We start from the raw sequence: 57671 nt of genomic DNA, 5'->3' as shown, positions 1-57671 counted from the left end.
GGACGATCCTGATTACAGTTTCGATATTCTGGAAGCCCGCCACGCCATCGAAGCCAGCACCGCCTGGCATGCAGCTATGCGTGCCACTGCTGCCGACAAAGAGAAGATCAGACTCTGTTTCGAGGCCACACAAAGCGAAGATCCAGATCTCGCCTCGCAGGCAGACGTTCGCTTTCACCTCGCCATTGCGGAAGCCTCGCACAACGTGGTGCTGTTACAGACCATGCGCGGTTTCTTCGACGTATTGCAGTCTTCGGTGAAACAGAGCCGCCAGCGTATGTACCTTGTGCCGCCCGTATTTTCGCAACTGACGGCGCAGCATCAGGCCGTCCTGGATGCGATTGTTGCCGGAGATGCCGACGGAGCGCGTAAAGCAATGATGGCGCACCTCAGTTTTGTCCACACTACGATTAAACGATTTGATGAAGATCAGGCCCGCCAGGCGCGTATCACCCGCCTGCCCGGTGACCCTGGTGAGAATAGCAGGGAGAACAACGCATGATTATTTCAGCAGCCAGCGACTATCGCGCCGCAGCCCAGCGCATCCTACCCCCCTTCTTGTTCCACTATATAGACGGTGGGGCGTATGCAGAGCACACTCTGCGCCGTAACGTGGCAGACCTGTCGGAGGTGGCGCTGCGCCAGCGCGTGCTGAAGAATATGTCCGACCTGAGCCTGGAGACAAAGCTGTTCAACGAAACGCTCTCCATGCCAGTGGCCCTTGCACCTGTCGGTCTGTGTGGCATGTACGCGCGCCGGGGCGAAGTTCAGGCCGCCGCCGCCGCTGATGCCAAAGGCATTCCGTTTACGCTTTCCACGGTATCCGTATGTCCGATTGAAGAGGTCGCTCCAACCATCAAACGTCCGATGTGGTTTCAGCTATATGTTCTGCGCGATCGCGGCTTTATGCGCAACGCGCTGGAGCGCGCCAAAGCGGCGGGTTGCTCCACGCTGGTCTTTACCGTCGATATGCCAACACCGGGCGCACGCTACCGTGACGCACATTCCGGGATGAGCGGCCCAAATGCCGCACTACGCCGCTACTGGCAGGCAGTCACCCATCCACAATGGGCATGGGACGTTGGCCTGAACGGTCGCCCACATGATTTAGGTAATATCTCGACTTATCTTGGTAAACCTACCGGTCTTGAGGATTACATCGGCTGGCTGGCGAATAACTTCGACCCGTCGATTTCCTGGAAAGACCTCGAGTGGATCCGCGAATTTTGGGATGGTCCGATGGTGATCAAAGGGATCCTCGATCCCGAAGATGCCCGAGACGCTGTACGCTTTGGCGCGGATGGTATTGTTGTCTCTAACCACGGTGGTCGCCAGTTAGACGGCGTGCTGTCTTCAGCTCGCGCGCTGCCCGCCATTGCCGATGCGGTAAAAGGCGATATCACCATTCTGGCAGACAGTGGGATCCGCAACGGCCTGGACGTCGTACGTATGATTGCGCTGGGCGCGGATAGTGTTCTGCTGGGACGCGCTTATCTGTACGCGCTGGCCACCCACGGTCAGGCCGGGGTGGCGAATCTGCTACATCTGATCGAGAAAGAGATGAGGGTGGCAATGACCCTGACCGGTGCAAAATCGATTAGCGAAATCAGCCGTGATTCACTGGTACAAGAACTGGGCAAACAGGTGGCTGACTACCCGATGCAGCCCAAACGTGGAAATGCGGCGTAAACGTTAATTTGCTATGCTGCCCCGTACTTAAGGGGGCAGCATGCTAAACATCGTATTATTCGAACCAGAAATCCCGCCAAATACCGGCAATATTATCCGTCTTTGCGCCAACACCGGCTTTCGTCTGCATATTATTGAGCCAATGGGCTTTACCTGGGACGACAAGCGCCTGCGCCGTGCCGGGCTGGATTACCATGAATTTACCGCCGTGCTGCGCCACCCTGATTACGCCGCCTTCGTCGCCGCAGAAAATCCGCAACGTCTGTTTGCCCTGACCACCAAAGGTACGCCAGCGCATAGCGCGGTAAGCTATCAGGATGGGGATTATCTGATGTTTGGCCCGGAAACTCGCGGTCTGCCAGCCAGCATCCTAGACGCACTGCCAGCTGAACAAAAAATTCGTATTCCGATGATGCCGGACAGTCGCAGCATGAACCTGTCGAATGCGGTGTCGGTGGTGGTGTATGAGGCCTGGCGCCAGTTAGGTTATCCCGGCGCGGTATTGCGTAGTTGATTTTTGTCGGATGGCGGCTGACGCCTTATCCGACCTACGAAAGAATTTACCATTATTTTTCGAGCGTTATCGGAGCAGTCAGGTTGGACACGGACTGCGCTTGCCGACCTGCGCGTACACGTAGTACGTGAGGATGGCGAGCACAGCCCGGGTTCAAGATGACAAGTAAGATAGCTCGAAATCAGATTCCATCGCCGTATTCGAACGTATGATGTATCCCGTTGAAATGCTGATCCATATCCATAGACGGTTTATCGCTGTCAGGCTTGCCGACGATGCGCGCCGGTACGCCTGCGGCGGTGGTATGCGGCGGTACGGGCTGTAGCACGACCGAACCTGCGCCAATCTTCGCGCCGCGCCCGACTTCAATGTTGCCGAGAATTTTTGCTCCCGCGCCGATCATCACGCCTTCACGAATTTTCGGGTGGCGGTCACCGCCGGCTTTACCGGTCCCGCCCAGCGTGACGGATTGCAGAATAGAGACGTCATTTTCAATCACCGCGGTTTCACCGACCACAATGCCGGTGGCGTGATCGAGCATAATCCCACGACCAATTTTTGCCGCCGGATGAATGTCTACCTGGAAGGTAACGGACACCTGATTTTGCAAGAATATCGCCAGCGCCTGACGCCCCTGATGCCACAGCCAGTGACCGATACGGTAGGCCTGAAGCGCATGAAAGCCCTTCAGATACAGCAGTGGAGTGGAATATTTATCGACAGCCGGGTCGCGCGTGCGTACTGCCTGAATATCGCAGGCCGCTGAGGCAATCATTTCAGGATCGGCCGCGTAGGCCTCTTCTACGACTTCGCGAATCGCAATGGCGGGCATGATTGGAGAAGCGAGTTTATTCGCCAGCATATAGCTTAGCGCACTGCCGAGATTTTCATGCTTGAGCAGCGTTGCGTGGTAAAAACTGGCCAGCATTGGCTCACATTCCGCCAGTGCCCGGGCTTCCGCTTTAATGTTTTTCCAGACGATATCCAGTTCTTCACACGGCATTGCGTACTCCAGAAGGTAGCAAAACGACCGATCCGTTCTTCGCGGATCGGGTCGTTATATTCAACAGTTCCTTACAGCTAGTGGCGACTCAGCTCGTCCTTGCGTGCACGGCCTAATAACGTCAATGCTGCCTCGCGCGCGTTTTTTCCGCAATACAATACTTGATAAATTTCCTCGGTTATTGGCATCTCAACACCAAAACGGTGCGCCAATTCACGAACTTCTTTCGTATTGCGATAGCCTTCAACCACTTGGCCAATTTTGTCCTGCGCACCCTGCACGTCCATCCCCTGGCCGAGCATCATGCCAAAACGACGGTTGCGCGACTGGTTGTCGGTACAGGTCAGCACCAGATCGCCTAAACCCGCCATCCCCATAAAGGTGGCAGGATCGGCCCCCAGCGCCGCACCAAGACGAGACATTTCGGTCAGCCCACGGGTGATCAATGCGGTTCGTGCATTCGCGCCGAAACCGATGCCGTCAGACATCCCTGCGCCAATGGCAATGACGTTTTTCACCGCACCGCCAAGCTGTACGCCAATGAAATCCGGGTTGCTGTATACGCGGAAGCTTTTGCCGCAGTGCAGCAACTGCTGGAGATCGTCAGCAAAGGTGTCGTCCGTCGAGGCCAGAGAAATCGCCGTCGGCATGCCCGCAGCCAGCTCTTTGGCAAACGTCGGGCCGGAAATAACCGCCAGTGGAATTGAGTCCCCCAACGCTTCACGCGCGACATCCTGCAGCAGACGCCCTGTTTCCGCTTCCAGACCTTTTGTCGCCCAGACCAGTCGTGCGTCAGAACGCATCAATGGTTTGATGTTACGCAGCACTTCGCCAAAGACGTGGCTCGGCACCACCACCAGAATATTACGACTGGCGGCCAGCGCTGTGGCTAAATCACTTTCCAGGCGCAGCGTGTCGGGAAAAGGCACATCAGGAAGGAACGCGACGTTGCAGCGATCGTGCTCGAGAGTCGCGATATGTTTAGGATCATGGCCCCACAGGACAACCTGATGGCCATTTCTTGCCAGGGTGATGGCAAGAGCGGTGCCGTACGAGCCGGCACCAATCACAGTCATTGAAGCATTACTTTGGTTCATCAGGCATCCTGATGTTCTTCAGTACCTTCGCCAGCCTGCTGCTGTAAATAGTTCATGAACAGCGCATCAAAGTTGACCGGCGCAAGGTTCAGTTGCGGGAACGTACCACGTGAAACCAGGCTGGTGATGCATTCGCGGGCATACGGGAACAGAATGTTCGGGCAGTATGCGCCCAGGCAATGCGCCATTTGAGTCCCTTCGATACCACTGATGGAGAAAATACCGCCCTGCTGAACTTCGCACAGGAACGCAGTTTCTTCACCCAGGGAAGCCGTTACGGTGACACGCAGCACTACTTCATACACGTCATCTGCCAGTTGGGTAGATGCGGTATCAAGATCCAGTTTAACCTCTGGCTGCCAATCTTTCTGGAAAACATGCGGTGCATTTGGCGCTTCGAAAGACACATCCTTGGTATAAATACGTTGGATCTGGAAAGCCATTTCAGTGTTATTTTGTTCTGACATGTTGAGAAAACCCTTTAGTGTTGTCCTTTAAATACTTCGGTACGCCTTAACGCAGCAGCGGATCCAGTCCACCACGCGCATCCAACGCATACAAGTCGTCACAACCACCAATGTGCTGTGCATCAATAAAAATCTGCGGAACCGTAGTACGGCCACTGCGCTTGATCATCTCTTCACGCTTCACGGCATCACCGTCAATCGGAAGCTCCTGGAAACTCACACCCTTGCTGTTTAACAGCGCCTTTGCGCGATGGCAAAACGGGCAGGTTGCTTTGGTATAGATCTCAATATTGGCCATGACTTATCTCCAGTGTTCTTTTTACCCTGCGGCATGAAAGAAGACGGGTAAATTACTTGCCGCGAACCAGTGGCAGATTCTCACCACTCCAGCCCGCTACGCCATCTTTCAGTACAGACACCTGCTCAAAACCGGCTTTGATCAGCGCAGTTGCTGAATCCTGGCACTGCATGCCTGAACCATCAACCACAATAACAGGTTTGTTTTTGTGTTTTTCCAGTTCGCCAAAGTTGTTGGCTTTGATTTCGCTCGGCAGCAGGTTAGTGGAGCCAGCGATATGACCTTTGCGGAAGTCGTCGCGCTGACGTAAATCCACGACAACGGCGTCTTCTTTATTGATGAGACGTGTGGCTTCTCCGCGCGTAATCACCTTCACTTTGGAAGTCAGGCTCTTAAACGTGGTAAATAATACAGCCGCCAGTAACGCAATCCAGGCGATACTCAATACAGGGTGGCGACTAACAAATTGCATAATTTCTTGCATGGGGGGTAACAACTCCCGACTCAGTGATTAAAAAAACCAGGAAAGGAGTATACCTGCGCGTTGGCGCAAATACAGCCAGAGCGTGCATTGGATTGCATTTTTGCGGGGCGCTACGGAAAAAAAAACCTAAAACCACGCCCTCTGCGGCGCGCTCTGGTCGATTATTTGATCTTCCGGGGCTACTTTATCGATTCAGCTGTAGTAAAATTACGCAATTATTTTTTATCTATTAAGTGTGAGGTTGTCGCAATGTCGGTTTCTAAAAAACCTATGGTACTGGTGATTCTGGATGGCTATGGCTATCGCGAAGACAGCCAGGATAACGCCATCTTTAATGCCAAAACCCCGGTAATGGATGCCCTGTGGGCAAAACGTCCGCATACCCTGATTGATGCGTCTGGCCTGGAAGTTGGCCTGCCCGATCGCCAGATGGGCAACTCCGAAGTCGGTCACGTCAACCTGGGCGCGGGCCGCATCGTGTATCAGGACCTGACCCGTCTGGATGTAGAAATTAAAGAGCGTACTTTCTTCGCTAACCCGGTGCTGACCAATGCGGTCGACCAGGCAAAAAATAGCGGCAAAGCGGTACACATCATGGGTCTGCTCTCTGCGGGCGGTGTTCACAGCCACGAAGATCACATCATGGCGATGGTAGAAATGGCTGCTGAACGCGGGGCTGAGAAAATCTATCTGCACGCTTTCCTTGATGGCCGTGATACTCCGCCACGCAGCGCTGAACATTCACTGCAAAAATTCGAAGAGAAATTTGCCGCGCTGGGCAAAGGCCGCGTAGCGTCCATCATCGGTCGTTACTACGCGATGGACCGCGACAACCGTTGGGATCGCGTTGAACAGGCTTATGACCTGATGACGTTGGCCAAAGGCGAGTTCCAGTTCGCTACGGCGGTTGAAGGCCTGCAGGCTGCTTATGCCCGCGACGAAAACGATGAATTCGTGAAAGCGACCGTGATCCGTGCTGAAGGCCAGGCTGAAGCCGCCATGGAAGACGGCGATACGCTGATTTTCATGAACTTCCGTGCTGACCGTGCGCGTGAAATCACTCGTGCGTTTGTTAACGCTGATTTCGACGGCTTCGCCCGTAAGAAAGTCGTTAACCTCAACTTTGTGATGCTGACCGAATACGCGGCCGACATCAAAACTGCGGTTGCTTACCCACCAGCATCTCTGGCTAACACCCTTGGCGAGTGGATGGCGAAGCACGACAAAACGCAGCTGCGTATTTCCGAAACCGAAAAGTATGCGCACGTAACCTTCTTCTTCAACGGCGGCGTAGAAGAGCCGTTCAAAGGCGAAGATCGCATCCTGATCAACTCGCCGAAAGTTGCGACCTACGATCTGCAGCCGGAGATGAGCTCTGCTGAGCTGACCGAAAAACTGGTTGCGGCGATTGAGAGCGGAAAATACGACACCATCATTTGTAACTACCCGAACGGCGACATGGTTGGTCATACCGGGGTGATGGAAGCAGCGGTTAAAGCGGTTGAAGCGCTGGATCACTGCGTTGAACAGGTCGCGAAAGCGGTTGAATCCGTTGGGGGTCAGTTGCTGATCACCGCAGACCACGGTAACGCAGAGCAAATGCGCGATCCGTCCACCGGTCAGGCGCATACTGCGCACACCAACCTGCCCGTTCCGCTGATTTATGTCGGTGGCAAGAACGTTAAAGCAGTCGAAGGCGGCAAACTTTCTGATATCGCCCCGACGATGCTGACGCTGATGGGTATGGAAATCCCGCAAGAGATGACTGGTAAGCCGCTGTTCATCGTGGAATAATCCCTCCCCATGAGGGGAAAGGCGATTAATACCATCACTCGGGCCGTGAAACCGCGTAAGTTTTCAGTCAGGCCCTTGTTCTACGCCAGCGCGCTTAGCGCTGGCGTATTGCTGTGCGCCTTTTCCGCCCACGCGGACGAACGCGACCAGCTCAAATCTATTCAGGCCGATATCGCGGCAAAAGAACGCGCGGTACGTCAACAACAACAACAACGCGCCACCCTCCTCGCCCAGCTTAAAGCTCAGGAACAAGCCATCGCCGTTGCCGCAAGGCAGTTGCGCGAAACGCAAAACTCACTGGCGCAGCTGAATGCACAAATCGCAGAGATGAACGCAGCACTCGCGAAGCTGGAAAAACAGCGGGCCGCACAAGAACGCAGCCTGGCAGCCCAACTCGACGCAGCTTTTCGCCAGGGCGAACACACCGGCATTCAGCTCATTCTTAGCGGTGAAGAAAGCCAGCGCGGGCAACGCCTGCAGGCCTATTTCGGCTATCTGAACCAGGCGCGACAGGAAACTATCGCGCAATTGAAACAAACCCGCGAAGAGGTCGACTCGCAAAAAGCCGAGCTGGAAGATAAGCAGAGCGAACAGCAGACGCTACTGTACGAACAGCGCGCTCAGCAGGCTAAGCTGGAACAGGCACGTAACGAACGCCAGAAAACGCTTTCGAGTCTGGAATCATCGATTCAACAGGGTCAACAGCAACTGGGCGAAATGCGCGCCAACGAATCCCGTCTGCGCAACAGCATTGCCCGCGCCGAAGCCGCAGCCAAAGCGCGTGCGGAACGTGAAGCACGCGAGGCGCAGGCAGTACGCGATAAGCAACAGGATGCGTCACGAAAAGGCTCAACCTATAAACCGACCGAAAGTGAAAAATCACTGATGTCGCGTACCGGCGGTTTGGGTTCGCCACGCGGTCAGGCATTTTGGCCCGTTCGTGGTCCAACTCTACATCGTTATGGCGAACAGCTGCAGGGTGAGCTACGTTGGAAGGGGATGGTTATTGGCGCATCCGAAGGCACCGAAGTTAAAGCCATTGCCGATGGTCGCGTCATTCTGGCGGACTGGCTGCAGGGCTATGGCCTGGTGGTCGTCGTTGAACACGGTAAAGGCGATATGAGCCTGTACGGTTATAACCAGAGCGCACTGGTCAGCGTCGGTACGCAGGTTCGCGCCGGGCAGCCTATAGCACTTGTGGGTAGCAGCGGCGGTCAGGGCAGGCCGGCACTCTATTTCGAAATTCGTCGCCAGGGTCAGGCGGTCAATCCACAGCCGTGGTTGGGAAGATAAGTTTTGCCACAACAATTTCGTCGTCTACTACTCTCTCTCGCCAGTCTGCTGGCCTTCGCAACACCTGTATTTGCTGGCAAACTCGCCATCGTCATTGATGATTTCGGCTATCGCCCACACACTGAAAACCAGGTACTGGCGATGCCTTCTACCATCTCCGTTGCCGTTCTGCCTAACGCCCCACATGCGCGTGAAATGGCAATCAAAGCGCATAACAGCGGGCATGAAGTCTTAATCCATCTGCCAATGGCACCGCTGAGTAAGCAGCCGTTAGAGAAAGACACGTTACGCCCGGAAATGAGCAGCGAAGAGATTGAGAGGATCATTCGCGACGCGGTAAGCAAAGTACCGAATGCGGTCGGTCTGAACAACCATATGGGCAGCGCGATGACCTCCAGTCTTTTCGGCATGCAGAAGGTGATGCAGGCGCTGGAACGCTACGACCTCTACTTCCTGGACAGCATGACCATCGGTAACAGCCAGGCAATGCGCGCAGCGTCAGGTACCGGTGTGAAGGTCATCAAACGCAAAGTCTTCCTGGATGACACGCAAAACGAAGCCGATATTCGCCGTCAGTTTAATCGTGCCGTCGAGCTTGCGCGCCGCAACGGTTCCGCAATCGCCATTGGCCACCCTCACCCGTCTACGGTTCGCGTCCTGCAGCAGATGCTGTATAGCCTGCCAGCCGACATCACGCTGGTTCGCCCAAGCAGCTTGCTCAATGAACCACAGGTGGATACGTCCAGACCAAACCTCACGCCACCGAAGAACGGTACACCTGATGCACCGCGTAATCCTTTCCGCGGGGTGAAATTATGCAAACCGAAACAGCCGTTAGAGCCGGTGTACGCCAGCCGCTTCTTCAGCGTGCTCGGCGAAAGCATCACCCAAAGCACGCTGGTGCAGTATATGCGCCTGCAGTGGCAGGGCTGGCAATAATCAGTCTTTACTATCCAGCGTTAAATGGGCCAGGCGGCGCGGCGTCAATGATTTATCGCGCCACTGGCTAAAACGGATAGCCCACAACAGCACCTGATAACCCAGCTTTACGCTGCAGATATTACTCACCATACGCTTGAACATACCCGATACAAATACTTCAGCAATCATGCGCTGGCGGATCTGTGGATCGGGTTCTTTACGAATACAATGACATACTCGCAGTCCCTCATAAATCACTTGTTGCTTAAACTCAGGATAGATAGTGATGCGGTTAGCGTAGCTATGATTAAGTTCGTCCAGCAGGCGAGTGATCTTTATATAGTGCCGTTGATAGTTTAAATTCGCTTCACCCTGCCGCTTCATGTGACTAATTGAGCCATCGTGTTGGTAGTATTTATATAATGGTTTTTCCGTATATTTCGCACGAGTGGCATTAAACATAAACACCGTACTCCACATGACATCCTGATGATGTAACCCAGGGATAAATCTTATATTGTGTTCTTTAATGAGGTCATTTCTATATACCCCCATCCAGAGAACATGCGTCCAGCGGCGCGAAGCAAGCCCCATACGCAACCAGTCTGGGCCGGAGAGAATACCGGTAGAACGCAGACGATCTGTTGGAATGGATACCCAGACTCGGGATGTTTCCCGCGAACTCCAGTCTGCGTTGCTTTGTACAACGTCAAGGTTGTCCTGCAAGGCCATTCCCATCAATGTCTCATACATCTCCGGATAGACTTCATCATCAGCATCAACGAATGCGATGTAATCCCCCACAGCGACATCCAGGCCAAGGTTTCGCGCGACAGAGACACCCTGGTTGGCCTGATGCAGCAGCCGAACATGGGGATATATTTCTGCATAGTATTGCGCAATATCGACTGAGCAGTCCGTAGAACCATCATTTACAATAATGATTTCAAGATCTTTCCAGGTCTGCGCAATTAACGACTCCATACAGTCACGAAAGTAACTACCGGCATTATATAACGGGATAATAACGCTTAATTTATATTTACTTTGCATCGTAGGGTAATCATCTAATCTATGGGATTGTCGTTACTCTATCACCCAATTATTAAGATATTATTAAGGCTTAACAAGAGGTACAATTTCCAGAGAAATAGGCCAGCATTCCTATAAATTTATATTAGCTAGATTGATAACCTATTTACTTACACGTCCGAGAAACAAAAAACAGCACGAATAGCCAACTTAGTTGTTACCTGTGTATGACAAAGGATTTTGTTATACTAACTTGATCTCTATCACAAAATGAACAGTGCAAATGTAATGATGACCAAAGCACTCTTGCTACATTGATGCTTTAAGTCATGAAATTTTCATAACGGAAAGCAATTAATCAATTACTTTCAATTAGATAGAGCATAACACTGTTGTTTATGTGTCTTTTACATAAAAGCATGTATTAACTAACCACCGTCGATACAATTTTGTATAATACAGAGCATAACTATCCACAACAGATTAATATACGAAGGCGAATTTAATGAACATTAGTAAGGTTGAATTAAATGACTTTAATGTTTATTTCAAGAAAGAAAAAATTAATTTCCCTTTGTTGATGAAAAAAATATCAAATAATGAAATAAAAGGGAAACAACTGAATGCTGAAAATGGTTTTCGCAGCGTCCATCTTGTCGAATATGAAAATAAAAAGTTTATTGTCAAGAACGATCGTGAAATAGACAATCGCTTTGAAAAAAAAGCGCTAAACTTTATTTCCGGGCCCTTTTATTCACATATGATTAAACGACTGGCACGCTTAACTCCAGAGCAACGCGCCTGTACTGCAGATCTGTACTACGTTGCCGAAAAATGTCACTTTCGTCAATGTGTTGAAGTGTCAACCGTGCATGAATACATTGATGGAAAACCCCTTGCCGAAATCAACAAAAGTAATGCCGAAGAGGTGAAAAACTGTATTATTAAACTTCACAATGCAGGTCTTGCATCGAATGACATTCACCCTGGAAATTTTATTAGAACGCCATCTGGTGAACTTAAAGTTATCGATCTTTCATGCAAAGGCATTATGAAAATATGCCAGGCGAACGATATCCTCACGCTCCGGAATAAATACAATATCGATATTCAGGGTCATGGCTTCGTTTATAACCTGATTTTATTGAAAGAAAAGCTTCGCCGACTTTCACGAAAAATTCGCGGCAAGTAAAAAATAGCCAGATATTAATCATATCTGGCTATTCATTCTTACTGGCTTAATACTAATCCCAGCTCAGGATCACTTTCCCTGACTGGCCTGAACGCATCGCGTCAAAGCCCTGCTGGAATTCATCGATGGAGAATCGATGGGTGATGATCGGCGACAAATCCAGTCCAGACTGGATCAGTGCAGCCATTTTGTACCAGGTTTCAAACATCTCACGACCGTAGATACCTTTAATAAACAGCCCCTTAAAGATAACTTTGGTCCAGTCGATGGACATATCAGATGGCGGAATACCCAGCATAGCAATACGGCCACCGTGGTTCATGGTGTCCAGCATGGCGCGAAACGCTGGCGGCGCCCCGGACATCTCCAGGCCCACATCAAACCCTTCGGTCATACCCAGTTCAGCCATCACGTCGGTCAGATTCTCTTTCGACACGTTGACCGCGCGTGTGATACCCATTTTGCGTGCCAGCTCAAGGCGATACTCATTAACGTCGGTGATCACCACGTGGCGTGCGCCAACATGCTTCGCGACCGCCGCCGCCATAATACCGATTGGACCCGCACCGGAAACCAGCACATCTTCCCCAACCAGATCGAACGACAGCGCCGTGTGCACTGCATTACCGAACGGATCGAAGATAGACGCCAAGTCGTCGGAGATATTGTCCGGGATTTTAAATGCGTTAAATGCCGGGATCACCAGGTACTCCGCAAAGCAGCCAGGGCGGTTTACACCGACACCGGTCGTATTGCGGCACAGGTGAGTACGTCCACCGCGGCAGTTACGGCAATGCCCGCAGGTGATATGACCTTCGCCTGAAACGCGATCGCCGATTTTAAAGCCTTTAACTTCCTGACCGATGCCAACAACTTCGCCGACATATTCATGCCCAACGACCATCGGTACCGGGATGGTTTTTTGCGACCATTCATCCCAGTTATAAATGTGAACGTCAGTCCCGCAGATGGCTGTTTTACGGATTTTAATCAGCAAATCGTTATGACCGACTTCCGGTTCAGGAACGTCGGTCATCCAAATGCCCTCTTCCGCTTTCAGTTTGGATAACGCTTTCATTTCACATCCTCAGGCAATAACGCCCAGTTGTTTACCAATGCGTGTGAACGCCTCAACAGCACGCGTAATCTGCTCAGGGGTATGCGCCGCAGACATCTGGGTACGGATACGCGCCTGGCCTTTTGGAACCACCGGATAGAAGAATCCGGTAACGTAAATCCCCTCTTTTTGCAGCTCGCGGGCGAACGCCTGCGCCACTACTGCATCACCCAGCATGACCGGGATGATCGCGTGATCCGCACCGGCTAACGTAAAGCCTGCGGCAGACATTTGCTCACGGAACTGACGTGCATTCGCCCACAGGCGATCGCGCAGGTCGCTGCCAGCTTCAACCATTTCCAGCACTTTAATGGAAGCCGCAACAATCGCCGGTGCCAGTGAGTTGGAGAACAAATAAGGACGGGAACGCTGACGCAGCCACTCAACAACTTCTTTGCGCGCTGCGGTGTAACCACCGGATGCGCCGCCGAGTGCTTTACCCAGCGTACCGGTGATGATGTCCACGCGACCCATCACGTCACAGTATTCATGGGAGCCACGACCATTTTCGCCGACAAAACCGACGGCATGGGAATCATCAACCATGACCAGCGCGTCGTATTTATCCGCCAGATCGCAAACGCCTTTCAGATTAGCGATCACACCATCCATAGAGAACACGCCATCAGTGGCGATCAGGATATGGCGAGCGCCTGCTTCACGCGCTTCTTTCAGGCGAGCTTCCAGTTCCACCATATCGTTGTTGGCGTAACGGAAACGTTTTGCTTTACACAGACGCACGCCATCAATGATAGAAGCGTGGTTCAGGGCATCGGAAATAATTGCGTCTTCTGCGCCCAGCAGCGTTTCAAACAGACCGCCGTTGGCGTCGAAGCAGGAAGAGTAAAGGATGGCATCTTCCATTCCGAGGAATGCCGCCAGTTTTTGCTCCAGTTGCTTATGGCTGTCCTGGGTACCGCAAATAAAGCGAACCGAAGCCATACCAAATCCGTGAGAATCCATACCCGCTTTTGCCGCTGCAATCAGTTCCGGATGGTTAGCCAACCCCAGATAGTTGTTCGCACAAAAGTTAATAACGTGGCTTCCATCCGCCACGGTAATATCCGCCTGCTGGGCAGATGTAATAATGCGTTCTTCTTTAAACAATCCTTCCGCACGTGCGGTTTCGAGATCGTTCGTTAACTGTTTGTAAAAATCCCCACGCATTTCAATTCTCCAGACTGGGCAAATTTCAGCACATATTACCCAAAGCTATACGTTGATACGAGATGACGCATCATCACTTCTTCAAAATGAAGCATAAATCACGTGTACCCGCACGGCTTATCGGTGAATGGCTGAAGCCTAAGCCATGTAGTGATATGATAGAAGTATTCGTGTCTGAGATTGTCTCTGACTCCATAATTCAAAGGTTACATTTATGATCATCGTTACCGGCGGCGCGGGCTTTATCGGCAGCAACATCGTTAAGTCTCTGAATGATAAAGGTATCACCGACATTCTGGTGGTGGACAACCTGAAAGACGGCACCAAGTTTGTTAACCTGGTGGATCTGAATATTGCTGACTACATGGACAAGGAAGACTTCCTGATCCAGATTATGGCCGGGGAAGATTTCGGCGATATCGAAGCGATTTTCCACGAAGGCGCATGCTCTTCAACCACCGAGTGGGACGGCAAGTATATGATGGATAACAACTATCAATACTCCAAAGAGCTACTGCACTACTGCCTGGAACGTGAAATCCCGTTCCTGTACGCATCCTCTGCCGCCACCTACGGCGGTCGCACTTCTGATTTCATCGAGTCTCGTGAATATGAGAAACCGCTGAACGTCTACGGCTACTCAAAATTCCTGTTCGACGAGTACGTGCGTCAGATCCTGCCAGAAGCCAATTCTCAGATTGTTGGCTTCCGCTATTTCAACGTCTACGGACCGCGTGAAGGCCACAAAGGCAGCATGGCAAGCGTTGCTTTCCACCTCAACACCCAGCTTAACAATGGCGAAACACCAAAACTGTTCGAAGGCAGTGAAAACTTCAAACGTGATTTCGTTTACGTAGGCGACGTAGCTGCGGTAAACCTGTGGTTCCTGGAAAACGGGGTTTCCGGCATCTTTAACCTCGGTACAGGTCGTGCGGAATCTTTCCAGGCCGTTGCCGATGCTACGCTGGCGTACCACAAAAAAGGCAGCATTGAGTACATTCCATTCCCGGAAAAACTGAAAGGCCGCTACCAGGCATTTACCCAGGCAGATCTGACGAACCTGCGCGCAGCGGGCTATGACAAGCCGTTTAAAACCGTCGCCGAAGGCGTCACGGAATATATGGCCTGGCTGAACCGCGACGCGTAAGTATGAAAATTTTGGTGGTTGGCCCGTCTTGGGTGGGCGACATGATGATGTCGCAAAGTCTCTATCGCACGCTCAAGGCGCGCTATCCCCAGGCGATAATCGACGTGATGGCACCTGCATGGTGCCGTCCGTTATTGTCGCGCATGCCAGAAGTCAACGAAGCTATCGCCATGCCGTTGGGGCACGGCGCGCTGGAGATCGGCGAGCGCCGTAAACTCGGCCACAGTCTGCGTGAGAAGCGCTATGACCGCGCTTATGTGCTGCCTAACTCGTTTAAATCCGCTCTGGTGCCGTTCTTTGCGGGTATTCCCCATCGTACAGGTTGGCGTGGCGAGATGCGCTACGGTCTGCTAAACGATGCGCGCGTACTGGATAAAGAAGCATGGCCACTGATGGTCGAGCGCTATGTGGCTCTGGCTTATGATAAAGGCGTGATGCTGACGGCCAAAGATTTGCCGCAGCCTCTGCTATGGCCACAGTTGCAGGTCAGCGAGGGTGAAAAATCGCTAACCTGTAGCCAGTTCTCCCTTTCAGCTGAACGCCCCATCATCGGTTTTTGCCCAGGTGCGGAATTTGGCCCAGCGAAACGCTGGCCACATTACCACTATGCAGAACTGGCAAAGCAGCTGATCGATGAAGGCCATCAGATTGTGCTGTTTGGCTCAGCAAAAGACCATGAAGCCGGCAATGAGATCCTGGCGACGCTGAGCGTTGAACAGCAGGCATGGTGCCGTAATCTGGCGGGCGAAACACAGCTGGAGCAGGCTGTCATCCTTCTCGCAGCCTGCAAAGCGGTGGTCACCAACGACTCTGGATTAATGCACGTGGCCGCAGCGCTGAACCGTCCACTGGTCGCATTGTATGGTCCAAGCAGCCCGGATTTTACGCCTCCGCTTTCCCACAAGGCGCGTGTCATTCGCCTGATTACGGGTTATCACAAAGTGCGTAAGGGCGATGCGGCAGAAGGCTATCATCAGAGCCTGATTGACATTACACCCCAGCACGTACTGGAAGAACTCAACGATCTGTTGTTACAAGAGGAAGCCTGACGGATGCGGGTTCTGATCGTTAAAACGTCGTCTATGGGCGATGTACTGCATACGTTGCCCGCATTAACCGATGCTCAGCAGGCTATTCCGGGTATTCAATTTGATTGGGTGGTGGAAGAAGGGTTCGCTCAAATCCCCTCCTGGCATTCAGCCGTTGACCGGGTTATTCCAGTGGCGATCCGTCGCTGGCGTAAAGCCTGGTTTTCAGCGCCGATTAAAGCCGAGCGTAAAGCGTTTCGTGATGCGGTGCGTTTACAGCAGTATGACGCGATAATCGATGCTCAGGGTTTGGTTAAAAGCGCGGCGTTGGTGACACGTCTGGCACGTGGCATCAAGCATGGTATGGACTGGAGCACAGCCCGCGAACCGCTGGCAAGTCTGTTTTATAATCGCAAACATCACATAGCCAAACAGCAGCACGCGGTAGAACGTACGCGTGAATTGTTCGCCAAAAGCTTGGGATATGTTAAACCGCAGTCGCAGGGTGATTACGCGATTGCGCAGCATTTTGTAAAACAGCAAACGTCCAATTCGCAGCCCTACGCTGTATTTTTACATGCGACCACGCGAGATGATAAGCATTGGACAGAAGCACACTGGCGGGACCTTATTACGCTGATACCGAAGACAGGGATTCGCATTAAACTTCCATGGGGAGCAGCGCATGAAGAGGAAAGAGCAAGAAGAATTGCGAAAGGATTTGATAATGTCGATGTATTGCCAAGGATGAGTCTTGAGGAAATTGCGCGTATCCTCGCCGGTGCTGAATTTGTAGTTTCGGTTGATACTGGCCTTAGTCATCTGACCGCCGCGCTCAATCGCCCAAACGTTACGCTATATGGTCCCACCGACCCAGGGCTCATTGGTGGCTACGGTAAGAATCAGTTAACGTGCATTGCTCCGGAAGGAAAACTGTCGTTACTCACCGCTCAGCAAGTACTAACACACCTACCGTCCGACGTATAACCCCCCGACTCGGGACGGGGGCTCTGCACGCTTATCAGAACATGCAGAGCATCGGTAAGCTTACTACAGGAATGGTTTTACATGCGCCATGATCTCTTCGCAACTCACCTTCTCTAGCGCTGAACGATACTTAATTTCATCCAGCGTCGTATAGGCTTTGTAAACCACCTTGTGCAATTGAGGGTCCTGATAGGGGCCATAAAGATAAGGTGAGGTGATCACATACATACTCACCGTCGGTACCCGCATTGCCACGGCAAGGTGCATAGGTCCTGTATCAGATGTTACCAGCAGGTCCATATTCTTCACTTCCTGAATAAGCCCTTTAAGCGTCGTTTTACCGATAAGTGGCTTCACGCGGTCATGAAAGTGGCTATCCAGCTTTTGCAAAAATTCGTCCTGCAGAGGCACTTCATTCGGCGCACCAATCAGGACGACACGCACATCATCATGAGCAAAAAGTTGGTTTGCGAAAGTGACAAATCGCTCAACAGGCCAGCATTTCTTAAAGGATGATGCTCCCATTTGAAAACCAATCCAACGCAGCTTTGAATCTTCCTCGCTCACCGTACGTTCGACAGGAAACGGCAGGTGCATACTGTTGTCTGGCTTTTCATTCAGCAACGGCATGATAAGCTCCAGCTTTCGCTGAATAGTATGCCCAACGAATTTACTGATTCTGTTGGTTGCCCATTTACTTACGAGTGGGATGTCCTGCTTATCGTTATCCACAAAAACATACTTTGTGCCAGCAATAATGGCGCTAAGGAAATCATAAGGTGTATGTGAGTGAAGAATTACCGTCAGGTCTGGCGTTCCACGTTTCTTGATCTCTTTAACCAATGCCGGGAGGGTAGTGAGTTTATTATCCCATGAGATAAGATCGTCCCAGTCACTCCCCCCTTTGAGGAAGTCATACATCTTTTTGTGGCAAATCAGGGTGATTGTCGCAGAAGGATATGTCTGGCGGAGCGCATGAATTGCTGGAGAGTTCATCATGAAATCACCCAGCGCCGTTGAAGAATAAATCAGGATATTCTTCAGCTGATTTTTATCCTGATTTTCAAATTCTTGCTGACTAAAAGAAAAATCTTTCTTACGGGTGTATATCATTAAAAAAAGATTAACCAGTAATAGCTGAATTTTTTTTCTCAATGCTCTAATCATTAAATAAAACCTATTTAATCTATCGCCAGATAGAGATCAATATATCAACTTATCTATAGCAATAAGTAAACTTATGCTTCATCCATTGCCGTATTTTTACGCACTTGCTCCTGCAGACTTACAAACCGCGTAAATACATCATCGACGCTAATATTGCGAGCATCATAATCTTTTCCTTGCAGCATTTCGTACGGCACACCCCATGGCGTCCATAGCCATGCAGCCTTGTTGCCGAACAGCGCCACCACTGGTTTACGCACCCCAGCAGCAATATGCAAGGCACCGCCGTCGCTGGTCACAATCTGATCGCATAGTGACATACCGGCCATCAGCTCACGAACGCTATTCGTTCTTACTGGAATAATCGGCAGATCGGCACATTGCGCGCTGATAAAATCAGCCTTATCATCATCACCGGGATGTAATTTATTATCTGATTTTCCTGGAGACCAGAATAACATAATATGGCACGCCTGTATGGCTGCAAGTTTATGAGCAAGCTCAACAAACTTTTCTTTTTGCCATTGTTGTTCTTCTCTTCGGGAACTTATCTGCAACCCATAAACAGGTAAATTGTCCTGTGGAAATTCTATCTTTGCTTTTATATCAGCCAGTTCTTGTGGTGTGACATACAGCTCCAGCGGACCTGGTTTAGAAGTACAGCCTAGCGGTCCCGTTAATCTATTCAATAAATTGACCAGATGAAGCTGCTCCTGAGTTTCAGGAATAGCATCGGTGACAATGTCCGGGCAGTCATTACCAATAGCGATAATTCTTTTAGCACCCGCTAATTTTGCCCACTGTAAAGGTCGTTTATCCCAATGCTCTTTGGCAATAATCGCGACATCATATTTAGCACGACGCAGATCGATAATCGTCTTCAGGCGCTGAAACAATACCTTAAGGCTAGATGTGCCTTTAGAACGGTGGTGCAGCTTGCTGTATAAGAAAACTTTACCTACATGAGGATTATTTTCGATAATCGATTGATTGTAGGTGTTAACCAACAAATCAACTTTACAATTCATGTCTTTTGCAATAGTCGAGATCAGCGGCGTTGTCAGTATCAAGTCGCCAATGTTATCTCTACGAATAATTAAAACTTTCATTTTTTAGCCCGTGATATTTTATTACTCGTAAAGATCAGACCCAGCATTAAACCTGATAACGCAAGGTTTTGCTCAAGGTAGTGATCACGCATCATGTTATCTACACCACTACGGAACAAGAAGCTCACCGTGAAAAGAGACAAGTACAGACCCGGAATTATTAAATCACGAGAGAATGCACGCCAGCCAATAAGGATCATCAACATGACGAATACCAGCCAGTTGATAAGCCCAAGGACACCGTTCTGAAGCGCGACATCAATCAACCCGTAATGGCTGTTAGATTGCTGAATAATAGGGTCGTGATATTTTTCCTGCAGAAGCACTAAGAATGCATCTTTTCGCGGACCCGCACCAAACGGATATTCAGCGATCAGTTCGCTCCCCTGACGGAAGAACGATGCCCGGCAACTATTCGAGTCATCCATTATGCGGCCAGTGCTGTCCTGCATCAACGGGCCATCAAAACCGTTATAGCAACGACTGTGCATACCCAGATCCCAGCCAGCAACCATATCCATGCTTAGGCTTTTCCAGCGGGAGTCCTGATGCCAGGAAGTGTAGCCTATAATGCCTACTACTATCGTAACGACCAGTGCAGCCAGACAGAGCTTCGGCAAGTTCTTTCGGCTAATTGCTTTTAAGGCAATAAATACGCAGATAGAAATCGTACTACCAATCAGACCAATAGTGCCCCAGCGGGTCTTCGCTAATGCTGAACAGATGAAGCACAGCAAAATAAAGGCAGCCATCAATTTGTTGCTGAAAATAAGATACTTACGGCCCAGGAACAGTCGACAGGCAAGTTCTGCCAGTAAAATTCCCGTAACCATGTTTATCTGAAAGCTCATCTCGGTGCGAGTTGGTACAATCCACGTCTCACCCCAGAGTATCGTTCCCGTCTTGATATAAAAATAGATATTCTGCAGCAGGTGAATAAATATCACCCCTAGCGAACACAGAACAACTAAAGACAATACCTTATTGGCCGTTATATATTTAAAATGATACTTACAGATTGGATACAAAAAGAGTCCAACGAAGAATAATAGCCCCGCACGCAGGTATTGTCCCTGCCAACCGCGCAACATTTTCCCCACATCAATTGCAACAAATAACCCATTGACCAGTGTAAACACGAGAAAAATAAGAATTAAAGCGACAGCATATTTCGCCAGTTGACTAAGCTCAATAGATACATATTTTCTACAAACGCAAAAGTATAAAGTTAGAGCTGCACTTAAATATATGGAGAAGTTCCTATTGGCTGGCAAGATAGAATTCTGTATAGGCCAAACAAAACATAGAACACAAAATGAAATTAACAACAAATAAACTGCAATACCTTTACACGAGGCTTGCATTTGTGTATTTGAATTCATATAAACCCTATTGAAACAAAACCCGACACATATTTATAAATAAAAAATGCAAGAAGAGACATAGTATGAATTCATTCCATGAAATACAAATTCCATTTACAACATATTTTTACAGTTAAAATCACAATGATTTTCGAATTGTTCTTTCGCGAATGGCTCTGGCTTTTCCTTCAACCTGTTCAATGAACACACCCTCATTCTTAATAATATCTTTCAGGTTACGGTTGAAATATACCTTTAAAAATCTATAATAATCTCGAGTCGTCAATCCAATATTATCGGATGAAAAATAAAGTCCAGTAAGATCCTTATTACGCCAACGTAATGGCACTTTATTTCTAATTTGTGCCCGATGCAGATCGATCACCGAAATTTTTAGACTATCTTCATTTTTATCATCAAATGGAAGATGAAGTAAGAAATGGCAAATATAACAATCACGATGGTTAACACCGCCAAGATGCATCGCGCGAACCATATCGGCTACACGTTGAATCAGCATTCTTTTTACGTGCGGGTGCGGGGGTTCAACACTCCAATTCGCACAATAATCTTCCAGGCTAATAGTTGGCGTTAAATCTTCGGTAATGATAAAAGAGGTTTTCTTTACCGGATTCCAACCCGTTTCGCCAAATGCAACGCCATGCATCGTATCAACGCCTAAGGAGGCTAAACGGTGTATGGCATTCCACTCACGGTCGGCACCCAGTACCGGCATACGAAGTGACAGTAGATTTTTAATGACTTCTTTATAAGTGGTACCTCGATGCCACTTCAAAAAATAGCTCTTATCAGCAACGCTAAAACGAAGTGTGCGACGGGTTTCTAGTTCCCGAAAGACCTCACCCTGAAGCTTTCTAACCTCGATGAATGGGTCTTTTCCCTTCCACAATGTGGCAAAGGGTTCATTTAACTCAACCATGCAATTCACCTGTAATAATATCCGCTACATGTTCTGGCAAACTATAAAGATCCTGCGTATCCGCATAATGCCGCGCATTTTTCGCCCACTTTTCACGAAGAGAACTATCCGCCAGGACCTTATGCAAATCGTCATCAAGCGCATGTTGCTCAAAAGGTTCACTCAATACAACACCGCATCCTGCCGCCGCTACGTGAGGTGCGTAACCGCAGACCTCCGTCACGAGCACAGGCAAACCCGCCGCGATAGCTTCAACCAGTACAATTCCCGCAGCTTCCTGCTTCGCCGGATGTAATAACACGTCCGCAGCCGCCATCAGATGTGCAACATCATCACGCCCAGCAAAGAAATGGACGTTCTCTTTCACACCCATTCTTTCTGCCTGTGCAGCGAATGCGCGAGGTTTATCCTGACCAACAACAAAGAGCTGGGTTTGACGACGGATAGCCTCAGGCAGTGCGGCGACAGCGGCAATTGAGCGGCCGACCCCTTTTCGTGAAAAATCAGAACCAACCTGCAACAATAAGAAGTGATCCGGAGTGATGCCGATGGCTTCACGGTAACGTTCACGGCTACCGGGGGCCTGGCTACTGTATTTTCTATCGGGATAGATGCCGGGCGGAAGAAGCTGAAAGCGCTCGTCTTCCGTATGGTAATACATTTTAAAATCAAGGATTTGTTTTGTAGTCAGCATCAGCAACTTTGTCTTCATCCCTGGTTTAAACACAGCTTGCTCAAAGGCTGCGTAGTGACGGTATCGCGCCGTTAAGCGATACAAGAACCCCTTTTCTTTCGCTACCTTCGCCGCATAACACACATCCGCTGCGTAGTAATAATCCAGCCCCGGCATTTTATTAAAACCCAGGACACGGTCTGCCGGGTACTGAGTTAAATGCTGCTGAACCCACGTCTGATACTGTTTATCTCTTCCATGGTTGGAATGTGAGGTAACCGGGACATCAACGCACTCAAATTCCGCCGGGCGCTCCCCTTGCCAGGCTCGTGTATAGACTCGGACATGATGCCCGCGCGCCGCGATCGTTTTAGCGATACGCATAAAGTCACGCTGTAGCCCACCATAGGGAAAATATTTGTACAGACAGAGGGCAACAATCATTGTGCATTCACCTCAATTTCTGGCGCGTCGCCATTGAGCACTTGCCAGGCGGCGTTAATAACATCCTCCGCAGGGATAACTGACGGATATTTATAACTGCGGTCCAGCTGCTCTCTTGGCGGTACTGGCTGATAGTTTCCAGCCCATAGCAACGTGACATTTTCCGCCCATGGCCGCCATGCGATATGATCCGTCGCGCCAAACAAACAAATGATAGGGGTCTTCACCGCTGCGGAAATATGCATAGGCGCGGAGTCAACACCGATAAACAACGCCGCATGATCAATGAGAGCAGCCAATTCAGGAAACGTCGTTTTACCCGCAAGCGCGGTGACGGGAGATAATTTGCATCCCTCAGCAATATCATGGATACATTCCTGGTCTTCCTTCCCAGGTCCAGAGGTCAGCACAACCGGATAACCTTGTTCCTGTAAGGCATCAATAACCTCACAAAATTTCTCGTTATCCCAACATTTAAAGATCTGACGTGCGGTTGGCTGAATAACCACATAGCGCTCACCCACGCTGAGCTGTTTTAGCTGTTCATGGATATTTTTCCAATGGGAAGGAGCGTAGTGCATGGACAGTTCGTGCTTGAGTGTTTTAAGCCCAAGTGGATTCAGAATCGACAGGTTACGCTCGACGATATGGTCGCCAGTAATCGGCACAAGATGCGTAAAGCTCTTCTGCCAGAAAGGCTTCTGACGGTGCGGGAAATCAGGAGAAAGTTTTGTATCAGCGGACAAAAAGCGGACCAATAGTGCAACCAGCCACTGATCGGTCAAGTTGATTACTAAATCATATTGGTTTTGGCGTAATTTTTTTATTAATGAAATGAAATTAGCGATTTTCTTTTTTGTCGTGGCGTTTTTCTTACTGATTCCATATAGCGCATTAATCTCCGGATTTTCAGATAAAATCGGCTTTGTGTCTTCGTAAAGGAGCACATCGATTTTGGCATCAGGATAGTTACGTTTTAATGTACTGATGACGGGGGTTGTCAGCAGCATATCGCCATGAAAACGCATTTTAATGACCAGGATATTTCTGAATAACTTTTCCACAAGCGGCTCTTTTGTTGAGAGTGTCCGATACCGTTAAGCAAAAAAAAGCACGCTACCGCCCCAAGCTCAACAGTTGCCTGATTACTGATATCGCACTAAAATTTTGCGCGCTAGTGTACCACTTCTTTAGTGGCAATCCGATACGAATAAAAGTTAAGCACATTTTTCTTTTCGTCTTTCCAATCAATTCATTAGCGCAGATTAATGTCAACTTTAAAACCAATTTTGTTATCCTCTCTAGCCCCTGACTTTAATTTCAAAGAGTTACGCCAGAATGTAACTTAATGGTCTATCACACGTCAGATTGACCACTTTAGCGTCTAATTGGTCCCTGAATGGCAAAAGTAATAGCAAAGCACCGGGTAAATACATAGAATCCACAGCACATCCATTAGCCAGCTAACGCCCATGCTTGAGTTGCTTTACACCACATTGCTCTACCTTATTCAGCCTTTGATCTGGATACGGCTTTGGGTGCGCGGACGTAAGGCTCCGGCCTACCGTAAACGCTGGGGCGAACGCTACGGCTTTTATCGCCGCCCGCTAAAACCCGGCGGCATCATGCTTCATTCGGTCTCTGTGGGCGAAACGCTGGCTGCAATCCCATTAGTCCGCGCTCTGCGCCACCGTTATCCCGACTTGCCGATCACGGTCACCACCATGACGCCAACCGGTTCCGAGCGGGTACAATCTGCTTTTGGCACTGACGTTCAGCATATTTATCTGCCTTACGATTTACCGGATGCCCTGAACCGTTTTCTGAATAAAGTTGACCCCAAACTGGTGTTAATTATGGAAACCGAGCTGTGGCCAAATCTGATCGCGGCACTCCATAAGCGCCACATTCCTCTGGTCATTGCCAACGCACGGCTTTCTGCTCGTTCAGCCGCTGGTTATGCGAAATTAGGTAAATTTGTTGGCAGACTACTGCGTCGAATTACGTTGATTGCCGCACAAAACGAAGAAGATGGCGCACGTTTTATTACGCTTGGCGCCAGAAGCAATCAAGTCACCGTTACTGGCAGCCTGAAGTTTGATATATCCGTCACACCGCAACTGGCCGCAAAAGCGGTGACATTACGTCGTCAATGGGCGCCTCACCGCCCGGTATGGATTGCAACCAGCACCCACGACGGTGAAGAAAGCATCATCATTGCCGCTCATCAGGCGTTATTAAATCAGTTCCCGAATCTTTTATTGATTCTGGTTCCCAGACATCCAGAACGGTTCCCGGATGCCATTAACCTTGTACGCCAGGCTGGACTAAGCTATACCACTCGTTCTTCGGGTGAAGTTCCATCATCAGGCACTCAGGTTGTGATCGGCGATACCATGGGTGAGCTGATGTTGCTGTATGGCATTGCCGACCTTGCTTTTGTCGGCGGTTCACTGGTTGAACGTGGTGGACACAACCCGCTGGAAGCGGCAGCGCATGCTATTCCGGTGTTGATGGGACCACATACGTTTAATTTTAAAGATATTTGCGCCCGTCTCGAACAGGCAAGCGGATTGATCACCGTCACCGACGCAACTACGCTGGTGAAAGAGGTCTCTTCCTTACTGACCGATGCAGATTATCGTAATTTTTATGGCCGTCACGCAGTTGAAGTTCTGTATCAAAATCAGGGCGCGCTACAGCGTCTGCTGCAACTGCTGGAACCTTACCTGCCACCCAAAACGCATTGAGGCAAGTCATGCAAAAACGGGCGATTTATCCAGGAACCTTTGATCCTATTACTAACGGCCACCTTGATATCGTGACGCGTGCTACAAGCATGTTTGATCACGTAATTCTGGCGATTGCCGCAAGCCCCAGTAAAAAGCCGATGTTTACTCTGGAAGAGCGCGTTGAGCTGGCACAACAGGCAACAGCGCATCTTGGCAATGTGGAAGTGCTGGGATTCAGCGATCTGATGGCAAACTTTGCCCGTGATAATCAGGCGAACATTCTGATCCGTGGCCTGCGCGCGGTAGCCGATTTTGAATATGAAATGCAGCTGGCCCATATGAACCGCCATCTTATGCCGCAACTGGAAAGCGTTTTTCTGATGCCATCTAAAGAGTGGTCTTTTATCTCATCGTCACTGGTGAAAGAAGTTGCCCGCCACCAGGGTGACGTGACACACTTTTTGCCGGAAAACGTCCATCAGGCGTTAATGAGTAAACTGAAGTAATGCACCTGGCCGGATGCAGCATCCGGCCAGCAATGACACTATTTCTGACAGCGACGGCAATAGAACGTTGTACGCTGGGCGTGTTTTGTCGCAACAATCGGTGCGCCGCATGCACGACACGGTTCACCTTCTCTCCCATAGACCTGCAGCTCCTGGGCAAAATAGCCAGGCTTACCGTCACTTTGCAGAAAGTCTTTCAGCGTCGTCCCGCCCTGCTCGATAGAACGCAGCAACACCGCCTTGATAACGCGTACCAGCAATTCACACTCATCTTTCGACAGCGATGACGCAAGACGGTCAGGATGAATCCCAGCCGCAAATAGCGACTCGCTGGCGTAGATATTACCCACACCCACCACCAGCTTGTTATCCATCAACCAGGGTTTAATCGCCGTTTTCTTCTTTGCACATTTCTGCTGTAGATAATTGGCGTTGAAATCGTCGCTCAGCGGCTCAGGGCCAAGATGGGCGAGGACATTATGTCCATCCAGTTCTTTAGTCCACAGCCAGGCGCCAAAGCGACGGGGATCGGTATAACGCAGAACTTTGCCGTTGCTCATCACTAAGTCAACGTGGTCGTGCTTGTCTGCCGGAAGCTCTTCAGGAAGGATACGCAAGCTACCCGACATCCCCAGATGAATGATTATCCAGCCATCCGCCAGTTCTAGCAGCAGGTATTTCGCGCGCCGCTGTACGCTGAGGACAGGTTGATCACTCAGACGATAGATTTCCTCAGATACTGGCCAACGCAAACGACCGTTACGCACCGTCGCGTGCATAATCGTTGCTCCCACCAGATGCGGCTCAATACCACGGCGGCTGGTTTCGACTTCAGGTAATTCAGGCATAGTATCTCCGGCGGTATGTCAGGTCTCATTAATATGGGGACGGCCAGAAAACAAAAAACCCCGCCGAGGCAGGGTTTTTCTTTACATCAAAACGAAAATTATTTGATTTTCGCTTCTTTGTATAAAACGTGCTGACGAACAACTGGATCGAACTTTTTCAGTTCCAGTTTTTCCGGCTTAGTACGTTTGTTCTTCGTAGTGGTATAGAAGTGACCAGTACCAGCAGAAGAAACCAGCTTGATTTTCTCACGAATACCTTTAGCCATGATTTATTTCCTCTTAGTACTTAGTACTTTTCGCCACGGGCACGCAGTTCAGACAGAACTGTTTCGATGCCTTTCTTATCAATAACACGCATACCTTTAGCAGATACACGCAGGGTGACAAAACGCTTCTCGCTCTCAACCCAAAAACGGTGAGAGTGCAGGTTAGGCAGGAAACGGCGTTTAGTCGCGTTCAGTGCGTGGGAACGGTTGTTACCGGTCACCGGACGCTTGCCAGTAACTTGGCAGACTCGGGACATGTCTATTCTCCAAAAATCAAATTAGCTCGAGCTTCGTATGGGGTATTGGCGCCTCGTCAGGCTTCTCAGCCCGGTTATCGCAGTTCAATACACTTAATCTTTCAATGTTGCCTCGTCATTGGACGCAACAAGAATGATTTTGCGTATTTGCGAACTCTCGATTGCCAGGCCCAAATGCCAAACCCGAGATTCTCAAAGGTGGCGTAGTATACGCTGAGTCAGCGATGTGCTCAAGTCCCGAACAGACAAAGATCCCGATGGATCGCGTAAAGTGCGTTAAATCCAACCGCGTTCCGCAAAAGAAACGTACTCTCCGCGCCCAATGACCAGATGATCAAGCACCCGGATATCCATGAACTGACAGCATTTCACAACACGCTCGGTGATGAGTTTATCTGCTTTACTCGGCTCTGCACACCCCGAAGGGTGATTATGCGCAAGGATCACCGCAGAAGCATTCATTTTTATCGCTTCCCGGACAATTTCTCTCGGATGTACCTCGACATGGCTAAGCGTACCGGAAAAAAGTTTGCTGTGTTTAATCACGCGATGTTGAGAATCCATAAAGATCACCAGAAAGATCTCGCGTTCCTCTTGCGAAAGCTGGCTTTGCAGAAATTCTCGCGCCATTTCCGGACTAAGTAGAGCACGCTCCTCTATCACTCGCACTTTGTAGTAGCGTCTTGCCAGCTCCGCAATCCCCTTCAACTGTGCGTACTTCGCGATACCGATTCCCTGAACATAGCTAAAATCCATGTAATCAGCAGACAACAGGCCATACAGCGACTCAAAATGCTGAAGCATCTCTTTCGCCAGCGTAAGCACATCTTTACCCTGCATGCCGGTACGTAAAAAAAGAGCCAAAAGCTCAACATCGGTCAGAGAACTGGCCCCCTGCGCCAACAGCTTTTCCCGGGGCATCATACTTCCTGTATTTTCCATGCTTCTCCCTCCTCTCGCGTCCGCATAGTGGCATAACACCGACGGTGAATCGACGTGCTGTTTTCACTTCTTCGTAGCGCCTCGCAAAGTGGAGTACGGTCAAAAGCACGACAAATTGCGGATTGTGATAAAATATCCGCCTTCTGGTGAAACCCAACAGGAAAGATCATGATGAGCCTGGCCGGTAAAAAAATCGTACTTGGCGTCAGTGGCGGTATTGCTGCGTACAAGACCCCTGAGCTGGTGCGTCGTTTACGGGAACGCGGCGCTGATGTCCGCGTGGCGATGACCGAAGCGGCAAAAGCATTTATTACTCCCCTGAGTTTACAGGCGGTTTCAGGTTATCCCGTTTCCGACAGCCTGCTTGACCCCGCAGCCGAAGCCGCGATGGGCCACATTGAGCTGGGGAAATGGGCCGATTTGGTCATCCTGGCACCCGCTACAGCAGACCTGATTGCTCGTGTCGCCGCAGGTATGGCCAACGACCTGGTGTCAACGATTTGTCTGGCAACGCCTGCTCCTGTTGCTGTACTGCCAGCCATGAACCAGCAGATGTACCGCGCTGCCGCGACCCAGCACAATCTGGGTATTCTTGCCTCACGCGGTTTACTCATTTGGGGTCCTGACAGCGGTAGTCAGGCATGTGGTGATATCGGCCCTGGGCGCATGCTGGATCCGTTAACGATTGTGGATATGGCGGCAGAACATTTTTCACCTGTCAACGATCTGCAACATCTCAACATCATGATTACGGCGGGTCCGACGCGTGAACCGCTTGATCCCGTGCGTTATATTTCCAACCACAGTTCCGGGAAGATGGGGTTTGCGATCGCGGCCGCTGCCGCAAAGCGCGGGGCAAACGTCACACTGGTATCGGGTCCGGTTTCGTTATCCACACCACCATTTGTTCAGCGGGTTGATGTGATGACCGCGCTGGAAATGGAAGCCGCTGTGCAATCTGCGGTGCAACAACAGCATATTTTTATCGGTTGCGCTGCAGTCGCTGATTATCGCGCTGAAACTGTCGCCCACGAAAAAATAAAAAAACAAGCGACGCAGGGTGATGAATTAACAGTAAAAATGGTCAAAAACCCGGACATTATCGCCGGTGTTGCCGCACTGGATGTTAACCGTCCTTTTGTCGTTGGGTTTGCCGCCGAAACAAATAATGTGGAAGAATATGCCCGGCAAAAACGCATCCGCAAAAACCTTGATGTGATCTGTGCGAACGACGTTTCGCTGTCAACTCAAGGATTTAACAGCGATAGCAACGCATTACACCTTTTTTGGCAGGATGGAGACAAAGTCTTACCGCTTGAGCGTAAAGAACTCCTGGGCCAATTATTACTCGACGAGATCGTGACCCGTTATGATGAAAAAAATCGACGTTAAGATTCTGGACCCGCGCGTAGGGCAACAATTTCCGCTCCCGACGTACGCCACTTCTGGTTCTGCCGGACTTGACCTGCGTGCTTGTCTTGATGACGCCGTAGAGCTGGCGCCGGGCGCAACAACGCTGGTGCCAACCGGGTTAGCTATCCACATTGCCGATCCTTCTCTGGCAGCGGTAATGCTCCCGCGCTCCGGGCTGGGCCATAAGCACGGTATCGTGCTGGGCAATCTGGTTGGTTTGATTGATTCCGACTACCAGGGCCAACTGATGGTGTCCGTCTGGAACCGTGGTCAGGACAGCTTCACTATTGAGCCGGGCGAACGTATCGCGCAAATGGTATTTGTACCGGTCGTGCAGGCTGAATTTAATCTGGTGGAAGAGTTTGAAGCCACCGATCGTGGCGAAGGTGGCTTCGGCCATTCCGGGCGCAAGTAACCCGCAGAAAAGTATCCCATAGCGTAATAACGCAATAACACACCGCAAACATCAGTTTGCGGTCGCTGTGTGGATGCCTGCCTGGCAAGAGCTTATTTTCAGGGGTATTTTGTAACATGGTAGAAAAGCAAACTGCGAAAAGGAATCGTCGCGAAGAAATACTTCAGTCTCTGGCACTGATGCTTGAGTCCAGCGATGGTAGCCAACGCATCACCACAGCAAAGCTGGCAGCCTCAGTTGGCGTATCCGAAGCGGCATTGTATCGCCATTTCCCCAGCAAGACCCGTATGTTCGATAGCCTGATTGAGTTTATCGAAGATAGTTTGATTACGCGTATCAATCTGATTTTGAAAGATGAAAAGGACACCAACGCGCGTCTGCGCCTGATCGTTCTGCTGATTTTAGGGTTTGGTGAGCGTAATCCTGGCCTGACACGAATTCTGACCGGACACGCGTTGATGTTCGAGCAAGACCGTCTGCAAGGTCGCATTAACCAACTTTTTGAGCGCATTGAAGCGCAGTTGCGCCAGGTTCTGCGAGAAAAAAGAATGCGTGAAGGTGAAGGCTACACCGTGGATGAAACGCTGCTGGCCAGTCAGTTACTGGCTTTCTGCGAAGGTATGCTGTCCCGGTTTGTACGTAGCGAATTTAAATACCGCCCAACGGATGATTTTGACACCCGCTGGCCGTTGGTTGCCGCTCAATTGCAGTAGCGATTTCGTCTTATCCGGCCTACGGGGTTACGTAGGCCGGATAAGCGCAGCGCCATCCGCGCAGTTATTAAACGCCGTACGCTTCGCGATAGGCCCGTACTGTCACCAGATGTTCCGCCATCTCTGGTTTCTCTTCCAGATACGCAATCAGATCTTTCAGGGTAATGATAGAAATCACCTTGCAGCCATAATCACGTTCCACTTCCTGAATCGCGGAAATCTCGCCGCGACCGCGTTCCTGACGATCGAGAGAAATCAGTACCCCCGCCAGAGTGGCGCCATTCGCCTGGATAATTTCCATCGACTCGCGAATCGCCGTACCTGCGGTGATAACATCATCCACCAGCATCACGCGTCCCTCTAGTGCGCTACCGACCAGATTCCCGCCTTCACCGTGGGTCTTCGCCTCTTTACGGTTAAAGCAGTACGGCAAATCTTTATCGTGGTGTTCCGCCAGCGCAACGGCCGTTGTGGTCGCAATCGGAATACCTTTGTAGGCAGGGCCAAACAGCAAATCGAACTCAATACCGGAATCCACCAGCGCTTCGGCATAAAAACGGCCTAACAGTGCCAGGTCGCGCCCGGTATTAAACAGCCCGGCGTTGAAGAAATAGGGGCTTTTGCGCCCGGATTTCAGCGTAAATTCGCCAAACTTTAGTACCTGCTTGCTAAGCGCAAACTCAATAAACTGACGCTGATACGGTTTCATGGATTCGCTCCTCATCTCACTTTATTACAGACAAAAAAAAGGCGACTCATCAGTCGCCTTTAAAATCAATTTTCTAACGCCGCCTTCTGCGTCGCTACAATGGATTCGATTCCCCCTCGGGCCAATGCCAGTAGGGTGAGAAGTTCTTCATGACTGAACGGCTCGCCTTCCGCCGTGCCCTGAACCTCTATAATACGACCGTCTTCAGTCATCACTACGTTCATGTCGGTTTCAGCAGCAGAGTCTTCAACGTACTCAAGATCACAGAGTGCTTCACCATTCACAATGCCCACGGAAACCGCAGCGACCATCCCTTTCATCGGGTTAGTTTTCAGCTTACCGCTCGCCACCAGCTTGTTCAGCGCATCAGCCAACGCAACGCATGCGCCGGTAATTGATGCGGTGCGCGTACCGCCATCGGCCTGAATAACATCGCAGTCCAGCGTAATTGTGAATTCACCGAGCGTTTTCAGGTCAACGGCTGCGCGCAGCGCGCGGGCGATCAGACGCTGGATTTCCATGGTACGACCGCCCTGCTTACCTTTCGCCGCTTCACGGGCATTACGGGTGTGGGTGGCGCGTGGCAGCATGCCATATTCTGCGGTGATCCAGCCCTGGCCCTGACCTTTCAGAAAACGCGGTACGCCTTCATCAATAGAGGCGGTACACAGCACTTTGGTATCACCAAATTCGACCAGCACGGAGCCTTCAGCGTGTTTTGTATAATTACGGGTCAGGGTGACGGGACGCACCTGATTGGCACTACGACCTGCTGGACGCATGATAAAATCTCCGGCTTGAAACGAATGTGGCTGCGCATTATACGGACTTCCGACTGTTATTCCTATCCTGACAAGACGCTGATGGCTATAATCCTCCCATCTCATCTTTAAAAACAGGAACGTCTATGATCCGCAGCATGACCGCCTACGCCCGGCGTGAAATCAAGGGTGAATGGGGTAGCGCCACCTGGGAAATGCGCTCGGTAAACCAGCGTTATCTGGAAACTTATTTTCGCCTGCCGGAGCAGTTCCGTAGTCTCGAACCCGTTGTTCGCGAACGTATTCGCACGCGTCTGACGCGCGGTAAAGTCGAATGTACGCTGCGTTTTGAGCCTGATGCCAGCGCGCAAGGCGAGCTGATTCTGAATGAAAAACTCGCTAAACAGCTCGTTAGCGCTGCTAACTGGGTCAAAATGCAGAGCGATGAAGGTGAAATCAACCCGGTTGATATCCTGCGCTGGCCAGGCGTAATGGCTGCCCAGGAGCAGGATCTGGACGCCATTGCCGCCGAAATCCTCGCCGCGCTTGATGGTACGCTGGATGACTTCATCGTTGCGCGTGAAACCGAAGGTCAGGCGCTGAAAGCGCTGATCGAGCAGCGTCTGGAAGGCGTCAGTGCTGAAGTCACAAAAGTGCGTGCTCATATGCCGGAAATCCTGCAATGGCAGCGCGAGCGTCTGGTAGCCAAACTGGAAGATGCCCAAGTGCAGTTGGAGAATAACCGCCTTGAGCAAGAACTGGTGCTGATGGCGCAGCGTATCGATGTGGCAGAAGAATTAGATCGTCTGGAAGCCCACGTCAAAGAAACCTACAACATTCTGAAGAAAAAAGAGGCCGTTGGCCGTCGTCTGGACTTCATGATGCAGGAATTCAACCGTGAGTCGAACACTCTGGCATCCAAGTCTATCAATGCCGAAGTGACGAATTCCGCGATTGAACTGAAGGTACTGATCGAGCAAATGCGCGAGCAGATTCAGAACATCGAGTAAGCAACCATTCTACGTAGCCCGCCAATAAATGGCGAGGCTACGTATTTTTCCCGACGCTTTGATACTCCCTTGTTCAATTCGAATTATATTTTCTCATCATTCTTTATTGAAGCTCATAATACAAAGCGCATATCACCAAGCATTTTCAGCAAATTCGCATTAGCTGTAGTTATTAAAATCACTTCACCTTAGAAAATCTCAATCGTGACAAGGCGCACAAATCGTTAACCTTAGCCCCCAGCAAATCAGGGGGAATACATGCTGTTACACGTTTTATATTTAATTGGTATTACTGCCGAAGCCATGACCGGTGCGCTTGCGGCTGGGCGTCGTCGTATGGATACATTTGGCGTCATCATCATTGCCACCGCGACGGCCATTGGCGGCGGATCGGTACGCGATATTCTTCTCGGCCACTATCCTCTTGGCTGGGTAAAGCACCCTGAATACGTCATTATCGTGGCGACCGCTGCGGTACTCACCACCATTATTGCTCCCGTCATGCCCTATCTGCGCAAAATATTCCTCGTACTGGATGCGCTGGGCCTTGTGGTCTTTTCTATTATCGGTGCTCAGGTGGCACTGGATATGGGCCATGGACCGATTATCGCCGTGGTCGCTGCGGTCACGACCGGCGTCTTCGGTGGCGTATTACGCGACATGTTCTGCAAACGCATCCCGTTAGTGTTCCAGAAAGAGCTGTATGCTGGCGTATCATTCGCCGCTGCTGTGTTGTACATCGTGCTGCAACATTATGTCTCCAGTCACGATGTAGTGGTTATCTCTACCCTGCTCTTCGGCTTTACCGCCCGACTGCTGGCGCTGCGCCTGAAGTTAGGGCTACCGGTATTTTACTATCGCCATGAAGGCCATTAAGGCATAAAGCCCGCGATCCGCTGAGCAGCTAACCAGTTGCTCAGCGCAGTGATTTCTCTATTCTCCAGCCACTGCATCACCTGGCGTGCCCGCCGCTCCCCCATGAAAGGCAAGTGCCGCCAGCTTTGTTCACTGCGCGCCTGTAACTGCTGCCACGAACTATCCCGGCTGGCATTTAGCGTTGCCTGTGTTAACGGTATTCCCATAGCAATCACCCAGCGCGTGAACGGGAGATCGCGCGACAGGTTGAACTGATGCCACAGCTTCTCCCCTTTGATTACACCAAGTGTGGACTGTAGCTGCGCCTGGGTTAATCCTAGCCAGGAAAAGATATGTTCAAAGCGATACGCCTGATGGAGCTTTCGCCATCCCGCCTCGCCGATCCCCTCCAGCCCCAGCACCTCTTTGCCACCCAGCCAGACCAGTCTGGCAACAAACTGTTCCTGGCACTCCGCAGTGGCATAAAAACAGGTTAATGAATTGAAGCGCCCCTCGGGGGGTATTGGCTTAGTACGCTGAGTGCTGCGCCAGACCACTTCGTCTATACGGGGGATCCCTTGTCCGGCCAGGCTCACCAGAACCTGATCGCCAGGCGCGATATCCCATTCATTCCAGCGTCGGACGGAGCCAATATTTACACGCTGTACGCGTTTATCATCCAGCATGACGGGAGTCAGCAATGCAACCACCGCGATTTTCCCACTTTTACCAACGGAGAACTGAATACCCGTTACCTCAGACACCCTTGCAACAGGAGGATATTTCCACGCCGCCAGCCAGTCACCCTGTCCGGGTAGCCAATACTGTGCCCGTGGTTCTTTTGCCGTTCGCACCACGACACCATCCGTCACAAAAGGTAATGCTGAACTCCACCACCTGATGCGCGACTTTTCGACGTCATCGGCATTCTTCACGGCCTGAGTATAGCGTTGCGTGTAACTGAACCCGGCAGCCGTGAGCTGCTCCAGTCTTTCAGACATGACCGCCGGACCATCAGGCCAGGCCCAGATAAAAATTGCCAGCGAGCGTAACATTTCCGGATTGCCCTGGCGCATCATCAATCCAGCAACCTTCGAGCGGGCATTCATTCCCCCGCTCTGCTTCTGAATATGCCCCTCTTGCTGCAAAAATATCTCACCCTGCAACGTACTGTTAGCGAGTTTCCCCCTGGTGGAATGTGGTACGGAAGGGATCTGTAGAACCTTTTGCGTCCAGTCTTCGCCTTGCAGGCCATTACCACGGCTAATCGCCCGTACCAGATTGCCATTGCGATAGACTAACGTCACCGCCACGCCATCCACCTTCGGTTGCACCCAGAGATTGCTGCGAGCGTGCATCCATTGCTGTAGCGCTTGCTTATCAGCAAGTTTTCGAACGCCCGTATGGGGAACAGGATGCGAGACGGTGCCACTTATTGGGGGCACAGAAAGATCTGATGGGGCTTCATCGCCAAAACAGCGCTGCCATTGAATTAGTTGCGCATTGAGCTGGTCATAAACGCCGTCGTCTACGGCACTTTCCCCTTGTTTCCAGTAACTGTCATTCCACTGTGTAATCTGCTGCTGTAGTCGTGAAATTTCCTCGTTTGCCCTGGCAGGCGACCAGACGGGGCATACCGCCCATGCGGGTAGATACCCCATTAGCAAAACCAGCCCTATGCATTTCCATAATCCCATGCTATCTCCGCTGAACGATACGTTTCCCGGCAGGTATAGCGCGAAGTGAAATAGAAACAGAGCGGCAAAAATTCATCCTGCGAACAGCTTTCCGGACATTTACATGTATTGCTGCAAATCATCGATAAAACAGGAAACTGGTACGCAAAACGCAATAAACATGCGCAAAAAGTGTGACAAGGGCTACGTCACATAGCGGCTACGTGTATAATAAGCCCGTATGTAGGCTCTCTTTCGACAATCACATACATTAAGATACTCATGGCTCAAGGCACGCTTTATATTGTTTCTGCCCCCAGTGGCGCGGGTAAATCCAGCCTGATTCAGGCTTTATTAAAAACCCAACCGTTGTATGACACCCAGGTTTCTGTTTCGCACACCACGCGCGCACCGCGCCCGGGGGAAGTGCACGGTGAACACTATTTCTTTGTGAACCATGATGAATTCAGAACCATGATTGGTAGAGACGCGTTCCTGGAACACGCGGAGGTTTTCGGTAATTACTACGGCACCTCGCGTGAAACCATTGAGCAAGTATTAGCATCCGGCGTAGACGTCTTTTTAGATATCGACTGGCAAGGTGCGCAGCAAATTCGTGAAAAAATGCCGCATGCGCGCAGTATTTTTATTTTGCCACCGTCTAAGATTGAGCTGGACCGCCGCCTGCGTGGCCGCGGTCAGGATAGCGAAGACGTGATCGCGAAACGTATGGCGCAAGCTGTTGCAGAAATGAGCCATTACGCCGAATATGATTATCTTATTGTGAATGATGATTTCGACACCGCCCTGGGCGATTTGAAAACCATCATTCGCGCCGAACGTCTGCGCATGAGCCGCCAAAAGCAGCGTCATGACGCTTTAATCAGCAAACTGTTGGCAGACTGAACCCACATTCAGTATCATGCCCAGTCATTTCTTCACCTGTGGAGCATTTTAAGTATGGCACGCGTAACTGTTCAGGACGCTGTAGAGAAAATTGGTAACCGTTTTGACCTGGTACTGGTCGCCGCGCGTCGCGCTCGTCAGATGCAGGTAGGCGGAAAGGATCCGCTCGTACCGGAAGAAAACGATAAAACTACCGTTATCGCGCTGCGCGAAATCGAAGAAGGTCTGATCAACAACCAGATCCTCGACGTGCGTGAGCGCCAGGAACAGCAAGAGCAGGAAGCCGCTGAATTACAAGCCGTTACCGCTATTGCTGAAGGTCGTCGTTAATCACAAAGCGGGTCGCCCTTGTATCTGTTTGAAAGCCTGAATCAACTGATTCAAAACTACCTGCCGGAAGACCAGATTAAGCGTCTTCGGCAGGCGTATCTCGTTGCACGTGACGCTCACGAGGGCCAGACACGTTCAAGCGGTGAACCCTATATCACGCACCCGGTAGCGGTAGCCTGCATTCTGGCCGAGATGAAACTCGACTACGAAACGCTGATGGCTGCGCTGCTGCATGACGTGATTGAAGATACCCCAGCCACCTATCAGGACATGGAACAGCTTTTTGGTAAAAGCGTTGCAGAGCTGGTAGAAGGGGTATCGAAGCTTGATAAGCTTAAGTTTCGCGATAAGAAAGAGGCGCAAGCTGAAAACTTTCGCAAGATGATTATGGCGATGGTGCAGGATATCCGCGTCATTCTCATCAAACTTGCCGACCGCACCCACAACATGCGCACGCTGGGCTCATTACGCCCGGACAAGCGTCGCCGCATCGCCCGCGAAACCCTCGAAATCTATAGTCCGCTGGCACACCGTTTAGGTATTCATCACATTAAAACCGAGCTGGAAGAGCTGGGTTTTGAAGCGCTGTACCCAAACCGCTATCGCGTGATTAAAGAAGTGGTTAAAGCCGCTCGCGGCAACCGCAAAGAGATGATCCAAAAAATCCTCTCGGAAATCGAAGGGCGTTTGCAGGAGGCAGGTATTCCGTGTCGCGTAAGCGGGCGTGAGAAGCACCTGTACTCTATTTACTGCAAAATGGTGCTCAAAGAGCAGCGTTTTCACTCCATCATGGATATCTACGCATTTCGCGTCATCGTTCATGATTCCGATACCTGCTATCGCGTACTCGGCCAGATGCACAGCCTGTACAAACCACGCCCTGGTCGCGTGAAAGACTATATCGCCATTCCGAAAGCGAACGGATATCAGTCTTTGCACACCTCAATGATCGGCCCTCATGGCGTCCCGGTTGAAGTACAGATTCGTACTGAAGACATGGACCAGATGGCAGAGATGGGTGTCGCTGCGCACTGGGCTTACAAAGAGCACGGCGGCGAAAGCAGCACCACTGCGCAAATCCGCGCTCAGCGCTGGATGCAAAGCTTGCTGGAACTGCAGCAGAGCGCCGGTAGCTCGTTTGAATTTATTGAAAGCGTTAAATCTGATCTCTTCCCGGATGAGATTTATGTTTTCACACCGGAAGGGCGCATTGTCGAACTGCCTGCCGGTGCAACACCTGTCGACTTCGCCTACGCTGTGCATACCGATATCGGTCACGCCTGCGTCGGCGCACGCGTAGACAGACAGCCTTACCCGCTTTCACAACCGCTCTTTAGCGGTCAGACAGTTGAGATTATTACCGCGCCGGGCGCACGTCCGAATGCCGCGTGGCTAAACTTCGTCGTCAGTTCGAAAGCGCGCGCCAAGATTCGCCAACTGTTGAAAAACCTCAAGCGCGATGATTCCGTCAGTCTGGGGCGTCGACTGCTCAACCATGCCCTGGGCGGTAGCCGTAAACTGGCTGAGATCCCGCCAGAGAGCATTCAGCGTGAGCTTGAGCGCATGAAGCTCGCCACGCTTGACGATCTGCTCGCAGAAATCGGTCTGGGTAACGCCATGAGCGTGGTGGTAGCGAAAAACCTCCAGCAGGGCGAAGCAACAGCGAACGTACCAGCACAATCCGGCCATGGTCATCTGCCGATCAAAGGCGCTGACGGCGTACTGATCACCTTCGCGAAATGCTGTCGTCCAATTCCAGGCGATCCAATCATTGCCCACGTCAGTCCGGGTAAAGGTCTGGTGATCCACCATGAGTCCTGCCGTAATATTCGTGGCTACCAGAAAGAGCCAGAGAAGTTTATGGCGGTGGAATGGGATAAAGAGACGGAGCAGGAATTCATCACCGAGATTAAGGTGGATATGTTTAACCACCAGGGTGCTCTGGCGAACCTGACGGCGGCAATCAACACGACCACCTCCAATATTCAAAGTCTGAATACGGAAGAGAAAGATGGCCGCGTTTATAGCGCCTTTATTCGCCTGACCGCTCGCGATCGTGTGCACCTGGCGAATATCATGCGCAAAATCCGCGTCATGCCGGACGTGATAAAAGTCACCCGTAACCGAAACTAGTCTTATGAATGAACAGCGCTATGCACGTATCCGCGAGATGCTCGCACGTCGTCAGCCCGATCTGACCGTCTGCATGGAGCAGGTTCACAAACCTCATAACGTTTCTGCGATTATTCGTACTGCAGATGCGGTCGGCGTGCATGAAGTCCACGCCGTCTGGCCGGGTAGCCGCATGCGCACTATGCTCTCTTCTGCCGCAGGCAGTAACAGTTGGGTGCAAGTCAAGACCCACCCGACTATTGGCGATGCGGTCACACATTTAAAAAGCCGGGGCATGCAGGTCCTGGCAACCCATCTGTCAGATAAAGCCGTGGATTTTCGCGAGATTGATTACACGCGCCCCACCTGCATCCTGATGGGCCAGGAGAAAACCGGCATCACTCAGGAAGCGTTGGATCTGGCTGATCAGGACATCATCATTCCCATGACTGGCATGGTGCAGTCGCTGAACGTTTCTGTCGCCTCTGCGCTGATTCTGTACGAAGCACAGCGCCAGCGGCAAAACGCAGGGATGTACCGCCGAGAAAACAGCATGCTGCCACAAGATGAGCAACAGCGCTTACTGTTTGAAGGCGGTTATCCGGTGCTGGCGAATGTCGCTAAGCGCAAAGGTCTTCCCTACCCTCACGTAAACACGCAGGGCGAAATTGAAGCCGATGCAACGTGGTGGGCCACTATGCAATCTGCGAGATAAACGCGATGAAAGGCCGTTTACTGGATGCCATCCCACTCAACTCTCTGACCGGCGTTGGCGCAGCGCAAAGCAGTAAACTGGCGAAAATTGGCCTGCACACCGTGCAGGACCTCCTGCTCCACCTTCCTCTGCGTTACGAAGACCGTACCCATCTGTACCCAATTGGCGAACTGCTGCCGGGTGTCTATGCCACCGTTGAAGGCGAAGTGCTGAACTGCAATATCACCTTCGGCGGCCGCCGGATGATGACCTGTCAAATCAGCGATGGCTCGGGGATTCTCACCATGCGCTTTTTCAACTTCAGTGCAGCGATGAAAAACAGCCTTGCTACCGGGCGTAGGGTTCTGGCCTACGGCGAAGCCAAACGCGGGAAATACGGCGCAGAGATGATTCACCCGGAATACCGCGTACAAGGCGATCTCAGCACGCCAGAATTGCAGGAAACACTCACACCAGTGTATCCAACCACCGAAGGTGTGAAGCAGGCCACGCTGCGCAAGCTGACCGATCAGGCACTGGATCTGCTCGATACCTGCGCCATTGCCGAACTGCTGCCGCCAGAGCTGTTACAGGGCATGATGAGCCTACCCGAAGCACTGCGCACATTGCACCGCCCCCCACCGTCGCTGCAACTCAGCGATCTGGAAACCGGACAACATCCGGCGCAGCGACGTCTGATTCTCGAAGAACTGCTGGCGCATAACCTCAGCATGCTGGCGCTACGCGCCGGGGCACAGCGTTTTCACGCCCAGCCGTTAAGTGCTAACAACGCGCTAAAAGATAAGCTGCTGGCAGCATTGCCGTTCAAACCTACTGGCGCGCAGGCCCGCGTTACCGCTGAGATTGAACGCGATATGGCGCTGGATGTGCCGATGATGCGCCTGGTGCAGGGTGATGTCGGCTCCGGTAAAACGCTGGTTGCCGCGCTGGCTGCGCTGCGGGCTATCGCACATGGTAAACAGGTTGCGCTAATGGCTCCTACCGAATTATTGGCTGAACAGCATGCAAATAACTTCCGCAACTGGTTCGCGCCACTGGGCGTTGAAGTGGGCTGGCTGGCGGGCAAGCAGAAAGGTAAAGCGCGTCTGGCGCAACAGGAAGCTATCGCCAGCGGTCAGGTGCAGATGATTGTCGGCACGCACGCGATTTTCCAGGAACAGGTGCAGTTCAACGGGCTGGCGCTGGTTATCATCGACGAACAGCACCGCTTCGGCGTACATCAGCGTCTGGCACTGTGGGAGAAAGGTCAGCAGCAGGGTTTCCATCCACACCAGCTAATCATGACCGCCACGCCGATTCCGCGCACCCTGGCGATGACAGCCTATGCTGACCTCGACACATCGGTTATCGATGAACTCCCTCCGGGGCGTACGCCGGTCACCACAGTCGCCATTCCGGATACCCGCCGCAGCGATATTATTGATCGCGTGCGCAACGCCTGTACCCACGAAGGACGTCAAGCATACTGGGTCTGTACGCTGATTGAAGAGTCTGACTTGTTGGAAGCTCAGGCGGCAGAAGCGACGTGGGAAGAGCTTAAACTGGCGCTGCCAGAACTCAATATTGGCCTGGTACACGGGCGCATGAAGCCCGCTGAGAAGCAGTCAGTAATGGCGGCCTTTAAGCAGGGTGAACTGCATCTGCTGGTTGCCACCACGGTGATTGAAGTGGGCGTGGACGTACCCAATGCCAGCCTGATGATTATTGAAAACCCGGAACGCTTAGGTCTGGCCCAGTTGCACCAGTTGCGTGGTCGCGTAGGCCGTGGCGCGGTGGCCTCCCACTGTGTCCTGCTCTACAAATCACCGCTGTCTAAAACCGCGCAGAAACGCCTGCAGGTTCTGCGAGACAGCAACGATGGATTCGTGATTGCGCAAAAAGATTTAGAGATTCGCGGCCCCGGCGAGCTGTTAGGTACTCGCCAGACCGGAACGGCAGAATTCAAGGTCGCAGATTTACTGCGCGATCAGGCGATTATCCCGGAAGTTCAGCGCATTGCCCGCCATATTCACGAACGTTATCCGCAACAGGCCTTGGCACTGATAGAGCGCTGGATGCCGGAAACCGAACGCTACTCCAACGCGTAGTTAATTCATAGCTGCGGCGGATGTTACCCCGCCGCACAGCCGTTATTGCGCGAAAATCGGTAACAGCAGATACAGCTTAATCACCAGCGCGTTGACGATATCGATAAAGAACGCCCCCACCATCGGCACCACCAGAAACGCCATATGGGATGGTCCAAAACGTTCGGTAATCGCCTGCATGTTGGCAATCGCCGTCGGCGTCGCGCCGAGGCCAAAACCACAGTGTCCGGCTGCCAGCACGGCGGCATCGTAGTTCTTACCCATCATGCGCCAGGTGACGAATATCGCGTACAGCGCCATGAAAATAGTCTGCACAACCAGGATTGCCAGCATCGGCAAGGCCAGTGAAGCCAGTTCCCACAACTTCAGGCTCATCAACGCCATCGCCAGGAACAGCGACAGACTTACGTTACCCAGCACCGAAACTGCACGTTCGAACACCCGATAAAAACCCAGTAGCGCCAGACCGTTACTGAGGATCACCCCAACAAACAACACGCAGACGAAGGTCGGCAATTCCAGCACTGTTCCAACCAGCATTTGCGCAACGATTTTACCCACCGTCAGACAGATAGCGATCAGAGCAATGGTTTCAATCAGCACCAGCGAGGTGATCATGCGCCCAACGTCCGGCTTTTCAAATGCGGTCGGCACGGCCTGATCGTCCGGCATACCGTCTGGCGTGGTGGAGTGTTTGACCAGATAGCGTGCCACCGGGCCGCCAATCAGTCCGCCCAACACCAGACCAAACGTTGCGCAAGCCATCGCCACTTCAGTCGCATTGGTGAAGCCATAACGTTCAATAAACAGCTTGCTCCACGCGGCCCCGGTTCCGTGTCCACCAGAGAGGGTGATCGAGCCAGCGATCAGACCCATCAGCGGGTCCAGACCCAGCAGGGTCGCCATACCAATACCGATGGCGTTTTGCATCAGCAACAAGCCAACAACCACAATCAGAAAGATACCCACCACGCGGCCACCAGCACGCAGACTGGCGATATTGGCGTTCAGACCGATAGTGGCGAAAAAGGCCAGCATCAGCGGATCGCGCAGGGTCATATCGAAGTTCACTTCCCAACCCATGCTTTTTTTCAGCACCAGCAGCGCAATCGCCACCAGCAATCCACCTGCAACGGGTTCGGGAATGGTGTATTTTTTCAGGAAGGAAACAGACTGGACGAGCTTACGTCCCAGCAGCAACACAAGGGTTGCCGCAACCAGCGTTGATAACGTATCGAGATAAAACATTTACAGCTCCATTAGTGCGTTTAGCACAATCACGCACGATGCATTCCAGACCGATTTTTAGCTCTTATTGAGTTTTCGGAGTGGATTTTAAGCAGAAAATGATGAAAAGTTATATAAAAATGTTTGTTTATCCGTTTTAAATATTAAGAATACCTGCTGGCAAACGTTTGCTTTTCTGCCCTGGTCAGATAAAATCACCGCTTTTCCACCATGGGATTGCCTCTGATGTCCGTTAACGCCGTAGAGTCAACAAATGCGCAACCGGTTGCGCAGACTCACAACAGTGAACTGATTTACCGTCTTGAAGATCGCCCCCCGTTAGCCCAGACCCTGTTTGCCGCCTGTCAGCATCTGCTGGCCATGTTCGTCGCGGTGATCACCCCTGCTCTGTTAATTTGCCAGGCGCTTGGTTTACCGGCTCAGGATACTCAACACATTATCAGTATGTCGCTGTTCGCCTCCGGCGTAGCTTCTATCATTCAGATCAAAGCCTGGGGACCAGTAGGCTCAGGGCTGCTATCCATTCAGGGCACCAGCTTTAACTTTGTTGCGCCACTGATTATGGGCGGTACGGCGCTAAAAACCGGTGGCGCAGATGTCCCAACCATGATGGCGGCGCTGTTCGGTACACTGATGCTGGCAAGCTGCACCGAGATGGTTATCTCGCGTGTCCTGCACCTGGCGCGTCGTATTATTACTCCGCTGGTCTCAGGGGTGGTAGTGATGATTATCGGCCTGTCGTTGATTCAGGTGGGTCTGACATCGATTGGCGGTGGCTATGCCGCAATGAGCGACAACACCTTTGGTGCGCCGAAGAATTTACTGTTGGCAGGCGTGGTGCTGGCGCTAATCATCCTGCTTAACCGTCAACGCAACCCTTACCTGCGCGTTGCGTCATTGGTGATTGCGATGGCGGCAGGCTATCTGCTGGCCTGGTTTATGGACATGCTGCCGCAAAATACCGCACCGGTAAGTCAGGACCTGCTGATGGTGCCAACGCCGCTGTATTATGGCCTGGGCATCGACTGGAGTTTACTGCTGCCGCTGATGCTGGTCTTTATGATCACTTCACTGGAAACCATCGGCGATATTACGGCCACCTCTGATGTCTCCGAGCAGCCGGTTTCTGGTCCGCTGTATATGAAGCGCCTGAAAGGCGGCGTGCTGGCGAACGGTCTGAACTCGTTTGTTTCCGCCGTGTTCAACACCTTCCCGAACTCCTGTTTTGGCCAGAATAACGGGGTTATTCAGTTAACGGGCGTCGCCAGCCGCTACGTTGGTTTTGTGGTGGCGCTGATGCTGATCGCGCTGGGCCTGTTCCCGGCAGTCAGCGGTTTTGTACAGCATATTCCTGAGCCGGTACTGGGCGGCGCAACGCTGGTAATGTTCGGTACTATTGCAGCATCCGGTGTGCGTATTGTGTCCCGCGAGCCGCTGAACCGCCGCGCGATTCTGATTATCGCGCTGTCGCTGGCAGTTGGTCTGGGTGTTTCCCAGCAGCCGCTGATTCTCCAGTTCGCCCCGGATTGGGTGAAAAACCTGCTCTCTTCCGGTATCGCCGCTGGCGGTATTACCGCAATCGTTCTGAATCTGGTATTCCCGCCAGAAAAGCAATAAGCAAAATACGGCGTTGGTTCTGAATCAACGCCGCTGTAACGCTCTTTCACCATTCCCGCCTTGAGCATTGCGCATAAATCGTGCATAACTTGACTATGTGCACTTCGCGGGATGGAAGACCATGAAATTTATTGGAAAGCTGCTTCTTTACGTGCTGATCGCCCTTGCAGTGGCGATCCTCGGCCTTTATTTTCTACTGCAAACCCGCTGGGGGGCAGAGCACGTCAGCGCCTGGGTTTCGGAGAACAGCAGCTACCATCTGGCGTTTGATGCCATCGATCACCGGTTTTCTTCCCCTTCCCATATTCTGCTGGAAAACGTCACCTTTGGCCGGGATGGTCAGCCCGCAACGCTGGTCGCTAAAACGGTCGATATTGGGCTGAGTAGCCGCCAAATCACCGACCCGCTGCACGTAGACACCATTTTGTTGCAAAACGGCACGCTGAATCTTTCCCAGCAAACAGCGCCGTTGCCGTTCCAGGCCGATCGCCTGCAATTGCAGGATATGGCGCTTAACAGCCCCGGCAGCGAGTGGAACCTCAGCGCCCAGCGCGTTAACGGCGGCGTCATTCCCTGGAGCCCTGAGGCAGGTAAAATTCTCGGGAGCAAAGCGCAAATTCAGCTCAGCGCCAGTTCGTTGACGCTCAACGATGTTCCAACTACCAACGTCTTGATTGAAGGCAGCATCGACCATGACCGGGTGACGCTAAGCAATATTGGCGCTGACGTGGCGCGTGGGGCATTAACCGGCGTAGCGCAACGCAATGCAGACGGGAGCTGGGTTGTGGAGAATCTGCGCCTGAACGATATCCGGCTGCAAAGCGACAAATCGCTGGCCGACTTCTTTGCCCCGTTAAGCACTATTCCTTCCCTGCAAATTGGTCGTCTGGAAGTGACGGATGCCCGTCTGCAAGGCCCCGACTGGGCGGTGACGGATCTCGATCTGAGCTTGCGCAACATGACCTTCAGCAAGGACGACTGGCAAACTCAGGAAGGAAAATTGTCGATGAACGCCAGCGAGTTTATTTACGGCTCTCTGCATTTCTTCGATCCGATTCTGAACGCCGAGTTCTCACCTCAGGGCATTGCGCTGCGCCAGTTCACCACCCGCTGGGAAGGCGGTATGGTCAGAACATCCGGAAACTGGATGCGCAGCAACAAAGCACTGGTCCTTGACGATGCCGCTATTGCTGGTCTGGAATACACGCTGCCGGAAAACTGGAAGCAGCTGTGGATGAAACCCCTGCCAGCGTGGTTAAACAGCCTGACGCTGAAGAAATTTAGTGCCAGCCGTAATCTGGTGATAGATATCGACCCCAATTTCCCGTGGCAGCTCACCGCGCTGGACGGCTACGGTGCTAACCTCGGGCTGGTACAGAACAATCAGTGGGGGATCTGGAGCGGTAGCGCCACCCTCAACGCCGCTGCCGCTACCTTTAACCGTACCGACGTGCGTCGCCCTTCGCTGGCGCTGACGGCAAACAGCAGCACCATCAATTTCAGCGAACTGAGCGCCTATACGGAAAAAGGACTGCTGGAGGCCACTGCCAGCATTTCGCAGCTACCTCAGCGCCAGACGCAGGTCAGTCTGAACGGGCGCGGCGTGCCAATGACGATCCTGCAGCAGTGGGGCTGGCCCGCACTGCCGCTTTCCGGCGATGGCAACATCCAGCTTACCGCCAGCGGCAATATTCAGGCCTATGTGCCGCTCAAGCCAACGGTCAACGGTCAGCTGCATGCGGTGAACGTGGAGAAACAGCAGGTAACGCAAACCATGCAGGCGGGCGTGGTTTCGGGGAGTGAAGTCACTGCACCACCACCTGCACAATGATTTATTGCCCGGTGGCGCTTCGCTTACCGGGCCTACTCACGCTCATAAGCGAATATATTCACTGCACAACAGCCATTTCACCGGCTCGTCTTCTTCAATCAACGGGAAGCGACCGCCAGGTTCCAAAAAGTGGTTGTCATGCTGGTCGTCATTGACCATCGAGATTTCCCAGCCCAGCACAAACGCCTTCTCCGCCCAAAAGCGATGATACAAGCGCGGTGGCAGGCACACTCCTTGTCCCGGTTTCAATACCAGCGTCTCGCCAGCGTTAACTGTACGCCGCTGACCATCCACGCTAACCTCAACAACGCGTCGGGCGTCATACTCATCATCAGGCGTGGCCCACGCCAGTTGCATACACAAATCACCGCCGCCGCGATTAACGATATCTTCCATTTTATGGCGATGAAAATGCCATGGCGTTTGCTGATCCTGCTGAATTTGCAACATCTTTTCGGCGTACGGTTTGGGGTAGTCCGCTGACCCCATCAAACCATTGCGCAACGTTAGTAACGTCAGCCCCGTTTGCGCAAAATCTCCGTGCCCGAAGTCGGTAATATCCCAGCCCAACTGGAGATCGCGCACTTCACGCCACAGAGTTTGATCCTGTTGCCGCCAGGCATCGACCGTAAAATACGCAAAATCAGGCAGACAGACCCGAAAAGTCTCAGCGATGGCATGCGCTTTATCGACGGCATAATTAATGTGTGAACGCTTCATTCCACTTTTCCTTGTTGCGAAAGAGGCGGGTCGCCCCGCCTGCATGCCGTTAGTAAAGTGATGCTTTGCCGGTTGAACCGAACAGTTTCATTTTGTGGCGGATAACGTCCCGCGCGGCGCTAATGGCTTCCGGATAGATTACGTTCGGGTCCCACCAGGTTTCTTTCGCCAGAATTTCGCGGACTTTCTGGAAGTAAGCGTATTTCATATCGCTGGAAATGTTGATTTTGCCAACGCCCAACGTCACGGATTCGGCAATTTCCGCATCCGGGTTCGCGGAACCGCCGTGCAGCACCAGCGGAATATCCACACGTCCGGCGATATCGCGCAGGATGTTCATTTGCAGCTCTGGCTGCATCCCTTTCGGGTAGATCCCGTGCGCGGTTCCAATCGCCACCGCCAGCGTGTCTGCACCGGTTCGGGCGATAAAATCCTCTGCCTGAGCAGGATCGGTATAAGTAACCTTCGACACGCCGCCTTCCACTGACGTCCCGGTCTGGCCAATCGTTCCCAACTCCCCTTCCACCGAAACACCTACCGCATGCGCCAGTTTGACCACTTCGCGGGTCAGCGCCACGTTCTCTTCATATGGCAGCAGCGAGCCATCAATCATCACCGAGGTAAACCCACACTGAATCGCCCGCAAGACATGCTCAACCGAAGCGCCGTGGTCCAGATGCAGAGTAAAGGGAACCGGGCTACGCATGGTGATATCACGGACGTAGCTAAAAAACGCATCGCCGACAAAATCATGTTCGCTGGGGTGAATGGAGATAATCGCCGGGGTGTTGGTCGCTTCCGCTTCTTCCACTACTGCGCGTACAAAGCAGCTGTCCGCCACGTTGAATGCGCCGATGGCAAAACCGTGCTGACGGGTAGGTTGCAGTAATTCTTTCATCGAAACTAACATGTTAATTCTCCAGTTTCAGGGTGTAGAAAGCCCTGCCAGTGCGTCATCGCAGAGGCATAGAAGGCGTTACAGAAAATGAATCAGGCTTTGCCGATAGCGCCGCTGGCCTGCAGGTACGGAATAATGGCTTCCTCGCAGGCCTGTTCCATCAGGGCCAGGGCATCAACGAGTTCACCGGATGTGTCGCGACACAGGGTATGCAGTAGCGCAGCCTTTCCGGCTTCGAAAACCGCCGCACCAACGTTTATCTTGGCGACACCAAACGTCGGGCAGCGCTGTAGCTGGTCAAACGGCGTTCCGCTGCCGCCATGCAGCGCCAGCGGCACCGTTGATAACCGGGCTATTTCCTCCAGCCGCAGGAAATCAATAGCAGGTGTAATGCCCGGCGCGTACATGCCGTGTGCTGTACCCACCGACACCGCCAGCAAATCGATCCCGGTCTGTTGGATGAAGGGTTCCACGTCGGCGGCCTGGGTCATCAAATCAGCGTTAGCGGCGTGGTCATAGCACGGAGCATCGGCCAAATGACCCAGCTCGCCTTCCACGCACAGAGAAACGCTGGCTGCAAGCTCAACCACCGCCCGGGTCTGGCGAATGTTCTCCTCCAGCGCAAAGGCGGAGGCGTCGATCATTAAGCCGCTGAATCCGGCGCGAAAAGCCTGGCGAATGCGTACAGGATCCTTTCCATGATCCAGCGCCAGCGCGACCGGTACCGAGGCTTCCTCTGCCAGCGTTTTGACCACCGCTGCCGCTATCGGGGCCGGAAAATGCTCCAGATGCCCCTGATACAAATTCAGAATGATGGGCGCACGGTGTTTCTCCGCCACTCGCACCGCTGCGCGGGCGCTTTCCAGGTTCATACAGTTGATGGCCAGCAGCGCGTACTGCTCGCGCCAGGCTTTGGTCACCATGCTTTTCATATCGGCAAACATACGGCCTCCGGTTATTCCAGGGTGAAGGTGATTTCTTCGTCTTTCAGCTTTTGATCGCTGAGTTCGTCAAACTCTTCATCACGCTCGGTTACCGGTTTCTTCCACAGCGACAGCATGACGCCGCAAATCACCGTACCGATCCCCAGCGCCAGGCAAAACAGCAGCGGATGCGTAAAGAGCGGAACCACAAACATGCCACCGTGCGGTACCGGGCTTTCGACACCCCACACCATAATCAGGCCACCCGCAATCGCCGATGCCACCACGCAGGAGCCCACCACGCGCAGCAGGTCGCGTGCCGCAATCGGAATGACCCCTTCGGTAATCATGCAGATCCCCATCGGGAATGCGGCCTTCAGCGCCTCACGTTCCGCACGGGTGTACTTGTGACGCGTCAGCAGGAAAGAGAGCGTAATGCCAAATGGAGGGATCATCGAACCGACAAACTTCACCGCTTCCGGACCGTACACGCCGCTGACCAGCATGCCGTCAGCAAACAACGACATGGTTTTATTCACCGGCCCACCGAAGTCGAATGTCGCCATCGCACCGAGGATAGCGCCCATCAGAAAGCGGGATCCGCCCTGCATAGACTCCAGCAGATGAATCAACGCGTCCTGCAGCCAGGCAATCGGCTTGCCAATCAGCGTCATCATCAACAGGCCGCCGATAACGGTACTCAGTACCGGCAGCACCATGATGGGCATCAACCCCTGCATCGACTGCGGCAAACGGATATAGCGCTTGAGCAGTAGGACGGTATAACCGACCAGAAATCCGCCCAGCATCCCGCCGATAAAACCGGTATGAATTTCTCCGCAGACGAAGCCGACAATCAGACCCGGCGCGAATCCCGGACGGTCAGCAATGGAGTACGCAATCGCCGCGCTAATCAGCGGTACGATTAACCCCATCCCCCAGCCGCCAATCTGGTTGAGCATCCAGGGAATGGTTCCTGTTTTTTCACCGACGTTAGTGCCGCCAAGTATTTGCCCGAGAGCAATACAGATCCCGGCGGCGACAATTAACGGGATCATCCACGAAATTCCCGTTAATAAATGTTTTTTTATTTCCTGAGATAGCGGAATTTTATTTTCACTCATGTGAAATCCCTCCAGAATGAGGATCGCTACTGGTTATTATTAACTAATGATTTTTCGACCTTTTCAAGAAACTGAATGGGCGACTTTATGACGATTTCAGTTTTTACTCGCACAATGCGTTTGTTTGAAAATCGCTCCTCCCCTTTTATTTTTACATCGACAGCAAGAATTACGACATCAGCCGCAGAAATATCTTCTGTCAGCAGTTCGTTTTCTGTGCCAATGGTGCCCTGGGTTTCAACTTTTATATTATGACCAAGCGCTTTGGCACCTTTAATTAACTTCTCACGGGCAATATAGGTGTGCGCAATACCCGCCGTACAGGCGGCAACACAAACAATATTCATAACATGCTCCACATTTTATTTAGCAGACATTGGATTCAGCATATTGGCTAAAAAGCTCAATAATTTTTTGTGGACTACTTTCAACTAATAGTTGTTCAATAATGTCGTCATCTGCCAACGCGCCAGCAACCTGCGAAAGCAGACGAATATGGGTGGTGTTTTGATCTTCAAGACGTACGGCAAACAGAATAATGCACCGTACATTGCTGCCGTCCAGGGTTTCCCAGGGAATCTCCTGGCGGGTACGCCCAATCGCCAGCGTGGTATTGACCACCGCCGAGGATTTCCCGTGCGGGATCGCAATATGGTTTTCGAAGCCGGTCGAGCCTTCTGACTCACGTTGCCAGACATCCTGAATAAACGTTTCGCGACAGCTAATTGCTCCATCTTTTTGCAGAATATCCGTCAGTTCCTCAATAGCCTCCGTTTTGCTTGTAGCCTTCATGTCCAAAATAACGCGATTTGTATTGAGTATTTTCGTGATGTCCATCAATCATACCTCATGGAGTTCAGACATTAATTTTCAACGACCAGCGACGTCGCCCGATGTAATTTTTCCGTAATAACCGTTTCTGTTACCCGCTTAATATCCGCATCATTGAAGAAGGCAGTGACATACACGACCGGCATGGCAACCGCGGGTAAATTAATCGTCGATACCACCAGTTCAATATCGTCCGTCAGTACAGAGGGCAGGCTGCCTGCCGACACCACGCCGACGATAGTCCAGTCCGGAAAGGCGCGTAGAATACGGCTTTTGAGTAAGTGAGAAGTGCCGATACCCGTTGAACAGACCAGTAGTACGCGTTTACGCGCTATCTGACGCTCCATTGCGGCCTGAAAATGCACGGTTAAATATCCCACTTCATCTTCCGACACGGCCCGCTCGCCCCAACCGCTAAACACCCGATTTACCGCACACTGGGTCAGACGCCACACGTCCTGCAACTCGCCTTTGATATCCTCCAGCAACGGATTACGAATGCGGATCTGGTAGTTCAGTCGGTTAATCAGCGGCTTAATGTGGATCAGCAATCCGTCATACAGCGCCGTGTCCTGGCTAAGATCGCTGTCGACCATCTCGGCGAAGGTGGCAATCAACCGATGGGTAATCAAACGCGCTTCGTCGCTGGAGTGCATATGACCAATCACACTCACGTCATTATGCTCTTCAATCACCACACCCGAGGAGATAATGTATTGATATATAAACCAGACTTCGTCTTCAGGCAGCGGGTGGGCAATGCGTTTTTCGATATGCTGAATCATGCGACTGGCAATGGAAAATATGTTCTCATCACAGGTAGTGATGCTCTCTTCTTTTCTCGGAAGCGCATTGCCACGCGTGATGCGGTACATCATGATCAGAATATGGGTAAAGATATTGACGTAATAAGGCTCGCCGAGCGACCAGCACAGGTCGTTCTCCATTTCCTGTAATAACGTCTGGACAAATAAAACGTCTTCTTCGCCAAAGTAATGCACTAAGGCTTTATAACTGCCCGGGTCAAGGCGTGAATAAACCACGTTACCAGGTTCATTATGGTTAATCACACCGTTAATCAGCGATGCCATCGCCTGGCGCACACCGCTCTCGCTACCTTCGATGTGCGTGCCGCTCTGACTGCGAATCAACGACAGGCCCAGTGGGGTAATCCAGGATTCAATTACTTTCAAATCGTTCACAATCGATGCGCTACTAATAAAATAACGTTCGGATAATTTACTGATCGACGTTTCATGCGGCGTTTCGCTTAATAATTGTGAAGCTATCTTTACTCGCCGTGAATTATTCATCATGCCGTCAGCATCATCACCCTCCGTTCCTAATAACTGGTCCATATATAAAAGGTCGGTAATATTATCGGCACTTAATATCACCCCAGCACCAGCACGTTTATCGATGGCTATTTTCCATTCTGATAACCATGGTTCCAGTAAGCGCAGATCGCGCTGCACAGTTTTCTCTGAAACAGATAAATACTCGGCAATTTTCAGCAGCGTGACATATTCCTTCTTAGACAGAAGAAATTTTAATAATCTGTTTTGTCGCGAGGTAATCATTTGCATTATTTACCCTTATTACATACCAGATTAAATATCTATACCCGTCATACTTCAAGCTGCATGTGCGTTGGCTTTCCTCGCTCACCCCAGTCACGTACTTATGTACGTTCAGGGGATTCGCTGCGTCGCCGCCTTCCTGCAACTCGAATTATTTAGGTTATAAAGAAGCATTTATGCTCCACGTGTAATCCGTGATGATAAATATAAGAGGACTACGATGCGCCAACAATACTAAATCGTGTCCAGTAATCCGGACAGAAATAAGACAAAAAGAGGAAATAGTGAGATATTTACGGCGCAGATCACATTTTTCGTGGGAATCAGAGTGACACCGCTCGCAAATATGGGGAGTTAAAAATTTAATTCAGGATGTTTTAGATTTTCAGATCTGGAATGCTGCTCGCAGCGTGGGCCGGATAAAACGCATTACGTCGCCATCCAGCCCACGTTGAGATTTACTTACAGGGTAATCGTCAGCACAATCGCATCCGGCGTGACAACCGTTCCCCACTCACTGCCCACAGACGAGCCGCCCTTCACGCCGCTAACCTGCGTAATATTACGCAGACACAGCGTCCAGTTACGCGCTTCGCCACTTCCTTGCACGGTGATGGTATTACCCGTGCGCGTCGCTTTCAGCGTGAAGATAACCGAACCGTCAGCCGCCGGGACTTCACAAATCGCCTCCCGACCCTCCTGCAGATGGAACAGCTGGAACGCCGTCCCTTCGTGCCAGGCGTAGTCCGGCTTCTGGTTATTGCAGCCCAGCGCCAGCAGTGTATTGTCGCGCACATAAACAGGCAGACTCAGGAAGTCATGCTGCTGCTTATGCCAGCGGCTGCCCGCCACCTCGTCGTTACGCCACAGATGCGTCCAGCGTCCTTCCGGCAGATAGAACTGCACATCACCCGCCTCGCTAAACACCGGCGCAACCATCACGCTATCGCCCAGCATGTACTGGCGGTCGAGATAATCACATGCCGGATCGTCCGGGAACTCCAGCATCATTGCGCGCATCATCGGCGTTCCGAGTTCATTGGCGCGCGCCGCTTCGCGATACAGGTACGGCATCATGCGGCATTTCTGCTCAGTGAAGTAGCGCACCACGTCGCAGGATTCATCATCGTACGCCCATGGCACACGGTAGGATTTACTACCGTGCAGGCGGCTGTGGCTGGAGAGCAGCCCAAACGCACACCAGCGCTTGTAGACGTGCGCAGGGGCGGTATTCTCAAAGCCGCCAATATCGTGACTCCAGAAGCCAAAGCCGGACAGGCCGATGGACAACCCGCCACGCAGGCTTTCGGCCATTGATTCATAGTTGGCATAGCAGTCACCGCCCCAGTGCACCGGGAACTGTTGCGCGCCGACCGAGGCCGAACGGGCGAACAGCACTGCCTCTTCTTCACCGACGGTCTCTTTCAGCACGTTCCATACCAGTTCGTTGTAGATGTACGCATAATGGTTGTGCATTTTCTGCGGATCGGAACCGTCAAACCACTGCACGTCAGTAGGAATGCGTTCACCAAAGTCAGTTTTGAAGCAGTCAACGCCGATATCCACCAGACCTTTCAGCTTGTTGGCATACCACTCGCAGGCTTCAGGATTGGTGAAGTCATAAATCGCCAGGCCCGGCTGCCATTTATCCCATTGCCACAGGGAGCCGTCCGGGCGCTTGAGCAGATAACCTTTCTCTTTCAGTTCATTGAACAGCGGGGATTTCTGGCCGATATAGGGGTTTATCCATACGCAGACCTTCAGCCCTTTCTCTTTCAGGCGGCGGATCATGCCTTCCGGGTCAGGGAAGGTCACCGGATCCCACTCAAAGTCGCACCACTGGAAGGCTTTCATCCAGAAGCAGTCGAAATGGAAGACGTGCAGCGGCAGATTGCGCTCGGCCATCCCGTCGATAAAACTGTTCACCGTCGCTTCATCGTAATTAGTGGTGAACGATGTAGTCAGCCACAAACCGAATGACCAGGCTGGCGGCAGCGCCGGACGACCAGTAAAGCGGGTATAACGATCCAGCACCGCTTTCGGCGTAGGGCCGTCGATGACGAAATATTCCAGATACTCGCTTTCAACGCTGAACTGCACTTTTGACACTTTCTCAGAGCCAATTTCAAACGACACGCACTGCGGATGGTTTACCAGCACGCCGTAACCACGGTTGGTGAGATAAAACGGGATGTTCTTGTAAGACTGCTCGGTACTGGTGCCGCCATCGCGGTTCCATGTTTCCACCGTCTGACCGTTACGTACCAGCGCAGTAAAGCGCTCACCCAGACCGTACACCATTTCGCCAACGCCCAGATCCAGGCGTTCAAACATATAGTTTTTCCCGCTGTTGGTGTCCTGCACGTAGCCGTTATTTTTCAGCTGGCTGCCGGTAATACGTTCGCCGTTACGCAAGAAATCCAGCGACCAGAACTCACCTTTAGTGACTCGCACGCTCAAATTTCCGCTTTTCAGTTCGGCAAATTCAGCGGTGTTTTGTATCTTTACATTGACGTCCTGCAGCACGTTCAGCGGATAGTGTGGACCGTTATCCAACGCGCCCTGGAAGTGTTCCATACGCACCCCAACCACGCCTTCCTGCGGCGAGAAAAAGCGCAGGGTGAAGAGTGGAGTATCCAGTTGCCAGGTACGTTCACGCACATCGCGCGGCGCAACGTAGACAATCATCTCGTTACCCTGCTGTTCGACCTCGAACACCTGAATCGGGTGAGTTAAATTCAGGCCAGGCTGCGTCAGCCAGTTTCCGTCGCTAATTTTCATCGTTGGTTCCTTAGTTCTGTAATTCTTTCGTCGAAAAATCCTGCTGATTGCGGTGCGCACCGTGAGCCAGCTGACTCATGATTTCCGTCAGATACGGCGTTTTCAGGGTATAGAAGCGTTTGGCAATCACGGCACTCAACAGGTAACAAATAGCTGGGACAATCGTGAACAATGCGATAATGATGCTAATGGTGGCGCTGTTCTGGGTTTTCGCTGCGGCATCGTAACCGCCGCCCGCCAGCATCCAGCCAATCATCGCCCCGCCGAGCGCCAGACCCAGCTTCAGCACGAACAGCGTGCCCGCGAAGCTGATCCCCGTCAGACGTTTTCCGTTACACCACTCGCCGTAATCAACGGTATCGGACATCATCACCCACTGGATTGGCGTCACGAGCTGATGCAGTACGCCAATCACGAAGATGAAGGCAAACATGGTGAGGTTGGCGTGCATCGGCACGAAGAACATCGCCAGACTGACGACCGCCAGCAGGGCGTTCGTCCACCAGAAGACGCTGACTTTGCATTTCCAGTCGGTCAGCGGTTTTGCCAGCGCAGAGCCGATAAGATTGCCGACGCAATAGGTGGTGAGGAAGGCGACAAACACTTCCGGGGTACCCAGAATCCAGGTGACGTAATACATCATCGCCCCGCCGCGTACGCAGACGGCCAGGATGTTGAGGATGGTCAGCAGGCCGACGATGCGCCATTGGTCGTTCTGCCAGATGTCGCGCAGGTCCTCACGCATTGAGTTGCTGCTCGGCGGCGCTTCCACGCGTTCTTTGGTAGTAAAGAAGCAAAACGCCAGCATCAGGAACGCCACAACCGAGAGCACGGCAATCCCGCCCTGGAAGCCCAACGCTTTATCTTCGCCGCCAATCAGATTCACCAGCGGCATCATCAGCACGGTGGAGAGCATGCCGCCCGCCGTCGCCAGCACAAAGCGCCATGACTGCAGAGAGATACGCTGCGTTGGGTCATTGGTTATTACACCGCCCAGCGCGCAGTAGGGAATATTCACCACGGTATAAAGCAGGGTCAGCAGCGTGTAGGTGATTGCGGCATAAATCATTTTGCCGTGCAGGCTGAGATCCGGCGTGCTGTAGGCGAGCACACAGACCAGACCAAATGGCAGAGCACCAAACAGCACCCACGGGCGGAATTTCCCCCAGCGTGAACGGGTGCGGTCGGCGAGCAGTCCCATGCAAGGGTCTGAGATAGCATCCAGCGCGCGAGCCAGTAAGAACATCGTGCCGACAAAACCGGCCGGGATACCAAAAATATCGGTATAGAAGAACATCATATATAACATAACGTTATCAAAGATGATGTGGCTGGCGGCATCGCCCATGCCGTAGCCAATCTTCTCTTTAACGGACAAAATCTCACTTTTCATTACGCATCCTTGTTAGCACTTTCACACGCACTGATACCGGTTACAGTTCTTGTAAACCATCCCTGTGAGCGCGGGTATTCCGATATCTCGTTATCAAATTACGATTCTTGTTTTCTGTGATCAGGGTAGCGTCTGAAAATGTGTCTAAGTGTAAGTAATGGATTTTGCGGGGATTTATTTGAAACTGGTCATGGTATGGAGAAACGGAAGTTAAAAAAGTGAGTGAGGGGGTGTGGAAACGTTTGGAAGTAGCTATAATGCGCCCCGCCTCCATGTAGCAATCGAGGCGCGGAAGATCGTCATCTCCGGTGAGGTGGCTGGACTTCAAATCCAGTTGGGGCCGCCAGCGGTCCCGGGCAGGTTCGACTCCTGTGATCTTCCGCCAAAATACTATAATTTCTGATGTTAATTATTTCATCTTTCTAATCCTTTTACTTAAACATTATTGAAAAATGACTACATCACGACTAATACAAACTAATACTGATGAAGCGCAAGCGCTATCATTTGTAGACGATCATCGACATACCTGCTATTGGGAATCT

General features: G+C 51.7%; 56 protein-coding genes and 1 tRNA gene (2 of these 57 cut by a window edge). 26 read left to right on the top strand and 31 right to left on the bottom strand.

Features of this window, described 5'->3' with window-relative positions:
• The 3 genes in view from lldR to trmL are tightly spaced (at most 40 nt apart) and all read left to right on the top strand, a layout consistent with a single transcriptional unit that may run on beyond the window.
• On the top strand, nt 1–502 hold the 3' portion of the coding sequence (lldR, locus tag OGY06_RS16190) for a transcriptional regulator LldR (RefSeq protein ID WP_003827331.1). 275 nt of this gene lie to the left of the window's left edge; only the last 502 of its 777 coding nucleotides appear in the window; the start codon falls outside the window, past its left edge; it ends in the stop codon at nt 500–502.
• Nucleotides 499–1689 (top strand): FMN-dependent L-lactate dehydrogenase LldD, encoded by a 1191-nt coding sequence (lldD, locus tag OGY06_RS16185; RefSeq protein WP_286605707.1) that lies wholly within the window; start codon nt 499–501, stop codon nt 1687–1689. Before lldR ends, lldD begins: the two co-directional genes overlap by 4 nt.
• A gap of 40 nt (nt 1690–1729) precedes the next feature.
• Complete coding sequence (trmL, locus tag OGY06_RS16180) at nt 1730–2203, top strand: tRNA (uridine(34)/cytosine(34)/5-carboxymethylaminomethyluridine(34)-2'-O)-methyltransferase TrmL (protein ID WP_003827329.1); 474 nt, start codon at nt 1730–1732, stop codon at nt 2201–2203.
• 181 nt (nt 2204–2384) lie between these two features.
• On the opposite strand, the gene cysE is transcribed toward trmL, so the two are convergent.
• The 5 genes from cysE to OGY06_RS16155 form a co-directional block, all read right to left on the bottom strand.
• Nucleotides 2385–3206 carry a serine O-acetyltransferase gene (gene cysE, locus OGY06_RS16175; RefSeq protein ID WP_003024160.1) on the bottom strand — a complete coding sequence of 274 codons (822 nt, stop codon included), beginning with the start codon at nt 3204–3206 and terminating at the stop codon, nt 2385–2387.
• A gap of 77 nt (nt 3207–3283) precedes the next feature.
• Nucleotides 3284–4303, bottom strand: coding sequence for an NAD(P)H-dependent glycerol-3-phosphate dehydrogenase (gpsA, locus tag OGY06_RS16170; RefSeq protein WP_003827328.1), 1020 nt, complete (start codon nt 4301–4303; stop codon nt 3284–3286).
• On the bottom strand, nt 4303–4770 hold the full coding sequence (secB, locus tag OGY06_RS16165; protein WP_003024155.1) for a protein-export chaperone SecB: 468 nt from the start codon (nt 4768–4770) through the stop codon (nt 4303–4305). The genes gpsA and secB overlap by 1 nt, the downstream gene beginning before the upstream one ends.
• Nucleotides 4771–4816: 46 nt before the next feature.
• A complete protein-coding gene (grxC, locus tag OGY06_RS16160; protein WP_003024152.1) occupies nt 4817–5068 on the bottom strand; it encodes a glutaredoxin 3 in 252 nt (83 codons plus the stop codon).
• Between the two features lie 52 nt (nt 5069–5120).
• Entirely contained in the window at nt 5121–5552 is a 432-nt protein-coding gene (locus tag OGY06_RS16155) for a rhodanese-like domain-containing protein (protein ID WP_003024148.1), read from the bottom strand.
• Nucleotides 5553–5801: 249 nt separating this feature from the next.
• Here OGY06_RS16155 and gpmM point away from each other — a divergent pair, with 249 nt between their 5' ends.
• Genes gpmM through OGY06_RS16140 form a run of 3 tightly spaced genes read left to right on the top strand, consistent with a single transcriptional unit; the run spans nt 5802 to nt 9578 of the window.
• Complete coding sequence (gene gpmM / locus OGY06_RS16150) at nt 5802–7346, top strand: 2,3-bisphosphoglycerate-independent phosphoglycerate mutase (protein ID WP_003827325.1); 1545 nt, start codon at nt 5802–5804, stop codon at nt 7344–7346.
• A 33-nt stretch (nt 7347–7379) separates the two neighbouring features.
• A complete protein-coding gene (gene envC / locus OGY06_RS16145) occupies nt 7380–8639 on the top strand; it encodes a murein hydrolase activator EnvC (RefSeq protein ID WP_231504629.1) in 1260 nt (419 codons plus the stop codon).
• 3 nt (nt 8640–8642) lie between these two features.
• A complete protein-coding gene (locus OGY06_RS16140; protein WP_003024138.1) occupies nt 8643–9578 on the top strand; it encodes a divergent polysaccharide deacetylase family protein in 936 nt (311 codons plus the stop codon).
• Here the strand turns inward: OGY06_RS16140 and OGY06_RS16135 are convergent, their stop codons facing one another.
• Nucleotides 9579–10613, bottom strand: coding sequence for a glycosyltransferase (locus OGY06_RS16135; protein ID WP_063941153.1), 1035 nt, complete (start codon nt 10611–10613; stop codon nt 9579–9581). It abuts the gene before it with no gap.
• 484 nt (nt 10614–11097) lie between these two features.
• Here OGY06_RS16135 and OGY06_RS16130 point away from each other — a divergent pair, with 484 nt between their 5' ends.
• The gene (locus tag OGY06_RS16130) at nt 11098–11784 is read left to right on the top strand and encodes a lipopolysaccharide core heptose(II) kinase RfaY (RefSeq protein ID WP_286605705.1); all 687 of its coding nucleotides are present in this window, start codon (nt 11098–11100) and stop codon (nt 11782–11784) included.
• Nucleotides 11785–11836: 52 nt separating this feature from the next.
• Here OGY06_RS16130 and tdh read toward each other — a convergent pair whose 3' ends face one another.
• Together tdh and kbl are read right to left on the bottom strand one after the other, a co-directional pair.
• Nucleotides 11837–12862, bottom strand: coding sequence for an L-threonine 3-dehydrogenase (tdh, locus tag OGY06_RS16125; protein WP_003024132.1), 1026 nt, complete (start codon nt 12860–12862; stop codon nt 11837–11839).
• A gap of 9 nt (nt 12863–12871) precedes the next feature.
• Nucleotides 12872–14068 (bottom strand): glycine C-acetyltransferase, encoded by a 1197-nt coding sequence (kbl, locus tag OGY06_RS16120; protein ID WP_003827313.1) that lies wholly within the window; start codon nt 14066–14068, stop codon nt 12872–12874.
• Between the two features lie 214 nt (nt 14069–14282).
• On the opposite strand from kbl, the gene rfaD reads away from it, so the two are divergent.
• From rfaD to rfaC, 3 genes are read left to right on the top strand one after another with little or no spacing between them, the layout of a single operon-like run.
• On the top strand, nt 14283–15215 hold the full coding sequence (gene rfaD / locus OGY06_RS16115; protein ID WP_003827312.1) for an ADP-glyceromanno-heptose 6-epimerase: 933 nt from the start codon (nt 14283–14285) through the stop codon (nt 15213–15215).
• Nucleotides 15216–15217: 2 nt separating this feature from the next.
• Entirely contained in the window at nt 15218–16264 is a 1047-nt protein-coding gene (gene rfaF, locus OGY06_RS16110) for an ADP-heptose--LPS heptosyltransferase RfaF (RefSeq protein ID WP_003827310.1), read from the top strand.
• A 3-nt stretch (nt 16265–16267) separates the two neighbouring features.
• Nucleotides 16268–17230 carry a lipopolysaccharide heptosyltransferase RfaC gene (gene rfaC, locus OGY06_RS16105; RefSeq protein WP_063941156.1) on the top strand — a complete coding sequence of 321 codons (963 nt, stop codon included), beginning with the start codon at nt 16268–16270 and terminating at the stop codon, nt 17228–17230.
• 63 nt (nt 17231–17293) lie between these two features.
• On the opposite strand, the gene OGY06_RS16100 is transcribed toward rfaC, so the two are convergent.
• From OGY06_RS16100 to rfaQ, 6 genes are all read right to left on the bottom strand, one after another.
• Complete coding sequence (locus OGY06_RS16100; protein ID WP_286605703.1) at nt 17294–18397, bottom strand: glycosyltransferase family 9 protein; 1104 nt, start codon at nt 18395–18397, stop codon at nt 17294–17296.
• A 71-nt stretch (nt 18398–18468) separates the two neighbouring features.
• On the bottom strand, nt 18469–19506 hold the full coding sequence (locus OGY06_RS16095) for a glycosyltransferase family 9 protein (protein ID WP_003827303.1): 1038 nt from the start codon (nt 19504–19506) through the stop codon (nt 18469–18471).
• On the bottom strand, nt 19503–20888 hold the full coding sequence (locus OGY06_RS16090; RefSeq protein ID WP_164562367.1) for an O-antigen ligase family protein: 1386 nt from the start codon (nt 20886–20888) through the stop codon (nt 19503–19505). Before OGY06_RS16090 ends, OGY06_RS16095 begins: the two co-directional genes overlap by 4 nt.
• A gap of 121 nt (nt 20889–21009) precedes the next feature.
• A complete protein-coding gene (gene rfaP / locus OGY06_RS16085; protein WP_148361320.1) occupies nt 21010–21810 on the bottom strand; it encodes a lipopolysaccharide core heptose(I) kinase RfaP in 801 nt (266 codons plus the stop codon).
• Nucleotides 21803–22927, bottom strand: coding sequence for a glycosyltransferase family 4 protein (locus tag OGY06_RS16080; RefSeq protein WP_164562365.1), 1125 nt, complete (start codon nt 22925–22927; stop codon nt 21803–21805). The genes rfaP and OGY06_RS16080 overlap by 8 nt, the downstream gene beginning before the upstream one ends.
• Nucleotides 22924–23991 (bottom strand): lipopolysaccharide core heptosyltransferase RfaQ, encoded by a 1068-nt coding sequence (rfaQ, locus tag OGY06_RS16075; protein ID WP_074170599.1) that lies wholly within the window; start codon nt 23989–23991, stop codon nt 22924–22926. The genes OGY06_RS16080 and rfaQ overlap by 4 nt, the downstream gene beginning before the upstream one ends.
• 408 nt (nt 23992–24399) lie before the next feature.
• Between rfaQ and waaA the strand changes: the two genes are divergently transcribed.
• Nucleotides 24400–25677, top strand: a complete 1278-nt coding sequence (gene waaA, locus OGY06_RS16070; protein ID WP_003827291.1) for a lipid IV(A) 3-deoxy-D-manno-octulosonic acid transferase — start codon at nt 24400–24402, stop codon at nt 25675–25677.
• An 8-nt stretch (nt 25678–25685) separates the two neighbouring features.
• The gene (gene coaD, locus OGY06_RS16065) at nt 25686–26165 is read left to right on the top strand and encodes a pantetheine-phosphate adenylyltransferase (RefSeq protein ID WP_003024099.1); all 480 of its coding nucleotides are present in this window, start codon (nt 25686–25688) and stop codon (nt 26163–26165) included.
• A gap of 38 nt (nt 26166–26203) precedes the next feature.
• On the opposite strand, the gene mutM is transcribed toward coaD, so the two are convergent.
• From mutM to radC, 4 genes are all read right to left on the bottom strand, one after another.
• Nucleotides 26204–27013, bottom strand: a complete 810-nt coding sequence (gene mutM / locus OGY06_RS16060; protein ID WP_003827288.1) for a bifunctional DNA-formamidopyrimidine glycosylase/DNA-(apurinic or apyrimidinic site) lyase — start codon at nt 27011–27013, stop codon at nt 26204–26206.
• A gap of 98 nt (nt 27014–27111) precedes the next feature.
• Nucleotides 27112–27279 (bottom strand): 50S ribosomal protein L33, encoded by a 168-nt coding sequence (rpmG, locus tag OGY06_RS16055; RefSeq protein WP_003024094.1) that lies wholly within the window; start codon nt 27277–27279, stop codon nt 27112–27114.
• A gap of 20 nt (nt 27280–27299) precedes the next feature.
• A complete protein-coding gene (gene rpmB, locus OGY06_RS16050) occupies nt 27300–27536 on the bottom strand; it encodes a 50S ribosomal protein L28 (RefSeq protein WP_003024071.1) in 237 nt (78 codons plus the stop codon).
• Between the two features lie 276 nt (nt 27537–27812).
• Nucleotides 27813–28478 (bottom strand): RadC family protein, encoded by a 666-nt coding sequence (radC, locus tag OGY06_RS16045; RefSeq protein ID WP_063941160.1) that lies wholly within the window; start codon nt 28476–28478, stop codon nt 27813–27815.
• Between the two features lie 171 nt (nt 28479–28649).
• Between radC and coaBC the strand changes: the two genes are divergently transcribed.
• From coaBC to slmA, 3 genes are all read left to right on the top strand, one after another.
• Nucleotides 28650–29870: a bifunctional phosphopantothenoylcysteine decarboxylase/phosphopantothenate--cysteine ligase CoaBC gene (coaBC, locus tag OGY06_RS16040; RefSeq protein ID WP_122973903.1), complete on the top strand. Its 1221-nt coding sequence runs from the start codon at nt 28650–28652 to the stop codon at nt 29868–29870.
• Entirely contained in the window at nt 29848–30306 is a 459-nt protein-coding gene (dut, locus tag OGY06_RS16035; RefSeq protein WP_003827259.1) for a dUTP diphosphatase, read from the top strand. Before coaBC ends, dut begins: the two co-directional genes overlap by 23 nt.
• Before the next feature lie 116 nt (nt 30307–30422).
• Nucleotides 30423–31019 (top strand): nucleoid occlusion factor SlmA, encoded by a 597-nt coding sequence (gene slmA / locus OGY06_RS16030; protein WP_003827257.1) that lies wholly within the window; start codon nt 30423–30425, stop codon nt 31017–31019.
• Between the two features lie 67 nt (nt 31020–31086).
• Here the strand turns inward: slmA and pyrE are convergent, their stop codons facing one another.
• Together pyrE and rph are read right to left on the bottom strand one after the other, a co-directional pair.
• Nucleotides 31087–31728, bottom strand: coding sequence for an orotate phosphoribosyltransferase (gene pyrE, locus OGY06_RS16025; RefSeq protein ID WP_267386581.1), 642 nt, complete (start codon nt 31726–31728; stop codon nt 31087–31089).
• Nucleotides 31729–31793: 65 nt separating this feature from the next.
• Nucleotides 31794–32510, bottom strand: coding sequence for a ribonuclease PH (gene rph / locus OGY06_RS16020; RefSeq protein WP_003024054.1), 717 nt, complete (start codon nt 32508–32510; stop codon nt 31794–31796).
• Between the two features lie 125 nt (nt 32511–32635).
• On the opposite strand from rph, the gene OGY06_RS16015 reads away from it, so the two are divergent.
• Together OGY06_RS16015 and OGY06_RS16010 are read left to right on the top strand one after the other, a co-directional pair.
• Nucleotides 32636–33499, top strand: coding sequence for a YicC/YloC family endoribonuclease (locus OGY06_RS16015; RefSeq protein ID WP_003024052.1), 864 nt, complete (start codon nt 32636–32638; stop codon nt 33497–33499).
• 258 nt (nt 33500–33757) lie between these two features.
• Nucleotides 33758–34375: a trimeric intracellular cation channel family protein gene (locus OGY06_RS16010; protein WP_003024049.1), complete on the top strand. Its 618-nt coding sequence runs from the start codon at nt 33758–33760 to the stop codon at nt 34373–34375.
• On the opposite strand, the gene ligB is transcribed toward OGY06_RS16010, so the two are convergent.
• On the bottom strand, nt 34372–36051 hold the full coding sequence (ligB, locus tag OGY06_RS16005) for an NAD-dependent DNA ligase LigB (protein ID WP_286605698.1): 1680 nt from the start codon (nt 36049–36051) through the stop codon (nt 34372–34374). The two genes, OGY06_RS16010 and ligB, sit on opposite strands and share 4 nt — an antisense overlap.
• Before the next feature lie 261 nt (nt 36052–36312).
• Here ligB and gmk point away from each other — a divergent pair, with 261 nt between their 5' ends.
• From gmk to recG, 5 genes are read left to right on the top strand one after another with little or no spacing between them, the layout of a single operon-like run.
• Complete coding sequence (gene gmk / locus OGY06_RS16000) at nt 36313–36936, top strand: guanylate kinase (RefSeq protein ID WP_003024042.1); 624 nt, start codon at nt 36313–36315, stop codon at nt 36934–36936.
• Between the two features lie 54 nt (nt 36937–36990).
• On the top strand, nt 36991–37266 hold the full coding sequence (gene rpoZ / locus OGY06_RS15995) for a DNA-directed RNA polymerase subunit omega (protein WP_000135058.1): 276 nt from the start codon (nt 36991–36993) through the stop codon (nt 37264–37266).
• 18 nt (nt 37267–37284) lie between these two features.
• Complete coding sequence (spoT, locus tag OGY06_RS15990) at nt 37285–39399, top strand: bifunctional GTP diphosphokinase/guanosine-3',5'-bis pyrophosphate 3'-pyrophosphohydrolase (protein ID WP_003024038.1); 2115 nt, start codon at nt 37285–37287, stop codon at nt 39397–39399.
• 4 nt (nt 39400–39403) lie between these two features.
• Nucleotides 39404–40093, top strand: a complete 690-nt coding sequence (gene trmH, locus OGY06_RS15985) for a tRNA (guanosine(18)-2'-O)-methyltransferase TrmH (RefSeq protein ID WP_003827247.1) — start codon at nt 39404–39406, stop codon at nt 40091–40093.
• Between the two features lie 5 nt (nt 40094–40098).
• Nucleotides 40099–42180, top strand: coding sequence for an ATP-dependent DNA helicase RecG (gene recG / locus OGY06_RS15980; RefSeq protein WP_003827244.1), 2082 nt, complete (start codon nt 40099–40101; stop codon nt 42178–42180).
• 42 nt (nt 42181–42222) lie between these two features.
• Here recG and gltS read toward each other — a convergent pair whose 3' ends face one another.
• Nucleotides 42223–43428 carry a sodium/glutamate symporter gene (gltS, locus tag OGY06_RS15975; RefSeq protein WP_003024029.1) on the bottom strand — a complete coding sequence of 402 codons (1206 nt, stop codon included), beginning with the start codon at nt 43426–43428 and terminating at the stop codon, nt 42223–42225.
• 225 nt (nt 43429–43653) lie between these two features.
• Between gltS and xanP the strand changes: the two genes are divergently transcribed.
• Together xanP and OGY06_RS15965 are read left to right on the top strand one after the other, a co-directional pair.
• Complete coding sequence (gene xanP, locus OGY06_RS15970; protein ID WP_003024026.1) at nt 43654–45045, top strand: xanthine/proton symporter XanP; 1392 nt, start codon at nt 43654–43656, stop codon at nt 45043–45045.
• Between the two features lie 121 nt (nt 45046–45166).
• Entirely contained in the window at nt 45167–46876 is a 1710-nt protein-coding gene (locus OGY06_RS15965) for an AsmA family protein (protein WP_286605696.1), read from the top strand.
• Nucleotides 46877–46918: 42 nt separating this feature from the next.
• On the opposite strand, the gene OGY06_RS15960 is transcribed toward OGY06_RS15965, so the two are convergent.
• From OGY06_RS15960 to OGY06_RS15920, 9 genes are all read right to left on the bottom strand, one after another.
• Complete coding sequence (locus OGY06_RS15960) at nt 46919–47596, bottom strand: D-lyxose/D-mannose family sugar isomerase (RefSeq protein ID WP_003827238.1); 678 nt, start codon at nt 47594–47596, stop codon at nt 46919–46921.
• A gap of 49 nt (nt 47597–47645) precedes the next feature.
• Nucleotides 47646–48506 carry a ketose-bisphosphate aldolase gene (locus OGY06_RS15955; protein WP_003827236.1) on the bottom strand — a complete coding sequence of 287 codons (861 nt, stop codon included), beginning with the start codon at nt 48504–48506 and terminating at the stop codon, nt 47646–47648.
• Nucleotides 48507–48586: 80 nt separating this feature from the next.
• Nucleotides 48587–49438 (bottom strand): class II fructose-bisphosphate aldolase, encoded by an 852-nt coding sequence (locus OGY06_RS15950; RefSeq protein ID WP_003827234.1) that lies wholly within the window; start codon nt 49436–49438, stop codon nt 48587–48589.
• An 11-nt stretch (nt 49439–49449) separates the two neighbouring features.
• Complete coding sequence (locus tag OGY06_RS15945) at nt 49450–50541, bottom strand: PTS fructose transporter subunit IIC (protein ID WP_003827232.1); 1092 nt, start codon at nt 50539–50541, stop codon at nt 49450–49452.
• 26 nt (nt 50542–50567) lie between these two features.
• Nucleotides 50568–50888, bottom strand: a complete 321-nt coding sequence (locus OGY06_RS15940; RefSeq protein WP_003827230.1) for a PTS fructose transporter subunit IIB — start codon at nt 50886–50888, stop codon at nt 50568–50570.
• Nucleotides 50889–50907: 19 nt separating this feature from the next.
• The gene (locus OGY06_RS15935) at nt 50908–51378 is read right to left on the bottom strand and encodes a PTS sugar transporter subunit IIA (RefSeq protein WP_063941167.1); all 471 of its coding nucleotides are present in this window, start codon (nt 51376–51378) and stop codon (nt 50908–50910) included.
• Between the two features lie 26 nt (nt 51379–51404).
• A complete protein-coding gene (locus tag OGY06_RS15930) occupies nt 51405–52958 on the bottom strand; it encodes a BglG family transcription antiterminator (protein WP_063941168.1) in 1554 nt (517 codons plus the stop codon).
• Nucleotides 52959–53414: 456 nt separating this feature from the next.
• Complete coding sequence (yicI, locus tag OGY06_RS15925; RefSeq protein ID WP_286605694.1) at nt 53415–55733, bottom strand: alpha-xylosidase; 2319 nt, start codon at nt 55731–55733, stop codon at nt 53415–53417.
• 10 nt (nt 55734–55743) lie between these two features.
• On the bottom strand, nt 55744–57126 hold the full coding sequence (locus tag OGY06_RS15920; protein ID WP_003827223.1) for a glycoside-pentoside-hexuronide family transporter: 1383 nt from the start codon (nt 57124–57126) through the stop codon (nt 55744–55746).
• 290 nt (nt 57127–57416) lie between these two features.
• On the opposite strand from OGY06_RS15920, the gene OGY06_RS15915 reads away from it, so the two are divergent.
• Nucleotides 57417–57511, top strand: a tRNA-Sec gene (locus OGY06_RS15915).
• A 67-nt stretch (nt 57512–57578) separates the two neighbouring features.
• On the top strand, nt 57579–57671 hold the 5' portion of the coding sequence (locus OGY06_RS15910) for a pentapeptide repeat-containing protein (protein ID WP_286605691.1). The gene runs 1086 nt beyond the window's last position; the window shows 93 of its 1179 coding nt (coding positions 1–93); it begins with the start codon at nt 57579–57581; the stop codon falls past the right edge of the window.

It is taken from the genome of Citrobacter sp. Cpo147 (genome assembly GCF_030332405.1).
GTDB lineage: Bacteria > Pseudomonadota > Gammaproteobacteria > Enterobacterales > Enterobacteriaceae > Citrobacter > Citrobacter portucalensis.
Note: the sequence above shows the minus strand (reverse complement) of the source record. Positions and strands in the feature narration are given on the sequence as shown.

Bases quoted from the DNA above. Each gene is read 5' to 3' on its own strand.
- OGY06_RS16135 (WP_063941153.1), bottom strand. From the start codon at position 10,613: ATGCAAAGTAAATATAAATTAAGCGTTATTATCCCGTTATATAATGCC.
- rph (WP_003024054.1), bottom strand. From the start codon at position 32,510: ATGCGTCCAGCAGGTCGTAGTGCCAATCAGGTGCGTCCCGTCACCCTG.
- tdh (WP_003024132.1), bottom strand. From the start codon at position 12,862: ATGAAAGCGTTATCCAAACTGAAAGCGGAAGAGGGCATTTGGATGACC.
- OGY06_RS15965 (WP_286605696.1), top strand. From the start codon at position 45,167: ATGAAATTTATTGGAAAGCTGCTTCTTTACGTGCTGATCGCCCTTGCA.
- rfaD (WP_003827312.1), top strand. From the start codon at position 14,283: ATGATCATCGTTACCGGCGGCGCGGGCTTTATCGGCAGCAACATCGTT.
- OGY06_RS15935 (WP_063941167.1), bottom strand. From the start codon at position 51,378: ATGGACATCACGAAAATACTCAATACAAATCGCGTTATTTTGGACATG.
- OGY06_RS15950 (WP_003827234.1), bottom strand. From the start codon at position 49,438: ATGTTTGCCGATATGAAAAGCATGGTGACCAAAGCCTGGCGCGAGCAG.
- OGY06_RS16090 (WP_164562367.1), bottom strand. From the start codon at position 20,888: ATGAATTCAAATACACAAATGCAAGCCTCGTGTAAAGGTATTGCAGTT.
- yicI (WP_286605694.1), bottom strand. From the start codon at position 55,733: ATGAAAATTAGCGACGGAAACTGGCTGACGCAGCCTGGCCTGAATTTA.
- OGY06_RS16080 (WP_164562365.1), bottom strand. From the start codon at position 22,927: ATGATTGTTGCCCTCTGTCTGTACAAATATTTTCCCTATGGTGGGCTA.
- gltS (WP_003024029.1), bottom strand. From the start codon at position 43,428: ATGTTTTATCTCGATACGTTATCAACGCTGGTTGCGGCAACCCTTGTG.
- trmH (WP_003827247.1), top strand. From the start codon at position 39,404: ATGAATGAACAGCGCTATGCACGTATCCGCGAGATGCTCGCACGTCGT.
- OGY06_RS15955 (WP_003827236.1), bottom strand. From the start codon at position 48,506: ATGTTAGTTTCGATGAAAGAATTACTGCAACCTACCCGTCAGCACGGT.
- OGY06_RS16015 (WP_003024052.1), top strand. From the start codon at position 32,636: ATGATCCGCAGCATGACCGCCTACGCCCGGCGTGAAATCAAGGGTGAA.
- trmL (WP_003827329.1), top strand. From the start codon at position 1,730: ATGCTAAACATCGTATTATTCGAACCAGAAATCCCGCCAAATACCGGC.
- OGY06_RS15960 (WP_003827238.1), bottom strand. From the start codon at position 47,596: ATGAAGCGTTCACACATTAATTATGCCGTCGATAAAGCGCATGCCATC.
- kbl (WP_003827313.1), bottom strand. From the start codon at position 14,068: ATGCGTGGGGATTTTTACAAACAGTTAACGAACGATCTCGAAACCGCA.
- secB (WP_003024155.1), bottom strand. From the start codon at position 4,770: ATGTCAGAACAAAATAACACTGAAATGGCTTTCCAGATCCAACGTATT.
- recG (WP_003827244.1), top strand. From the start codon at position 40,099: ATGAAAGGCCGTTTACTGGATGCCATCCCACTCAACTCTCTGACCGGC.
- rfaC (WP_063941156.1), top strand. From the start codon at position 16,268: ATGCGGGTTCTGATCGTTAAAACGTCGTCTATGGGCGATGTACTGCAT.
- OGY06_RS15940 (WP_003827230.1), bottom strand. From the start codon at position 50,888: ATGAATATTGTTTGTGTTGCCGCCTGTACGGCGGGTATTGCGCACACC.
- gpmM (WP_003827325.1), top strand. From the start codon at position 5,802: ATGTCGGTTTCTAAAAAACCTATGGTACTGGTGATTCTGGATGGCTAT.
- grxC (WP_003024152.1), bottom strand. From the start codon at position 5,068: ATGGCCAATATTGAGATCTATACCAAAGCAACCTGCCCGTTTTGCCAT.
- OGY06_RS16155 (WP_003024148.1), bottom strand. From the start codon at position 5,552: ATGCAAGAAATTATGCAATTTGTTAGTCGCCACCCTGTATTGAGTATC.
- rpmB (WP_003024071.1), bottom strand. From the start codon at position 27,536: ATGTCCCGAGTCTGCCAAGTTACTGGCAAGCGTCCGGTGACCGGTAAC.
- rfaF (WP_003827310.1), top strand. From the start codon at position 15,218: ATGAAAATTTTGGTGGTTGGCCCGTCTTGGGTGGGCGACATGATGATG.
- gmk (WP_003024042.1), top strand. From the start codon at position 36,313: ATGGCTCAAGGCACGCTTTATATTGTTTCTGCCCCCAGTGGCGCGGGT.
- cysE (WP_003024160.1), bottom strand. From the start codon at position 3,206: ATGCCGTGTGAAGAACTGGATATCGTCTGGAAAAACATTAAAGCGGAA.
- OGY06_RS15945 (WP_003827232.1), bottom strand. From the start codon at position 50,541: ATGAGTGAAAATAAAATTCCGCTATCTCAGGAAATAAAAAAACATTTA.
- OGY06_RS16010 (WP_003024049.1), top strand. From the start codon at position 33,758: ATGCTGTTACACGTTTTATATTTAATTGGTATTACTGCCGAAGCCATG.
- OGY06_RS16100 (WP_286605703.1), bottom strand. From the start codon at position 18,397: ATGATTAGAGCATTGAGAAAAAAAATTCAGCTATTACTGGTTAATCTT.
- ligB (WP_286605698.1), bottom strand. From the start codon at position 36,051: ATGGGATTATGGAAATGCATAGGGCTGGTTTTGCTAATGGGGTATCTA.
- coaD (WP_003024099.1), top strand. From the start codon at position 25,686: ATGCAAAAACGGGCGATTTATCCAGGAACCTTTGATCCTATTACTAAC.
- dut (WP_003827259.1), top strand. From the start codon at position 29,848: ATGATGAAAAAAATCGACGTTAAGATTCTGGACCCGCGCGTAGGGCAA.
- gpsA (WP_003827328.1), bottom strand. From the start codon at position 4,303: ATGAACCAAAGTAATGCTTCAATGACTGTGATTGGTGCCGGCTCGTAC.
- OGY06_RS16095 (WP_003827303.1), bottom strand. From the start codon at position 19,506: ATGAAAGTTTTAATTATTCGTAGAGATAACATTGGCGACTTGATACTG.
- rpoZ (WP_000135058.1), top strand. From the start codon at position 36,991: ATGGCACGCGTAACTGTTCAGGACGCTGTAGAGAAAATTGGTAACCGT.
- coaBC (WP_122973903.1), top strand. From the start codon at position 28,650: ATGAGCCTGGCCGGTAAAAAAATCGTACTTGGCGTCAGTGGCGGTATT.
- rfaP (WP_148361320.1), bottom strand. From the start codon at position 21,810: ATGGTTGAGTTAAATGAACCCTTTGCCACATTGTGGAAGGGAAAAGAC.
- OGY06_RS15930 (WP_063941168.1), bottom strand. From the start codon at position 52,958: ATGCAAATGATTACCTCGCGACAAAACAGATTATTAAAATTTCTTCTG.
- OGY06_RS15920 (WP_003827223.1), bottom strand. From the start codon at position 57,126: ATGAAAAGTGAGATTTTGTCCGTTAAAGAGAAGATTGGCTACGGCATG.
- rpmG (WP_003024094.1), bottom strand. From the start codon at position 27,279: ATGGCTAAAGGTATTCGTGAGAAAATCAAGCTGGTTTCTTCTGCTGGT.
- radC (WP_063941160.1), bottom strand. From the start codon at position 28,478: ATGGAAAATACAGGAAGTATGATGCCCCGGGAAAAGCTGTTGGCGCAG.
- pyrE (WP_267386581.1), bottom strand. From the start codon at position 31,728: ATGAAACCGTATCAGCGTCAGTTTATTGAGTTTGCGCTTAGCAAGCAG.
- lldD (WP_286605707.1), top strand. From the start codon at position 499: ATGATTATTTCAGCAGCCAGCGACTATCGCGCCGCAGCCCAGCGCATC.
- OGY06_RS16130 (WP_286605705.1), top strand. From the start codon at position 11,098: ATGAACATTAGTAAGGTTGAATTAAATGACTTTAATGTTTATTTCAAG.
- slmA (WP_003827257.1), top strand. From the start codon at position 30,423: ATGGTAGAAAAGCAAACTGCGAAAAGGAATCGTCGCGAAGAAATACTT.
- mutM (WP_003827288.1), bottom strand. From the start codon at position 27,013: ATGCCTGAATTACCTGAAGTCGAAACCAGCCGCCGTGGTATTGAGCCG.
- waaA (WP_003827291.1), top strand. From the start codon at position 24,400: ATGCTTGAGTTGCTTTACACCACATTGCTCTACCTTATTCAGCCTTTG.
- xanP (WP_003024026.1), top strand. From the start codon at position 43,654: ATGTCCGTTAACGCCGTAGAGTCAACAAATGCGCAACCGGTTGCGCAG.